The organism is Secundilactobacillus sp. MJ173, assembly GCF_059704265.1.
Map to the genome: position 1 here is coordinate 1 of NZ_BAAKGN010000008.1, position 57,671 is coordinate 57,671.

Annotated in this window: 57 protein-coding genes (1 of these 57 running past the window's edge); 41 read left to right on the plus strand and 16 right to left on the minus strand. The window is 44.9% G+C overall.

Features of this window, described 5'->3' with window-relative positions:
- From AC6H04_RS00615 to dnaA, 10 genes are all read right to left on the minus strand, one after another.
- A partial coding sequence (locus AC6H04_RS00615) for a leucine-rich repeat domain-containing protein (protein ID WP_497569931.1) occupies positions 1 to 2,239 on the minus strand: 2,239 nt, incomplete at its 3' end.
- A 284-nt stretch (positions 2,240 to 2,523) separates the two neighbouring features.
- Positions 2,524 to 2,760 carry a 30S ribosomal protein S18 gene (gene rpsR, locus AC6H04_RS00620; RefSeq protein ID WP_054655617.1) on the minus strand — a complete coding sequence of 79 codons (237 nt, stop codon included), beginning with the start codon at positions 2,758 to 2,760 and terminating at the stop codon, positions 2,524 to 2,526.
- Between the two features lie 24 nt (positions 2,761 to 2,784).
- Complete coding sequence (gene ssb / locus AC6H04_RS00625; RefSeq protein ID WP_497569848.1) at positions 2,785 to 3,309, minus strand: single-stranded DNA-binding protein; 525 nt, start codon at positions 3,307 to 3,309, stop codon at positions 2,785 to 2,787.
- 35 nt (positions 3,310 to 3,344) lie between these two features.
- Positions 3,345 to 3,632 (minus strand): 30S ribosomal protein S6, encoded by a 288-nt coding sequence (rpsF, locus tag AC6H04_RS00630; RefSeq protein ID WP_497569849.1) that lies wholly within the window; start codon positions 3,630 to 3,632, stop codon positions 3,345 to 3,347.
- A gap of 297 nt (positions 3,633 to 3,929) precedes the next feature.
- Positions 3,930 to 6,455 carry a DNA gyrase subunit A gene (gene gyrA, locus AC6H04_RS00635; RefSeq protein WP_497569932.1) on the minus strand — a complete coding sequence of 842 codons (2,526 nt, stop codon included), beginning with the start codon at positions 6,453 to 6,455 and terminating at the stop codon, positions 3,930 to 3,932.
- A 136-nt stretch (positions 6,456 to 6,591) separates the two neighbouring features.
- Positions 6,592 to 8,538 (minus strand): DNA topoisomerase (ATP-hydrolyzing) subunit B, encoded by a 1,947-nt coding sequence (gene gyrB, locus AC6H04_RS00640; protein ID WP_497569850.1) that lies wholly within the window; start codon positions 8,536 to 8,538, stop codon positions 6,592 to 6,594.
- A gap of 34 nt (positions 8,539 to 8,572) precedes the next feature.
- Positions 8,573 to 9,691, minus strand: a complete 1,119-nt coding sequence (recF, locus tag AC6H04_RS00645; protein ID WP_497569851.1) for a DNA replication/repair protein RecF — start codon at positions 9,689 to 9,691, stop codon at positions 8,573 to 8,575.
- A gap of 4 nt (positions 9,692 to 9,695) precedes the next feature.
- Positions 9,696 to 9,941 carry a S4 domain-containing protein YaaA gene (gene yaaA / locus AC6H04_RS00650; protein WP_098823524.1) on the minus strand — a complete coding sequence of 82 codons (246 nt, stop codon included), beginning with the start codon at positions 9,939 to 9,941 and terminating at the stop codon, positions 9,696 to 9,698.
- A gap of 360 nt (positions 9,942 to 10,301) precedes the next feature.
- A complete protein-coding gene (gene dnaN / locus AC6H04_RS00655; RefSeq protein ID WP_098823525.1) occupies positions 10,302 to 11,441 on the minus strand; it encodes a DNA polymerase III subunit beta in 1,140 nt (379 codons plus the stop codon).
- A 248-nt stretch (positions 11,442 to 11,689) separates the two neighbouring features.
- Positions 11,690 to 13,024 (minus strand): chromosomal replication initiator protein DnaA, encoded by a 1,335-nt coding sequence (dnaA, locus tag AC6H04_RS00660; protein ID WP_497569852.1) that lies wholly within the window; start codon positions 13,022 to 13,024, stop codon positions 11,690 to 11,692.
- 482 nt (positions 13,025 to 13,506) lie between these two features.
- Here dnaA and rpmH point away from each other — a divergent pair, with 482 nt between their 5' ends.
- The 6 genes from rpmH to mnmG all read left to right on the plus strand — a co-directional run bounded on the left by rpmH (position 13,507) and on the right by mnmG (position 19,769).
- A complete protein-coding gene (rpmH, locus tag AC6H04_RS00665) occupies positions 13,507 to 13,641 on the plus strand; it encodes a 50S ribosomal protein L34 (protein ID WP_098823527.1) in 135 nt (44 codons plus the stop codon).
- Between the two features lie 76 nt (positions 13,642 to 13,717).
- On the plus strand, positions 13,718 to 14,077 hold the full coding sequence (gene rnpA, locus AC6H04_RS00670; protein ID WP_497569853.1) for a ribonuclease P protein component: 360 nt from the start codon (positions 13,718 to 13,720) through the stop codon (positions 14,075 to 14,077).
- A 26-nt stretch (positions 14,078 to 14,103) separates the two neighbouring features.
- A complete protein-coding gene (yidC, locus tag AC6H04_RS00675) occupies positions 14,104 to 14,907 on the plus strand; it encodes a membrane protein insertase YidC (RefSeq protein ID WP_497569933.1) in 804 nt (267 codons plus the stop codon).
- A 191-nt stretch (positions 14,908 to 15,098) separates the two neighbouring features.
- Positions 15,099 to 15,863 (plus strand): RNA-binding cell elongation regulator Jag/EloR, encoded by a 765-nt coding sequence (jag, locus tag AC6H04_RS00680; protein WP_497569854.1) that lies wholly within the window; start codon positions 15,099 to 15,101, stop codon positions 15,861 to 15,863.
- A 574-nt stretch (positions 15,864 to 16,437) separates the two neighbouring features.
- A complete protein-coding gene (mnmE, locus tag AC6H04_RS00685; protein WP_497569855.1) occupies positions 16,438 to 17,829 on the plus strand; it encodes a tRNA uridine-5-carboxymethylaminomethyl(34) synthesis GTPase MnmE in 1,392 nt (463 codons plus the stop codon).
- Between the two features lie 29 nt (positions 17,830 to 17,858).
- Positions 17,859 to 19,769, plus strand: coding sequence for a tRNA uridine-5-carboxymethylaminomethyl(34) synthesis enzyme MnmG (gene mnmG, locus AC6H04_RS00690; protein WP_497569856.1), 1,911 nt, complete (start codon positions 17,859 to 17,861; stop codon positions 19,767 to 19,769).
- A gap of 59 nt (positions 19,770 to 19,828) precedes the next feature.
- On the opposite strand, the gene AC6H04_RS00695 is transcribed toward mnmG, so the two are convergent.
- Positions 19,829 to 20,332 carry an acyl-CoA thioesterase gene (locus tag AC6H04_RS00695; RefSeq protein WP_497569857.1) on the minus strand — a complete coding sequence of 168 codons (504 nt, stop codon included), beginning with the start codon at positions 20,330 to 20,332 and terminating at the stop codon, positions 19,829 to 19,831.
- A 163-nt stretch (positions 20,333 to 20,495) separates the two neighbouring features.
- Between AC6H04_RS00695 and AC6H04_RS00700 the strand changes: the two genes are divergently transcribed.
- A complete protein-coding gene (locus AC6H04_RS00700; RefSeq protein ID WP_098823533.1) occupies positions 20,496 to 20,852 on the plus strand; it encodes an iron-sulfur cluster biosynthesis family protein in 357 nt (118 codons plus the stop codon).
- 210 nt (positions 20,853 to 21,062) lie between these two features.
- Here the strand turns inward: AC6H04_RS00700 and AC6H04_RS00705 are convergent, their stop codons facing one another.
- Genes AC6H04_RS00705 through AC6H04_RS00715 form a run of 3 tightly spaced genes read right to left on the minus strand, consistent with a single transcriptional unit; the run spans position 21,063 to position 22,627 of the window.
- Positions 21,063 to 21,509: a flavodoxin gene (locus tag AC6H04_RS00705; protein WP_497569858.1), complete on the minus strand. Its 447-nt coding sequence runs from the start codon at positions 21,507 to 21,509 to the stop codon at positions 21,063 to 21,065.
- Positions 21,510 to 21,560: 51 nt separating this feature from the next.
- Positions 21,561 to 21,986: a EutP/PduV family microcompartment system protein gene (locus AC6H04_RS00710; RefSeq protein WP_497569859.1), complete on the minus strand. Its 426-nt coding sequence runs from the start codon at positions 21,984 to 21,986 to the stop codon at positions 21,561 to 21,563.
- A 44-nt stretch (positions 21,987 to 22,030) separates the two neighbouring features.
- A complete protein-coding gene (locus AC6H04_RS00715) occupies positions 22,031 to 22,627 on the minus strand; it encodes a cadmium resistance transporter (protein ID WP_497569860.1) in 597 nt (198 codons plus the stop codon).
- A gap of 279 nt (positions 22,628 to 22,906) precedes the next feature.
- On the opposite strand from AC6H04_RS00715, the gene AC6H04_RS00720 reads away from it, so the two are divergent.
- The 3 genes from AC6H04_RS00720 (at position 22,907) to AC6H04_RS00730 (ending at position 26,360) form a co-directional block, all read left to right on the plus strand.
- Positions 22,907 to 23,521, plus strand: coding sequence for a histidine phosphatase family protein (locus AC6H04_RS00720; protein WP_497569861.1), 615 nt, complete (start codon positions 22,907 to 22,909; stop codon positions 23,519 to 23,521).
- 189 nt (positions 23,522 to 23,710) lie between these two features.
- Entirely contained in the window at positions 23,711 to 24,565 is an 855-nt protein-coding gene (locus tag AC6H04_RS00725) for a GNAT family N-acetyltransferase (protein WP_497569862.1), read from the plus strand.
- Positions 24,566 to 25,226: 661 nt separating this feature from the next.
- Positions 25,227 to 26,360, plus strand: a complete 1,134-nt coding sequence (locus AC6H04_RS00730; RefSeq protein WP_497569863.1) for a HoxN/HupN/NixA family nickel/cobalt transporter — start codon at positions 25,227 to 25,229, stop codon at positions 26,358 to 26,360.
- Between the two features lie 382 nt (positions 26,361 to 26,742).
- Here AC6H04_RS00730 and AC6H04_RS00735 read toward each other — a convergent pair whose 3' ends face one another.
- Positions 26,743 to 27,306, minus strand: a complete 564-nt coding sequence (locus AC6H04_RS00735) for a cob(I)yrinic acid a,c-diamide adenosyltransferase (RefSeq protein WP_497569864.1) — start codon at positions 27,304 to 27,306, stop codon at positions 26,743 to 26,745.
- 510 nt (positions 27,307 to 27,816) lie between these two features.
- Here AC6H04_RS00735 and AC6H04_RS00740 point away from each other — a divergent pair.
- The 29 genes from AC6H04_RS00740 (at position 27,817) to AC6H04_RS00880 (ending at position 54,331) form a co-directional block, all read left to right on the plus strand.
- The gene (locus AC6H04_RS00740) at positions 27,817 to 28,326 is read left to right on the plus strand and encodes an ECF transporter S component (RefSeq protein ID WP_497569865.1); all 510 of its coding nucleotides are present in this window, start codon (positions 27,817 to 27,819) and stop codon (positions 28,324 to 28,326) included.
- A 1-nt stretch (position 28,327) separates the two neighbouring features.
- On the plus strand, positions 28,328 to 29,401 hold the full coding sequence (gene cobD, locus AC6H04_RS00745) for a threonine-phosphate decarboxylase CobD (protein ID WP_497569866.1): 1,074 nt from the start codon (positions 28,328 to 28,330) through the stop codon (positions 29,399 to 29,401).
- A gap of 18 nt (positions 29,402 to 29,419) precedes the next feature.
- Positions 29,420 to 30,799, plus strand: a complete 1,380-nt coding sequence (locus AC6H04_RS00750) for a cobyrinic acid a,c-diamide synthase CobB (RefSeq protein ID WP_497569867.1) — start codon at positions 29,420 to 29,422, stop codon at positions 30,797 to 30,799.
- A complete protein-coding gene (gene cbiB / locus AC6H04_RS00755; RefSeq protein ID WP_497569868.1) occupies positions 30,786 to 31,760 on the plus strand; it encodes an adenosylcobinamide-phosphate synthase CbiB in 975 nt (324 codons plus the stop codon). Before AC6H04_RS00750 ends, cbiB begins: the two co-directional genes overlap by 14 nt.
- Positions 31,757 to 32,404, plus strand: coding sequence for a cobalt-precorrin-8 methylmutase (locus tag AC6H04_RS00760; RefSeq protein WP_497569869.1), 648 nt, complete (start codon positions 31,757 to 31,759; stop codon positions 32,402 to 32,404). The genes cbiB and AC6H04_RS00760 overlap by 4 nt, the downstream gene beginning before the upstream one ends.
- Positions 32,405 to 32,413: 9 nt before the next feature.
- Positions 32,414 to 33,547 (plus strand): cobalt-precorrin-5B (C(1))-methyltransferase CbiD, encoded by a 1,134-nt coding sequence (gene cbiD / locus AC6H04_RS00765; RefSeq protein ID WP_497569870.1) that lies wholly within the window; start codon positions 32,414 to 32,416, stop codon positions 33,545 to 33,547.
- Positions 33,544 to 34,146, plus strand: a complete 603-nt coding sequence (locus tag AC6H04_RS00770; protein WP_497569871.1) for a cobalt-precorrin-7 (C(5))-methyltransferase — start codon at positions 33,544 to 33,546, stop codon at positions 34,144 to 34,146. The genes cbiD and AC6H04_RS00770 overlap by 4 nt, the downstream gene beginning before the upstream one ends.
- Positions 34,136 to 34,699, plus strand: coding sequence for a decarboxylating cobalt-precorrin-6B (C(15))-methyltransferase (locus AC6H04_RS00775; protein WP_497569872.1), 564 nt, complete (start codon positions 34,136 to 34,138; stop codon positions 34,697 to 34,699). Before AC6H04_RS00770 ends, AC6H04_RS00775 begins: the two co-directional genes overlap by 11 nt.
- A 3-nt stretch (positions 34,700 to 34,702) precedes the next feature.
- Entirely contained in the window at positions 34,703 to 35,476 is a 774-nt protein-coding gene (locus AC6H04_RS00780) for a cobalt-precorrin-4 methyltransferase (RefSeq protein WP_497569873.1), read from the plus strand.
- Positions 35,463 to 36,533: a cobalt-precorrin 5A hydrolase gene (locus tag AC6H04_RS00785; protein WP_497569874.1), complete on the plus strand. Its 1,071-nt coding sequence runs from the start codon at positions 35,463 to 35,465 to the stop codon at positions 36,531 to 36,533. Before AC6H04_RS00780 ends, AC6H04_RS00785 begins: the two co-directional genes overlap by 14 nt.
- A gap of 22 nt (positions 36,534 to 36,555) precedes the next feature.
- Positions 36,556 to 37,281, plus strand: a complete 726-nt coding sequence (gene cobJ, locus AC6H04_RS00790; RefSeq protein ID WP_497569875.1) for a precorrin-3B C(17)-methyltransferase — start codon at positions 36,556 to 36,558, stop codon at positions 37,279 to 37,281.
- The gene (gene cobK, locus AC6H04_RS00795) at positions 37,278 to 38,030 is read left to right on the plus strand and encodes a precorrin-6A reductase (RefSeq protein ID WP_497569876.1); all 753 of its coding nucleotides are present in this window, start codon (positions 37,278 to 37,280) and stop codon (positions 38,028 to 38,030) included. The genes cobJ and cobK overlap by 4 nt, the downstream gene beginning before the upstream one ends.
- Positions 38,027 to 39,427, plus strand: coding sequence for a uroporphyrinogen-III C-methyltransferase (gene cobA, locus AC6H04_RS00800; RefSeq protein ID WP_497569877.1), 1,401 nt, complete (start codon positions 38,027 to 38,029; stop codon positions 39,425 to 39,427). The genes cobK and cobA overlap by 4 nt, the downstream gene beginning before the upstream one ends.
- Entirely contained in the window at positions 39,424 to 40,218 is a 795-nt protein-coding gene (locus AC6H04_RS00805; RefSeq protein ID WP_497569878.1) for a sirohydrochlorin cobaltochelatase, read from the plus strand. Before cobA ends, AC6H04_RS00805 begins: the two co-directional genes overlap by 4 nt.
- Before the next feature lie 2 nt (positions 40,219 to 40,220).
- Complete coding sequence (locus tag AC6H04_RS00810) at positions 40,221 to 40,922, plus strand: cobalt-factor II C(20)-methyltransferase (RefSeq protein ID WP_497569879.1); 702 nt, start codon at positions 40,221 to 40,223, stop codon at positions 40,920 to 40,922.
- 180 nt (positions 40,923 to 41,102) lie between these two features.
- Positions 41,103 to 42,617, plus strand: coding sequence for a cobyric acid synthase (locus tag AC6H04_RS00815; RefSeq protein WP_497569880.1), 1,515 nt, complete (start codon positions 41,103 to 41,105; stop codon positions 42,615 to 42,617).
- Positions 42,618 to 42,622: 5 nt separating this feature from the next.
- Positions 42,623 to 43,087, plus strand: a complete 465-nt coding sequence (locus AC6H04_RS00820; RefSeq protein WP_497569881.1) for a precorrin-2 dehydrogenase/sirohydrochlorin ferrochelatase family protein — start codon at positions 42,623 to 42,625, stop codon at positions 43,085 to 43,087.
- Positions 43,088 to 43,090: 3 nt separating this feature from the next.
- Entirely contained in the window at positions 43,091 to 44,380 is a 1,290-nt protein-coding gene (gene hemA / locus AC6H04_RS00825) for a glutamyl-tRNA reductase (protein WP_497569882.1), read from the plus strand.
- Positions 44,370 to 45,293, plus strand: a complete 924-nt coding sequence (hemC, locus tag AC6H04_RS00830) for a hydroxymethylbilane synthase (RefSeq protein ID WP_497569883.1) — start codon at positions 44,370 to 44,372, stop codon at positions 45,291 to 45,293. Before hemA ends, hemC begins: the two co-directional genes overlap by 11 nt.
- Positions 45,294 to 45,361: 68 nt before the next feature.
- Entirely contained in the window at positions 45,362 to 46,342 is a 981-nt protein-coding gene (gene hemB, locus AC6H04_RS00835) for a porphobilinogen synthase (RefSeq protein WP_497569884.1), read from the plus strand.
- Positions 46,343 to 46,369: 27 nt separating this feature from the next.
- On the plus strand, positions 46,370 to 47,662 hold the full coding sequence (hemL, locus tag AC6H04_RS00840; RefSeq protein WP_497569885.1) for a glutamate-1-semialdehyde 2,1-aminomutase: 1,293 nt from the start codon (positions 46,370 to 46,372) through the stop codon (positions 47,660 to 47,662).
- A 5-nt stretch (positions 47,663 to 47,667) separates the two neighbouring features.
- On the plus strand, positions 47,668 to 48,417 hold the full coding sequence (locus tag AC6H04_RS00845; RefSeq protein WP_497569886.1) for a hypothetical protein: 750 nt from the start codon (positions 47,668 to 47,670) through the stop codon (positions 48,415 to 48,417).
- A complete protein-coding gene (locus tag AC6H04_RS00850; RefSeq protein WP_497569887.1) occupies positions 48,414 to 49,010 on the plus strand; it encodes a bifunctional adenosylcobinamide kinase/adenosylcobinamide-phosphate guanylyltransferase in 597 nt (198 codons plus the stop codon). The genes AC6H04_RS00845 and AC6H04_RS00850 overlap by 4 nt, the downstream gene beginning before the upstream one ends.
- Before the next feature lie 12 nt (positions 49,011 to 49,022).
- Positions 49,023 to 49,781 (plus strand): adenosylcobinamide-GDP ribazoletransferase, encoded by a 759-nt coding sequence (locus AC6H04_RS00855; RefSeq protein WP_497569888.1) that lies wholly within the window; start codon positions 49,023 to 49,025, stop codon positions 49,779 to 49,781.
- Positions 49,778 to 50,368, plus strand: a complete 591-nt coding sequence (locus tag AC6H04_RS00860) for a histidine phosphatase family protein (protein ID WP_497569889.1) — start codon at positions 49,778 to 49,780, stop codon at positions 50,366 to 50,368. Before AC6H04_RS00855 ends, AC6H04_RS00860 begins: the two co-directional genes overlap by 4 nt.
- A 17-nt stretch (positions 50,369 to 50,385) precedes the next feature.
- Positions 50,386 to 51,105, plus strand: coding sequence for a uroporphyrinogen-III synthase (locus AC6H04_RS00865; RefSeq protein ID WP_497569890.1), 720 nt, complete (start codon positions 50,386 to 50,388; stop codon positions 51,103 to 51,105).
- A 147-nt stretch (positions 51,106 to 51,252) separates the two neighbouring features.
- Entirely contained in the window at positions 51,253 to 51,960 is a 708-nt protein-coding gene (locus tag AC6H04_RS00870) for an MIP/aquaporin family protein (protein WP_497569891.1), read from the plus strand.
- Between the two features lie 230 nt (positions 51,961 to 52,190).
- Positions 52,191 to 53,951 carry a pyruvate oxidase gene (spxB, locus tag AC6H04_RS00875; RefSeq protein WP_497569892.1) on the plus strand — a complete coding sequence of 587 codons (1,761 nt, stop codon included), beginning with the start codon at positions 52,191 to 52,193 and terminating at the stop codon, positions 53,949 to 53,951.
- A gap of 188 nt (positions 53,952 to 54,139) precedes the next feature.
- Positions 54,140 to 54,331: a hypothetical protein gene (locus AC6H04_RS00880; protein WP_497569893.1), complete on the plus strand. Its 192-nt coding sequence runs from the start codon at positions 54,140 to 54,142 to the stop codon at positions 54,329 to 54,331.
- Positions 54,332 to 54,524: 193 nt separating this feature from the next.
- Here AC6H04_RS00880 and lepB read toward each other — a convergent pair whose 3' ends face one another.
- Entirely contained in the window at positions 54,525 to 55,109 is a 585-nt protein-coding gene (gene lepB, locus AC6H04_RS00885; RefSeq protein WP_497569894.1) for a signal peptidase I, read from the minus strand.
- A 206-nt stretch (positions 55,110 to 55,315) separates the two neighbouring features.
- Here lepB and AC6H04_RS00890 point away from each other — a divergent pair, with 206 nt between their 5' ends.
- Together AC6H04_RS00890 and AC6H04_RS00895 are read left to right on the plus strand one after the other, a co-directional pair.
- The gene (locus tag AC6H04_RS00890) at positions 55,316 to 56,497 is read left to right on the plus strand and encodes a multidrug effflux MFS transporter (RefSeq protein ID WP_497569895.1); all 1,182 of its coding nucleotides are present in this window, start codon (positions 55,316 to 55,318) and stop codon (positions 56,495 to 56,497) included.
- A 43-nt stretch (positions 56,498 to 56,540) separates the two neighbouring features.
- Positions 56,541 to 57,671: the 5' portion of a C1 family peptidase gene (locus tag AC6H04_RS00895; RefSeq protein WP_497569896.1), read on the plus strand. The gene runs 198 nt beyond the window's last position; 1,131 of the gene's 1,329 nt are visible here — the first part of the coding sequence; its start codon is at positions 56,541 to 56,543; its stop codon lies beyond the right edge, outside the window.

Below are 57,671 nucleotides of genomic sequence, written 5' to 3' on the forward strand. Positions count from 1 at the left end.
AATAGCCTGGTTTACCAATTAAGGTAATATAACCTCGGGTCACTCCATCCGGCGTCTCATACTTCATGGTCGTGGTTGTAGCTTCTAATGCTGGACCTGTTGAATTTTGCTGTTGCAGATTGACTACCAAATCATTGGTTCCGTAACTGGCCGAACCAACTGAGCTAAATTTAAAAGTAACTTGATTCGGCATCGTCTCTCCGCTTGGAATAGTGAGTGTATCCGCTACTGAATCATACGACCACTTTTTACCAGTACTATCAGTAAACGTTAAAACTTCAGGTAGTGTAATCCCAATCTGTTTTTCAATTACTGTGCGAATACCTTCAATTTGAGTTGTGGTTGCAGTTGCAGTTACAGTAACCTTAGCTTGCTGATTGCTTAAATAGTCGTAAGAATTATTCTCAGAGTTATTGATAACCTTACTAATTTCATTTTGGGCAAACGCATTAGTAGCTATTGTTTGATCAATACCTGAGTTTGCTTTATCCAGTACTAACTCACTAATTTGATTATTTAAAAAGGCATTTTCACCGATTGCATATACACTACCAGGAATGGTAATTGAACCGCTAATTTGATTATTCGCAAAAGCATTATTATCAATTGTTTGGAGATTATTATCTAGTGTTAGGCCGGTAATCCCATTATTCGCAAAAGCACTTTTACCAATACTAGTGACTGCATCCGGAATGACTAACTGATCTGTAAGTTTGTTATTCGCAAAAGTATAATCATTAATTTTGGTGATCTTGTCACTTAAACTTACTCCAGAAATTTCATTATTCGTAAAAGCATAAGCACCCAGTTCAATTACTGAATCTGGAATTATGATCGAACCACTAATTTTGTTATTAGCAAACGCACTGGTCCCAATCGTTTGTCCATTTTTATAATCTGAACTTAGTGCATGATAACCCAAAGACCACGTTGTTATTTGATTATTAGTAAATGCTCGATCACCAATATTAATCACACTGGATGGTAGCGCCACCGCAGTTAATGCATCAGATTCAAATGCAGATGTCCCAATCTGCGTTAAGTTACCTTTCTGGCTAAAATTAATTGTCGTTAATGATTTGTTATTTTGAAATGCATTATCATTAATTGTGCCCACTTGATCTGGTAATGTCAGTGTCGTTAGTCGATTGTTTTCAAACGCACCTTTACCGATTAATGTCACGCCTGTTCCCAAATCAAGACTAGTAATCAGGTTGTTAGCAAACGTTCCGTTACCTGTGAACCAAGTATTATTACCCATCACAACACCGGTAATTTGATTATTCGCAAATGCATTATCACCAATACTAACTTGAAATGGCATTTTAACGGTACCTGAAATTTGATTATTGGCAAAAGCATTCTCACCAATTGAAGTTACTGTATCAGGAATGACTATTTCGCCTTTAATATCGTTACCAGCAAAAGCATTATCACCAATTGTTGTAATATTTTTACCTAACGTAACTTTTGTTAGTACAGCAATCGGATCATCGCCATCTTCGTTATCAAAAGCGTTATTACCAATTGCTGTAACATTATCACCATTATAAGTATCAGGAATCGTAATCTCAGTTGCATAGCCGTTTTCAGGTGTCGTTCCACCCGCAAGGTATTTTTGTAAATCACCTGTATAACCTGTAACAGTATACGTTGAGCTATCCGCATTTTGGGTGTAAGTATAATCCGTTAATTGGGTATAAGTGTTAATCCCAGTTGTTTCATCAGCTACTGGTAGCCAATAATTACCGTCTGCATCTTTCTTAACATCAGCAGTTTGCGTTGCCGTTTTATCGTTGACTGTTTTAGTTTCAGACGAAGAATCAGCTGTTTTCTGATTGCTCGATGAGTCAAGTTTCAATGAATGCCCATTTACATCAGTAGCTGGCTTGTTTGCACCAGACTGGCTCGACTTGTCTGTACTTGCTGAACTCGAACTGTCCGCACTAGATTGCTCTGACGCTTCCGATGACTGCGTCTCTGAGCTACTCGACGGACTGCTAGAAGTAGCGCTGCTGGCATTTGTTGTTGATGTATCGCTACTACTCGATGCCGATGATTTTTCATCATTTGATTGCCCGTTTTTATCTGTGCTTGAACTAACTATTTTCTCAGAAGATGAGGAAACAGTATTAGCTTTAGTTTCTTGAGTTGCTTGACCCTCAGCCGCTGCCTGGACACCAGTTACCGCCATACTGAAAGTAAATCCCGTTAACAGCGTGACGGTGACAATTCCCATACGCAACCAGCATTTCTCTATATTACACTCAAAATGCTGATCATATGGTTCCTTTTGTTTACTTAATTGGTTACTATTTTTCATTAAATTATACTGCTCCTTGCTGAATTCTTCATATTAACGATCAGCTGTCAGTCCCATTAATCCCATAGTTTACTATAACACGCCTACTTTCACATACCATACCAATTAACCAATTTGTAAAACTTGTTTCACAAGCTTAACAACGCGTACAAAAAAGGCATCAACCAGCTGTACTGGTTGATGCCTTTTCACTCACTATATTAGTCAGCAACAACGAATGGCATTAAGCCCATGATCCGTGCACGCTTGATAGCGATGGTTAACTTACGTTGGTTCTTGGCACTAGTGCCAGTAACCCGACGTGGCAAAATCTTACCGCGTTCTGAAACGAAACGTTCCAATAAGTTAGTATCTTTGTAATCGATGTATTCGATGTGGTTTGCGGCGATGAAGTCGACTTTACGACGACGACGGCCACCTCTTCTTTGTTGAGCCATGATTTTCCCTCCAATTCGATCCGTTTAGAACGGTAAATCATCATCGGAAATATCAATCGAATCACCATTATTTGCAAATGGGTCCGTTTGATTATTACCGTTATTCTGATTATTGTTAGCCGCTCCATTGGTGTTTGGATCACCAAACGGACTAGTGTTCTGAGGAGCATTGCCAGTGGGTGCATTATAGTTACCACCGTTGTTAGCATTCCCTGCATTATTATTCGCTGAACGCGGTTCTAATAAAGCAAAGTTTTCAACAACAACTTCGGTAACGTAGACCCTTTGACCCTGCTGATTTTCGTAGTTTCTGGTTTGAATCCGGCCATCAATCCCTACTAACGCACCCTTATGAGTAAAATTAGCAAAGTTCTCGGCTGATTTCCGCCAAATAACACAGTTGATAAAGTCAGCTTCACGTTCGTTGTTTTGATTGGTAAATTGCCGATCAACAGCTAACGTAAAGTTCCCAACTGCCGCCCCGCTTGGGGTATACCGCAAATCAACATCTCTTGTCAAGCGTCCGGTAAGCACTGCCCGGTTGATCATACGACCCGCTCCTCTCAGTCATTAAATGTCAAAAATTAGTCTTCGCGTTTTACGATCATGTGACGAAGAATATCGTCATTGATCTTTGAAAGACGGTCGAATTCGTTTAAAGCTTTATCGTCGTTAGCGTTTAAGTTAACAATGTGGTATAAACCTTCATTGTAACCGCCAATTTCGTATGCGAAACGAGTCTTCTTCCAGTCTTTTGAATCGATTAAATCTGCACCATTATCAGTCAAAATCTTGTCGAAACGATCAACCAATGCGGTCTTTGCTGCATCGTCAAGGTCTGGACGAATGATGTAGGTAATTTCATACTTCATGAAATTTGCACCTCCTTATGGACTTCAGGCCCTCTTCATTGAGTTTTAAGAGAGCAAGGAGAGTCTTCCGAATGGATTACTCACAGAATGCTATTCTACCAAAGTTCATTCAAATATGCAATGCTATTCTGTAATCCGGTTGCCTGCAGTTAGCTGCTCACCCCCGTAATTTCACTGCTGCAACCCTTAAAACGACAAAATATTTTAAACTAACCTGACAAGAGATGGTGGTTATACTTTCTAACTACGCAAAAAAGAACGGCCTTCAGTGCCGTTCTTTTAAATACTGTATTTTATTTATTCGTTATCGCTATCATCATCGTTATCAGCTGATGAATCAGTATCATCATCCGTCGCCCGATTAACTAATCGGTCTAAAGATGTATCGCCATCATCAGTTGACTCGGCTGAATCTGTTTCATCCGATTCATCTGCAGGCGCTTCTTTTTCAACAACCGCCATGGTAGCAACTTTCGCGTCCTCATCCAAGCGGATTAGGTGAACACCTAAAGTTGCCCGACCAGTCTGCGAAACATTTTCCACACCGAATCGAATCATCACGCCTTTATCGGTAATCAGCATGACATCTTCTTCACCGGTAACAGTCGTTAATCCAGCAAGCGGACCATTCTTTTCGGTAACGTTGATGGTCTTGATACCCTTACCACCACGACCTTTAATGGCATACTCGCTAGCCGGTGTCTGTTTACCGTAGCCTTTTTCGGAAATAACGAAGACGTTGTCATTTGGCTCTAAAATAGCCGAACCAACAACATAATCGTTCTCACGAAGACGAACACCACGCACACCTGTAGCTGACCGGCCCATCGACCGAACATCGCTGGCTTTAAAGCTAACGGCGTAACCAGAATGCGTCCCAATGATCATGCATTGTTCATCATCAACGATGGACACATTGATCAACTCGTCATCATCCTTCAAGCTCAACGCTTTTAGCCCATTGCTGCGAATATTAGAGAATTCGCTAACAGGCGTTCGCTTAACGGTCCCGTGCAACGTTGTGAAGAAGAGGTACTTCTCTTGATCACCCGCCGCATCTGATACGTTGATAACCGCTTGAATCTTCTCGCCAGCTTCAATATTCAGCAAGTTGATTACTGGAATTCCCTTAGCTGAGCGACCGTATTCAGGAATTTCATAGCCCTTCATCCGGTACACTTTACCAGCATTAGTGAAGAATAGCAGCACGTCATGTGTTGAAGTGGAAACCAAGTGTTCGATGAAGTCATCGTCATGAATCCCCATTCCTTGAATCCCACGGCCACCACGGTTTTGCGCCTTAAACTCAGACGTTGGTAACCGTTTGATGTACCCGTTGTGAGTCAGGGAAATCATCACGTTTTCTTCTTCGATCAAATCTTCGTCTTCGAGACTCAAAACTTCACCGACCATTAATTCAGTCCGACGAGGATCCCCAAATTTATTTTGGATCTCCAATAATTCTTCGTAAATAATGTGGTTCTGCTTTTCCTTGCTTGCTAAAATCTCTTGGTATTCCGCAATTGATTTTTGCAGTTCAGAAAATTCTTTTTCAACTTTGTCACGTTCCAGACCCGTCAAACGAACCAGTCGCATGTCCAAAATGGCTTGCGCTTGTTTGTCAGACAGTGGGAAACGACTAATTAACTCGTTTTTAGCAACTTCAGCCGTTTGAGAATTACGGATGATCGAGATAATCTCGTCAATGTGATCAAGGGCAATTTGTAACCCTTCAAGAATGTGAGCACGTGCCTTGGCTTTTTTAAGTTCAAATTCTGTCCGACGACGAATCACTTCAAGTTGATGAGCTAGATAATACTGCAAAATCTCTTTTAAGCTCAGAACTTTAGGTGAACCGTTAACAATCGCCAGCATATTGAACCCAAATGACGTTTGCATCATGGTCATCTTGTAGAGGTTATTCAGGATAACTTCAGCGCTGGCATCACGACGTACATCGACAACGATCCGCATCCCTTCACGGTCAGACTCATCGTTAACATCCGTGATCCCTTCGATTCGTTTATCCCGTGCCAAATCAGCGATCCGTTCAATCAAACGCGCCTTATTGACCATGTACGGAATTTCGGTAGCAACGATTTTTTGCTTACCGCTCTTATCTTCCTCAATCTCAACTTTAGCTCGTAAGGTAATGGTGCCTTTACCAGTTTCGTAAGCTTTACGAATACCGGATTTACCCATAACGACACCACCGGTTGGAAAATCTGGACCTGGTAAAGCTTCCATCAGATCCGCAGTGGTGGCATCTGGATTTTTCATCAGAATATGCAACGCGCTGATGACTTCAGCCAAATTATGCGGCGGAATATTAGTCGCCATCCCAACGGCAATCCCAGAAGCACCGTTAACCAGTAAGTTAGGGAAACGTGCTGGCAGTACCACGGGCTCTTTTTCAGTGCCATCGTAGTTTGGCTGATAATCAATGGTATCTTTGTTGATATCGCGCAGCATTTCCATGGCAACCTTGCTTAATTTAGCTTCGGTATACCGCATAGCGGCTGCGCCATCACCATCGACAGAACCAAAGTTACCATGACCGTCAACTAACATGTAACGGTAACTGAAGTCTTGCGCCATCCGAACCATGGCTTCATAAATCGCGGAATCGCCATGGGGGTGAAACTTACCCATGACATCCCCAACGATTCTGGCAGACTTCTTGTACGGCTTATCAGGTGTCACACCTAACTCACTCATCCCATAAAGGATCCGCCGGTGAACTGGTTTTAGGCCATCACGAACATCTGGTAACGCACGAGCAACAATAACACTCATGGCGTAGTCCAAAAATGAAGTTCGCATGGTTTTCGCTAAATCGACATCAGTGATGCGACTTGGCAGTTCTTCATTCGCCAAATTTAGTACCTCCCATAACGTCTCACGGGCACTCAACTACCCGCCAATCAATGACCCCCAGTGAATTTTCAGTCAATTCAAACTAGACATCCAAGTTTTCAACATACTTCGCATTCGTTTCGATGAAGTCTCGTCGTGGTTCAACTTTGTCCCCCATCAACGTGGTAAAGACTTCGTTAGCCTCAGCGGCGTCACTAGGATCGACTCTCAGTAAACGACGCTTATCTGGATCCATCGTGGTTTCCCACAGTTGGCTGGCATCCATTTCACCAAGTCCCTTATACCGTTGAATAACCGGTTTTGGAGATGGTGGTAATTGACCTAAGATATCATCCAGTTCTTCATCAGAATCAATATAACGTTTCATCTTTCCTTGACGAACTTGATACAGCGGTGGCTGAGCAATATAAACATACCCAGCATCCAGTAATGGCCGCATGTAGCGATAGATCAACGTCAGCAGCAACGTACGAATATGAGCACCATCGACATCGGCATCAGTCATGATGATCAACTTGTGATAATTAACCTTAGCAACATCAAAGTCCTCGCCAAAGCCTGTTCCCATCGCTGTGAACAGTGACCGAATTTCTTCGTTAGCTAAAATCTTATCCATGCTGGCTTTTTCAACGTTCAAGATTTTCCCACGGATAGGCAAAATAGCTTGTGTTAAACGTGAACGTCCCTGTTTAGCAGAACCGCCGGCGGAATCCCCTTCGACAATGAATAATTCAGAAATTGCGGGATCCTTGCTAGTATTATCAGCCAGTTTTCCTGGTAAATTACTGATTTCAAGACCGCTCTTCTTACGGGTAACTTCACGTGCACGCTTAGCAGCAACCCGTGCCTTAGAAGCTAACAGACCCTTGTCAATCACTTTGCGAGCGACTGTCGGGTTCTCCATCATAAACTGCATAAAACGTTCGCTGAAAATATGATCAGTAGCAGTTCTGGCGTCTGAGTTACCCAGTTTTGTCTTGGTTTGCCCTTCAAACTGAGGATCCGGATGTTTGACTGACACAACGGCAGTCATCCCTTCACGGACATCTTCCCCACTAAGATTAGGTTCATTATCTTTCATCAAATTATTCTTACGGGCGTAATCGTTAACGATCCGAGTAAGAGCTCGTTTGAACCCTTCCTCATGGGTACCGCCTTCGTACGTATGAATGTTATTAGTAAACGTCAATAAGTTGGAGTGGTAGCCATCCGTATATTGAAGTGCGACCTCAACCGTAATGCCCTTTTCTTCACCTTCAACGTAAATGGGTTCATCAAATAACACATCCGTATTCTTATCCAAATACTCAACGTAATGCTTGATACCGCCTTCGTACATAAAGGATTCTTCAGTTGGCTTTTCTGGCCGTTCGTCACGGATCGTAATCCGCAGTCCCTTATTCAAGAAAGCCAGTTCACGAATCCGTGTAGTCAGCGTTTTAATGTCAAAAGTAGTGGTTTCACGGAAAATATCTGAATCCGGTAGGAAGTGAACCGTTGTGCCATGAATATTTTCTGGTAAACCAGTATCGATAACCTTCATTGGGGTCGTCACCCGACCATAGGCAAAGTCCATGTAGTAACGTTTACCATCACGGACAACTTTGACATCCAGTTTAGAGGATAACGCATTAACAACTGACGCACCCACACCGTGAAGACCACCGGAAACTTTATAGCCGCCACCGCCGAATTTACCACCGGCATGCAAAATCGTGAAGACCGTTTCAAGTGCTGATTTGCCCGTTTTCTTTTGGGTATCAACGGGAATCCCACGACCATTATCCATCACAGTGACGCTATTATCTTTTTGAACCGTCACGTGAATCGCATCAGCAAACCCAGCTAGGGCTTCATCGATCCCATTATCAATAATTTCCCAAACTAGGTGGTGCAGTCCTTGTGCACTGGTGGAGCCAATGTACATACCAGGTCGTTTTCGAACCGCTTCAAGCCCCTCAAGAACTTGAATCTGACTGGCATCGTACTCGCGAGCACGCTCTTGTTTCGTTTCTTTTTCTTCAGCCAAGTGTGATCCTCCTCACTATAAATCCCTAAAACAACTAATGATCAGCCTGAATTTCGCCATCGCTGATCCTAAATATCTTTGGTTGGTGTATTAATTTTTGTGCCACACCACTTAAGCTAGTAGTGGTTAAAAAGGTTTGAACCTTATCTTGAATGGCAGTCAACAAATGGGTTTGCCGGCTGTCGTCCAACTCTGACAACACATCGTCCAGCAATAAAACCGGATATTCACCTGTTTGTTCACGCATCAAATCGATTTCAGCTAACTTAACGCTAAGTGCCGTTGTCCGCTGCTGGCCTTGAGAGCCAAAACTTGAAACATCCTTATCGTTCACTAAGAACTTTAAGTCATCCCGATGCGGTCCAATCAGCGTTGTGCGCTGAAAAAGCTCTTTATCACGACGCTGTTTATACAGTAATTTGAGCGCATCATAGACGTGCTGGGTATCGAGTAAATCATCATCTTTCACACTGGTTTCATAGTGAAACGACAGTTGTTCCCGCTGCTGCGAGATTTCCTGATGAACCTGAGCTGCCCATACTTCTAAGCGCTTCAATAACGTGACGCGCGCACTAATAATCTCAGAGCCGTAAGCCGCCAACTGATCAGAAAGCACATCTAACAGCACCATATCCGACTGTTTCTTACTGCCTAATTCCTTGAGATAACGGTTACGCTGCCTGAGAATCGTGCGGTATTGAGACGTATTGTATAAATACTTATGACTCATTTGGCCAAATTCCATGTCCATAAAGCGACGCCGAACCTGAGGTGATCCTTTGACTAAATTCAAATCCTCCGGTGCAAATAAAATCACGTTTAATTGGCCGACATAGCCCGATAATTTTGCCTGCTCCAAGTGATTCACTTTAGCCTTCTTACCATGTTTGGAAAGATCAAGCTCCAGCGGTGTTGTCCCGCTATTCTTTTGTACCCGGCCGAACACTTGGGCAGCTTCTGCCTGCCAACCAATCAATTCACGATCATTACTGGTTCGATGACTTCGTGCCAAAGCCAAAAAGTAGATAGCCTCTAGCAGATTCGTCTTCCCCTGTGCGTTTTCGCCAATTAAGACGTTGACACCTGGTCCAAACAAGACGGTTAAATCCTCATAGTTGCGAAAATGACGCAACTTTAATTCTTCTAATCTCATAAGCTTATTCAGCCTGTTTTAAGCGAATAAAAAACAGCCCAACGTCTTTGACATCGACCGTATCTCCTGGATATAGTTTTCGTCCGCGCCGGTTATCCGGCTCATCATTCACATCAACCGCATGTTCCTTCAAATACCACTTCGCTTGACCACCTGAACTAACGATTGCTTCTTCTTTCAGCAACTGGCCCAAGGTGATAAAGGGTGGTTCAATGAAAACTTCCTTTTTCACGGCTTCACCCACCTTCATTTTCTCTTATAATTATACGCTTTTTAGGGGTAAAAGTATAGTTTCAGTTTCATTTACAGCCATTTAAGCGATTTTCGATATTCATAAGGTATTTTGCCATAATTCGGTTAAAAACGCTTAGAGCTTAAAAATAACGTTTTGTAAGGAAATTGGCAAAAATTGGGTTAAAAATGGCTGATTTCTGAAAAAAGGCGAAATTGATCAAATTTCTAGCACCAAAATAGCCTTTATTTTAAAAGCTTCATTCGGTTTCTTAACTGAATAGCAACTAAAAATTTACGCTTAGCTAACAAAACGTTAGCACCAAAAAAACGCCGATTCAGTTTTGAGCTGAATCAGCGTTTTACTTGTTGATTTAATTTAAAAAGTTCTAACAGGTGTAATCAGCTGAATAAAGTTTTCTTTATCTTCAGTTGGTACCAGTGTAAATGGCCGCAACGGTGAAGTGAAGGAAATCGTGATCACTGCAGCGCCAAATGAACGCAAGGCGTCTTTCATGTAGTCAGGATTAAAGGAAATCTCAAGCTCTTCCCCAGTCATTTCACTAGGTGTCAGCGCTTCTTCCACGTTACCAACGTCAGGTGAATTACCAAAAATCTTTGCCTGACTGTTGGCTGGATCAAGGGTTAACTTAACCACGTTATTCCGTGATTCATGTGATAGCAATGACGCACGCTCAATGGCTGAAAGCAGTCCTTTGGCATCAAATTCAGCACTAGTGGTTGATTCGTTAGGAATCAGCCGTGAAGTATCCGGATAATTGCCTTCTAGTAACCGTGAATAAAACATCGTGTCACCAATGGTAAACAGGACTTGGTTTTCAGAAAGCCGCATTTCAACGTCAGGATTATCATCCCCAAGCATTCTGGCAAGTTCCGTTAAACTTTTACCAGGAATGATAACGTCATAGGTCCCTGATGCTGCAGATGGTAACTCGATCTTTCGCTGACTTAACCGATGACTATCAGTAGCAACGGCTAAGAGCTGATTATCAACTAACGTAAAGTGAACCCCGGTTAAAATAGGCCGGCTTTCTTGATTAGAAACGGCAATAACAGTTTGGTTGATCAATTCCCGGAAAACATCGCCCGTTAACGTAATGGCATCACTGGCATCGATTTCTGGTAAATGAGGATAGTTATTAGCATCCAAACCGTTAATGGTAAATGATGCAGATCCTGAAGTAATCTCTGTTTGGAAGCCTTCGGTAACGTCTAACGTTAAGTTGTCTTCTGGTAATCGTTTAACAATATCGCTAAAGAAACGTGCAGGTAACACAATGGCACCTGGACTTTGAATGGCCAGCTGATTATCAGGATTATCTGAATGAATCAGTGTTTCGATGGAAATATCAGCATCTGAACCAGTCAGCGTTAAGCCAGAATCGTCGGCCACTAATTTTAAGCCTGTCAGAATTGGAATCGTGGTTTTTGACGAAATGGCACGTTGCACATTATTGAGTTCTTTGATGAACGCTGCACGGTTAATTGTAAATTTCATATTGGGGACTCCTTATAATCCATAATATAAATAAAAGAACAGTAATAGTAGGGCAGTGGATACTGTGGATAAGTTTAAGAAACACTCATAAACCGTAAGTTATGCACATGTGGATAACTTGTGCATAACTTTTTGAGTTTTCCACATCTTTCTCTTTGAAGTCTTGTCTATCATAGCCTATTCGAATGAGTAAAAAAAGTAGCCGACTTGAACTTTAGATCAAATCGATTACTTTTTGCTAACTAGGACTACCTTTCGATTTCGGTTTTGAGATTTGTAATTTCTGCTTGTAAATCACTATCAGTTTTCAAAGCATCAGCAATTTTATCATAAGCGTGAATAACAGTCGTGTGATCTTTACCACCAAATTCGTTGCCAATTTTTGGTAGCGAACTGTCAGTGAGTTCCCGTGACAGGTACATGGCGATTTGACGCGGCATCACGATGGTCTTCATCCGTTTTTTACCCTTTAAGTCTGCCAGTGACACGTGATAATACTTGGCGACCTTTTCTTGAATCAACGGAATCGTGAGTTCACTGGAACGCCGATCAAGCTTCAAGCTCTTGAGCGAACTGGCAACGAGTTCAGTCGTGATCGGCTGATGGACCATCTTGGAATAGGCGTGAACGCGAGCTAAAGCACCTTCAAGCTCACGAACGTTGGAATCAATTCGACTAGCGATATAGCTTAGGGTTTCATCAGGAATCGCAATGTTATCGGCTTCAGCCTTATTCCGTAAAATGGCAATTCGGGTTTCCAGATCAGGTGGCGTAATATCCACTGATAAACCCCAGGCAAACCGTGAAACGAGTCGGTCTTGCAGCTTCGGGATTTCGTTTGGTAACCGATCTGAAGTTAAAACGATTTGCTTACCATCGTCGTGTAGATCGTTGAAAGTATGGAAGAATTCTTCTTGTGTTCCTTCTTTATCAGCAAAGAATTGAATATCATCAACTAATAGTAAGTCAACACTTCGGTACTCTTCGCGGAATTGATCCTGAGTCTTCGATTGAATAGCGGTAATGAAGTCGTTCGTAAACGCCTCACTCGTCACATACTTCACCTTTGTATTCGGATCATCGGCTAACATCTTGTTACCAATGGCGTGCATGAGGTGGGTTTTACCTAAGCCCACACCACCATAGAAGAATAGTGGATTATACATCACGCCTGGTTCCTCGGAGACAACCAGCGCAGCAGCATGCGCCATTTGATTTCCCTTACCAATGACAAAGGTATCAAAGGTGTATTTGGGATTCAGTTTAGCGCTTTGACTAAACGGAGCGGATGCTGTTGCCGGGTGTGCAAGTGTGGATACCTGAGAGCTGTCGTTATCATCAGCCACAATAAAAACTGGCTGAATATCCTCTTGGGCATATTCATAGGCCAGTTCAACTAACGGTTGGGTTAAGTTGCGTTGCCAATAATCACGATGTAGCTCAGATGGTAGCTTGATTGTTAGACGGTTGTTTGTTAATTTAACGGGTTCTGCAGATGAGATCCACGTTTTAAATGCAGTAGGGGCGATCTTTTGTTGGAAACCATCTTTGATTTCACCCCAAAGTGTGTCTAAATCAAGCACTTTTCTTCCTCCCCGTATTAAATTGATAAATTTAGTTTAGCATGCCATAAAAAAGTTTTCCACAGCCTTTTGAACTTGTGGATAATTGTTTCACAGGCAGGAATAAAGTTTTCCACAAGGCTGTGTATAACTCATTCAAAAGTGTTGTGAAACATTTTTATCCACAGGCACCTGTGCAAAACAAATGCTGATATACCAGGTGTTTCACAAGTTCGTCCCCAGAATCAACAAAGGAAAATAGCTGAGAAACCACAGCCTGTGGACTAGTGGATAACTCTGTTAAAAACGGCTAAAAATAAATCTAAAATTAACAGGTTATCCACAGCCCTAAACCATGAAACAAATTTTTTAATTCATTAAAAAGCGCAGTTTTTTTCAATTTAGTCTTTGATGTTGGCGCTAGATATGCTATTATATTTTAGAAATGCATTTAGAGATGTAAATAATGGCTTCATGCCTGAGGATCAGGAGGTGTAAGTTTTATGAAGCGCACATATCAACCTAAGAAACGTCATCGCTCACGCGTGCACGGTTTCCGTAAGCGGATGAGTACGAGCAACGGCCGTAAGGTTTTAGCACGTCGTCGTCAAAGAGGTAGAAAAGTATTGTCTGCATAGACCACTGACCAATCAGTGGTCTTTTATTTTTATATTGCGTAAAAATAATGTAGAGCGGACGTTTTGGAGATGCAATATGCGAAAATCTTACCGTGTAAAAAAAGAAGCCGAGTTTCAAGAGGTTTTTGAAGCACGGCAGTCGGTAGCTAATCGTCAATTTGTAGTTTACCGAATGGATCGAAAAGATCAGCCCCATTTCCGGGTTGGTATTTCAGTAGGTAAAAAAATTGGTAATGCGGTTCATCGAAATTGGGTCAAACGGCGCATTCGGCAATCGCTCACTGAGCTGAAACCCTATTTGAAACAGGATGTTGATTTTCTAGTCATTGCCAGACCATCAACTTCAGAGATGCCAATGCCAGAAATCAAGGCGCATTTGATTCACGCTTTGAAACTTGCAAAATTGCTTGATAACGATTATAGCGAGGAAGACTAGTGAAAAAATTAAAGCGATTTATCACTATGTTTGGTATTGTTGGGCTATCCGTTTTCCTAACAGCTTGCGGTAACCAACCGATTACTGAACATAGCACAGGGTTTTGGGATGGTGTTATCCTATTAAACTTCTCCCGAGCCATTATTTGGTTAGCCCACGTCTTTGGTGGGTATGGTATGGGGATTATCGTCTTTACTATTATTGTGCGGATCGTCATCTTACCATTGATGATTTTCCAAACGCGAAGCATGAAAAAGACCCAAGAAATCCAGCCACAGTTAAAGGCATTGCAGAAAAAGTATTCCTCTCGTGACCAGGAAACCATGGCTAAGCTACGTGAAGAGCAGCAAAAGCTCTATAGTGAAGCTGGCGTTAATCCGGTTGCTGGGTGTTTACCAATGGTTGTGCAATTGCCAATTATCTGGGCACTGTACCAAGCTATTTTTCGGACCGACGTCTTACGGTCTGGACACTTCTTATGGTTGCAACTCGGGTCAAGAGATCCGTACTTGATTTTGCCGATTCTAGCTGCAATCTTCACCTTTTTAAGTTCATGGCTCATGATGAAAGGACAACCAGAGTCTAATACCATGACAACTATGATGACGGTAACCACACCAGTGATTATCTTCATCACCGCGTTAAGCTTGCCAAGTGCACTTTCGCTTTACTGGGTGATTACCAACGCGTTCCAAGTGGGTCAAACCTTGGTGATTCAAAATCCTTGGAAGATCCGTCGTGAACGTGAGGAAAAGAACCGGGAAAAACGTGAACACGAACGGCAAGTCAAGAAGGCTATGCGACGTGCTAAACAAAGCCGTCGTAAGTAGTTAATCGGCCTCATTTTAAAGACTAATAACGATCTCAGAGTGGTGATTCACTGCTCTGAGATTTTTTTGTTTGAAAAATGAAAAGCAAGCGCTTGCGAAATTGTAATATTACCATTTGCAAAACCCGCTAAATGCATACCACTCGCATGCTATACTATAAGTTAAGAAGTTCATTGAAGGGAGAGGCAGTCATGACTGTATATACAAGCGAGACCGTTGATGGTGCAATCCAAAACGCACTTCAACAACTTCAGCTCGATAAATCTCAAGTGGAGGTGACCGTATTAACCCAACCACGAAAAGGCTTTTTTGGTATTGGTGCCCGAAAAGCAAAAGTTGAGGTTAAACCGGCTGTTAAAGATCAACCAGAAGTGGCTGATTATCAGACGGATGAGACACCAACGGCTACGGATGTGACCACTACCGAACCAGAAATAGCCACCGAGAGTGAATCAAAGCCAGTTACTGAGACTACTGAGGGACCAACCGTTGACCGACAGGCTGAATATCAGCAGGTTGCGACTGAACTCAATCAATATTTAAGTGAAATTGTCAGTCAGCTGGGTATTGAAGCAACGAGTCAAGTTGAGGTTAAGCATCGGCACCTGACGATCAATTTTGAAACGGAACAAGAGGGTTTATTGATCGGGAAGCACGGTCGAACGATCAATGCATTACAGAGTTTGGCGCAGGTCTATTTAAACCACAAGCGTTTTTCGAAGCTGGAAGTGACGCTGGATGTGGCCAGTTATCGTGAACGGCGCGAAGAAACTTTGACCCGCTTAGCTGAAAATATGGCTCGGGAAGTAGTTGCAACGGGTAAGCCGGTTTATCTGGATCCGATGCCTTCTTTCGAGCGCAAACAAATTCACAGTGTCTTGGCGGATAATGAGCACATCATGACCTATTCGGCGGGAACCGAACCGAAGAGGGCGGTAGTGATTACGTTGAGATAGGTGCGTAGAAAAGCGTTTAGGGAGTGGAGCGTAAGGGACTAGTAGTGTAAGCCATGGGCTTGGGCTTAGACTACTAGTCCCTTACGTGCAACTCCCTGCTTTTTGGAGCCAGTTTGGGCTAGAGAAAAGGGGAGCGCAGTAAGCCACGGGCTTGGGCTTAGACTACTAGTCCCTTACGAGCAACTCCCTGCTTTTTGAAGCCAGTTTGGGATAGAGGAAAGGGAAGCTGGATGACTGGAAATTAAACCGTTAGTGCTTTCCATTTCTCTAGCCTAATCAGGCTCCAACGAGCAGACAGCTGCATGCAAGGCACTGCTGGCACAGCTACGCCAAAGACCGGCGCACCTATGCCAGCAGTACCTTACACGCCGCTATCTAAGCGCTCGTTTCCGCACCTTGTTTTCACACCTTTTTTCCTTGACACTCCCCGCATTCCAGTCTATTATGATACTTAATCATTCTTATCTTAAATAGATAAAGTAGTCAAAGTGCTTTATCCATGCTGTTAGGGGCATGGAGTGGGCACTTTTTTTGTGCGTGAAAATATGAGCAACTAATTAACGGAGGGATAAACATGACGACGACAAGTGAATTTGACACCATTGCGGCCGTTGCAACGCCGCCTGGTGAGGGCGGTATCTCAATTATTCGAGTGAGCGGTGATCATGCTTTTGAAGCGGTGATGCCGTTATTTAAAGGTAAGGCGCTGGATCAGGTGAAAAGTCACACAATCAATTACGGTCACATTATTGATCCTGAGACGCAGTCGGAAGTGGACGAAGTGATGGTTTCCGTGATGCGGGCACCAAAGACTTATACACGTGAAGATGTGCTTGAGATCAACTGTCATGGTGGGTTAGTTGCTACCAATGAAATTTTGCAGCTCGTGATTAGTCAGGGTGCTCGGCTAGCCGAACCTGGTGAGTTTACCAAGCGCGCCTTCCTTAACGGTCGAATCGACTTGAGTCAAGCTGAAGCGGTCATGGATCTGATTCGTGCCAAAACGGACCGTTCCATGAAAGTGGCTTTGAATCAACTGGATGGTAATCTATCTCGGCTGATCAAAAATCTGCGTCAGGATATTTTGGAAGTCTTGGCCCAAGTCGAGGTCAATATTGACTATCCAGAATACGATGATGTGGAAACCATGACGACCAAATTACTGCTGGAAAAAGCTAAAGAAGTTAAAGCATCGATTCAGCAGTTACTCAAAACAGCCAAACAGGGTAAAGTTTTGCGTGATGGTTTAGCAACTGCCATCGTTGGCCGGCCTAACGTTGGCAAATCAAGTTTACTGAATGAACTGCTTCATGAAGATAAAGCCATTGTGACGGATGTTGCCGGGACCACTCGTGATGTGATTGAAGAATACGTTAACGTCGGTGGTGTGCCTTTAAAGCTGGTTGATACAGCCGGTATTCATCATACGGATGATAAGGTTGAAAAGATTGGTGTGGAACGTTCTAAAAAGGCCATTGCGGCCGCAGATTTAGTTGTCTTAGTATTGAATGCTAGTGAGCCGCTCACCACTGAGGACCGCCAGTTATTGGCCGACACAGCCGATGAAAAGCGGATCATCATTTTAAATAAAACTGATTTACCCGTTAAGTTAGACTTGTCTGAACTACAGCAGTTAGCGAATGGTACTAAGATCATCCAAGCATCCATGACTAAGAATCAGGGGATCGACCAGCTGGAAGGCGAGATCAGTCACTTGTTCTTCGATGAAGGGATTGAAACGGGCCGCGGTAACGTCATGGTCACTAATGCCCGTCATATTGGTCTACTGAACCAAGCTAGTTCTGCGCTAGACGATGTAATGAATGGGATTGCGGCTGGAATGCCAGTGGATCTGGTTCAAATCGATATGACGCGGTGCTGGAATAAACTGGGTGAAATTACCGGTGATAGTTACCAGGATGAATTACTGGATCAGCTCTTCAGTCAGTTTTGTGTTGGTAAGTAAAAGAGAGAACTTATTTAGGAGGAAACAACATGCCTGAGATTCAAGCCTATCAAGGCAAAGACTTTGACGTCATTGTCGTTGGTGCCGGCCATGCCGGAGTAGAAGCAGCACTGGCAGCTGCACGGATGGGAAATAAGACCTTATTGATGACGATCAACTTGGATATGGTGGCCTTTATGCCATGTAATCCATCAGTTGGTGGTCCGGCTAAGGGAATCGTTGTGCGTGAAATTGACGCACTTGGCGGTGAAATGGCCAAGAACATTGATAAAACTTACGTTCAGATGCGGATGCTCAACACGGGTAAGGGGCCAGCTGTGCGGGCTTTACGTGCCCAAGCAGATAAGCACGCTTACCACGCTGAGATGAAGCATACCTTGGAAAAAGAACCTAACTTAACCTTACGACAAGGGATCGTCGATGATTTGATCGTTGAAGATGGTGTTTGCAAGGGTGTCATCACGAATACGGGTGCGCATTACAGTTCTAAGACGGTGGTGATTGCTGCCGGAACAGCCGCACGGGGCAAAATTATCATCGGTGAGCTCATGTACTCGTCTGGCCCTAACAACTCTCAACCAGCGATGAAACTCACTAAGAACCTTGAAAAATACGGTTTAGAGCTGAAGCGGTTTAAGACGGGGACACCGCCACGAGTTGATGGCAATACGATCAACTATGACGAAACGCTAGAACAGCCAGGGGATAAAGAACCTAACCACTTCAGTTACGAAACTCCTGACGAAAACTACCTGGAACTTAAAAACCAATTGTCTTGCTGGTTAACTTATACCAACGAAACCACCCATAAGATTATTCGGGCCAACCTTGATCGTGCGCCAATGTTTACGGGTGTTATTGAAGGTGTGGGTCCACGTTATTGTCCTTCAATTGAAGACAAGATCGTGCGTTTTGCGGACAAGAGTCGTCACCAGCTGTTCTTGGAACCAGAGGGCCGCAATACGGATGAGTGGTACGTTCAAGGACTGTCCACTTCAATGCCGGAAGAGGTTCAGCAAAAGATTCTCCATTCCATTAAAGGTTTGGAAAACGCTGAGTTAATGCGTCCAGGTTACGCCATTGAATATGACGTTGTTTCGCCATATCAATTGCGGCCAACACTAGAGACCAAAATCGTTAAAAACTTGTACACCGCTGGTCAAACCAACGGCACTTCTGGTTACGAAGAAGCTGCTGGACAAGGTATCATGGCTGGTATTAACGCTGGATTGCGTGCGCTGGGTAAGGAACCTTACGTCATGAAGCGTTCAGAAGGTTATATTGGCGTTATGATCGATGATTTGGTCACTAAGGGTACCAACGAACCTTATCGTCTGTTGACGAGTCGTGCTGAATACCGGTTGATTTTGCGTCACGATAATGCTGACCTGCGTCTTACACCTAAAGGCCATGAACTGGGACTCATTTCTGATGACCGGTACAATAACTTTTTAGCTAAGCGTAAAGCCGTTGAAGATGAAATTGAACGGTTGAACACTGTTCGGGTCAAGCCGTCTGCAGAAGTGAACGCCTACGTTGAATCACATAACGAAAAGCCACTGAAAGATGGTGTTTTGGCTGCTGAGTTCTTACGCCGGCCACGGGTCACTTATAAAGACCTGCTGCGGTTTATTCCAGCATCTGAACAGCCGTTAGATCGCCGAGTTATCGAGGAAATCGAGATTCGGATCAAGTACGCTGGTTACATCAAGAAAGCCGAAGAAAATGTGGCTAAGATGAAGAAGATGGAAGCCAAAAAGATTCCGGATGACATCGACTTTGATGCTATCGATGGTTTAGCGACAGAGGCTCACCAGAAATTGGATAAAATTCGCCCAGAAACCATTGCTCAAGCAACGCGGATCAGTGGGGTCAACCCAGCTGATATTGCGATTCTGAGTGTGTATATTGAACGGGGCAGAATTGCTAAAATTCATTAATAGTTAGCCCATAAAAAAAGGCTGAACCTTCGCTAGTCTGCGAGGATTCAGTCTTTTTGCTACTCTAAATTCAGATGTTTAAATAACGCTTTTTGGTACTCCCGGTCACGTTTACGTTCTGCCAAACGATCAGCATACCCGCTGCAAATAAACTTTTCTTCATCCGTTTCTGGAACGATTTGAGGTAACGGTGGATTAGCCGGATTAGCTACCGTGACGAAGGTGACAAAACAGGTGAAGCCCACGAAGCGCTCACCGGTCAGCAAGTGTTCACCGAGACCCTTAACGAAGACTTCCAATGAGCGGTGACTGGTACCAGTGACGTAGGATTCAATCAGCATGGCATCCTGCATGATAAAGGGCGCAATAAAGTTCATGTGATCCATGGTAGCAGTGACTTGGACCTGGCGGACAGCCTTGGAAGCTGCAATTGAGCTGGTATCATCCACGAGGGATAAAATGCGACCGCCAAACACGGTGTTGTGTTCGTTTAAATCGGAACTAAATACGCGGTGACTTGTAGTGGTTAATGTTTCGTGACAGGTTAACTGATTTTTGCTCATATTGTGACCTCCAACAATCGGTAATTAAAGCAATTCTACCACAAATTCACAAGGGAAATAAAACGGTTACATTTAACGTGATGCGAATCTGAAACAGATTAATTGTAATTTGTGATGACAACTTTCATAATAAAGCCAAAATTAACCGAAAGAAGCGATGAAAATGACACGTCATTTAACCCTGTCACCAGAAGCAATTGAGAAGATCAAACCCTATTTGAAAGATGATACCCGACTCTTGTTGAGTTATGACGATGGTGTTGGTCCCTATTCTCACCATGGTTTGGTGGCCCTGCAAGTTTCCTTTCAGCTGGTACTGATCAATGACAGTCAGCCGTTTAAAGATTATGATGAGGAGATTGAAACCAATCTGCAGCCGATGTACATCAAAAGTTATTCCGGTCGTTTTTTGAGTGATCAAATGACTTTGAAACTGCAACCGAAATATCAGACTTTGATTTTAGCGGATGATAGTGAAGAAATCGATCAAAACGTGGAAATTGTGGATGAACGGCAATAAGCGTGTGATACAACTCGGTAGATTCCAGAATTTAACACAAATAAGGCGTGTTCCGAACTTTGTCGGAATACGCCTTATTTGTGTAAATGGCCGAAATCTGAGTTGTAGAACAGGTTTAGGCTAGATAGAAGTATTGAACAAAAACAAATATCAGTGGTATTTCAGTTAAGAAACGAGATAAAATTTTTACCAATACCTAGAAGGTAACGCTTATTTCCCAGCAGCATTAACCAACGCATCCGTAAATTTCGCTAATGTCTCCATGTCTTCTTCAACCGGTTCCAGGTCGATCTTGACGTTTTCGGCACCCTGGGTAGCGTGAGCAGTCTTAAATGCTTCACCGTAGGCATCAACTGCCTTGTTAAAGTCATCACCGTAAAATACATCACCAGAGCCGGCAACCCCGTAAATTTTACCTGTAAGGTCCAGCTCCTTTAGATCGTCATAGAAGTCCATGCCTTCTTCAGGGAGGGCGCCTTCATCGTAGGTATAAGGACAAACGACACAAATGTCTGCGTCCAGGAGTTCGTCGGCGTCCGTTTGAGAAATTTCGGTCTCATCGACTTCAACCCCGTGTTTTTTGAGTTGGTCTGAAATGATGTCGGCAATGTCTTCGTTATTGCCAGTAATGCTTGCGTATACAACGTGTGCGTTCATAAATAGGTTACCTCTTATTATCAGTATAGTGATTTTAGTGATCTGCTTGTGCTATTTGAGTAACGCAGATACCTTATCGATGTTGGTATCCGTGTAAGACGATATGGAGATGATCGGGTCAGCACCGGCATCGTTTAAACGGTCCTTAACGATGGCCACGTCTTTATCGGTTGCCACATCAGTCTTAGTGACGATGCCGATGGTTGGGCTGCTGAACATGGAACTAAAGCCAGTGGGCAGGATCACCCGAGGATCAGTGGCACTCTGCATTAAGACAATAATATCAGCTCCGATGGCTGAAGTCATCAAGTTTGAGTACATGAAACGGTGCTCCACGTACTCCCCAGGGGTATCAATGATATCGTTGTAGTACTCGATAGTCTGCGTTTTGTTGTACTTGATTTCCATTTCGTTTAGCCGCTGAATCAGTGTGGTCTTGCCACAGCCGATTGGGCCAATGAACATTGCCCTTTTCATATAAAAGGCCTCCATAATTAATGAGTTATTTGAGAGATAGGCGTTTAAAACGCGTTATTTTTAATGAGGATGTAGATTCCTAGCGCAATGAAAATGAGTGGAATGACCCATTTCCGGTATTCCTCGATTTTTTCCTTTAACACGGGTAAATTAGCCAGTTTATAGCCGATAAAACACCAAACTAGCGTCATAATAGCATAAACAACGATAATTAGAATCGTTTCAGTTTGGTTATACTGAGAAAATAACGGGACGTAGATGCCAATATTATCAGCCCCGTTTGAAATCGTCAGCAGGCAGATACTCAGAATCTTAATGATAGCTGATTGGTTATATTTGATTGATCGAGGTAAGCTGCTATTATCGGTTTTACTACGAAAATAGTAGTCAAACCAGTACTTAATCCCCAAGAAAATCGGTAAGAAGCCCATCCATTTCAGCAACCCACTGATTAAGAAACTGAGGCCATAATCAATTAGCAGACTGAAAACGACCAGACCGCCAATACCCAATAATTGCCCCAAAACAATTTGATATTTTTGATACTTTTCTGCTTGAGTAAAGAGGAGTGTTAGAACCACAATGTCGTCCAAGTCTGAGCTTATAAATGACACTATCCCCGTAATAATCAGTGCTAACATTCTAGGACCTCTGTATCCGCTTTCATTAATTGTTTATCCTTTCATTCTAAGTGATGTAATGCACATATTCAAGCGCTTATCTTGTTTAGTTAGCAGTCGACAAAATTTGAAAGATTGTGGTGTAGCGCGGATGGTAATAGTAAACAAGGTGTGTCAGCAGACACATGATCGCATACGGTCCTTATGATCATTTTGTCGCTTTCTTTAATTAATATTTTGCAGACGTGTTTGAAATAATATGTCATAATAATGGCAGAATAAGAAGAACGGAGGCGCACTATGACAGACTTTTATTTCATTCGTCACGGCCAAACGTCGGCGAATGTGCAAGGGTTAAAACAGGGGACGATGGATACGGAAATGACTCACTTAAACGAAGTGGGTTTGGGTCAGGCAGCAAATTTACGTGATCAGTTTGATATTAGTTTTGCCGACCAGTTGGTAGTCAGCCCGCTGAACCGGACCAGACAGACGGCTGCTATTTTGAATGAAAACGCGCAATTACCAATCAGTTATGATGATCGCTTGTTGGAAATTTCCTACGGTGACTGGGATGGTCAAAAAAACCGCGACTTGGAGGAACAATATCCTGATGTGTTCGATCACAGTCTTCATGATGTGTTGCCAACGTACGCGAGTCTTGCGCATGGTGAATCCTTTGAAACGATAACTGATCGTGCCAAGTCATTTATGACGGAATTTGCAGGCAAGTATCCTGACCAAGCCATTATCGTGGTTACCCATGGCTTTACGATCAAGGCGGCTGCCATGGCGATTTTACAGCCAGCTAATCTAATGGCCTTACCAGAGCCTGGTAATACCAGCGTGACCAAGATAAGCGTTGATGCTGCTAATGGCCAGTCCTATGTATGGTCCTATAATCAACAATATTAAGTGGTTGTACCATAATGCGCTGTCTGATAGGCGTAATGATGAATAAGACTATTTTGAAAAAATAATCTTATTATATCCAACTTGCTCATATACGAGCTTTTTGGCGCATCACGTCATATAATGTAAGTGCTTACAATTAATGTGTTAGACGCAGATTGTCAATCTATAGATATTTTTGAGGTGGTTTTCTTGAAAAAAATAGGGGTATTTGTTGGTAGTTTACGTAAGGGGTCATATTCAAAAAAGATTGCTAAAGTCTTAGTATCACTACTACCGAGTAACATTGAAGCAGAGTTTTTAGACATAGGTGTACTGCCATTATTTAACGATGATCTTGATCCAAATGGTGTGCCGGAGTGGAATCGTTTCAGAAATCAGTTAGATACGCTAGATGGATTACTGATCGTTACGCCGGAGTATAATCGTTCGATTCCAGGCGCCTTAAAAAATGCCATGGATATTGGTTCACGGCCGACGAACCACTTTGGCGGTCGAGTTGCTTTGGTCGTTTCGGATTCTATTGGCAACGCGGGTGGATATGGTGCGAACCATCATCTGCGGCAAACCTTTACCACACTGAACATTATTCCAGTCCAGCGACCAGAGGTGTACCTTGCACACACTGATACCATGTTTGATGAGCATGACATGATAAAAAATGAAGGAACGATTGGGTTTTTGCAGTCCGCCATCGATGCATTTGTTAAGTTGCTTTACGTCACGTCACTGTCATCGAGCGTTGGCGAATTTTTAGACGATAGCACCGATCCACTGTCGCTAACACTTGGTAATGGGCATTACTACCATAAAAATGATGCTGGTGAGGTGGTAGCTGAGATTAAGTTTACCTTTGATACACCGGGCGCGTTGACCATCACGAGTACCACTGTTCAGCCTGAATTACGGGGAAAGGGTATCGCAAAGCAACTGGTTCTCAAAGTCATCGCCATGGCGAAAGCTTACCAGCTTAAGATCATTCCTAAATGTAGTTACGCAGAATCGTTTTTTAAGACGTATAAGAATTATGCGGACATGGTTCAGTAATTAAATAAACGCTAGAATGATAGTATCAATATAAGAAGCTGTCATAACGATGATTCGATTCAGCGTTGTGGTGGCTTTTTTAGTGCAAAATAAAACAGAATTTTCTCTAAAAACGGTAATCGTGAAATTATTATCGTGTTGATTGGCGATGAAACTTTAGCGGAACGGGACTTAAAACGTTTGCTAAAAACGGTGTAATTGTTGTTAAAATGGCATTTGGCAGCCTTTTGTACGCCATCTTATAAAGGGAAACAAGGGGTACGGAAAACTGAGTAATGTTGTTTTATTTTATGCTTTAACAAATAATTACCCTGAAATAATGATAATTTTGTCGATAAAAACGCAATATAATCATATTACTTGTAACTAATCATGGGTATTGATTGATTTGACGGTTGAAAGCGCTTTATCGAATGACGCTAAAAATGTCACACATTGCCGGTATGACTGGGAAAGTCAAACGGTACAAAATAATTGGGATTGCCGATGGTATATTGAGTGTGTTCGAAAGGCTCGTGTTAATAATGACTTTTTTATTGGTTTGTGAATTACTAAACAGCATTTCAAAATGAGCCAAACTACTGGCAACGACATTGTTAGTCACAGAATCAAGGTACCCTGTTACCACCTAACGTTGTCGGCCACCACGGAGGTTTTACAATTGGAATCAAAAAGGACTCATTACCCATTAAAGCCAGATTTATTGAAGTTCGGCGGTTACGTTATTGTTCTATTTGTGGTCGGGTGGGGACTCGTCTTCATGTATCTGAGCCGCTATCCATCCTTATTAGCCATGGCGTTTCTATCGTTTACTTTTGGTCTGCAGCATGCCTTTGATGTGGATCACATTACCGCCATTGATAACATGACGCGTAAACTTATTAACGATGGTAAAAACACCCACGGCGTCGGCTTCTATTTTTCACTGGGACATTCATTAGTGGTCGTGATTATGGCCTTGCTGACGATCTTTTTCGTTGAATGGTCTAAGAAACAACTACCGACGTTTCAGAATATCGGTGGGGTATTAGGAACACTTTTTGCTGGTTTTATGCTGTTACTACTTGGAACGATTAATTTAATTATCTTGGTTGGCATCTGGAAATCATTTAAAGCAATCAGCAACGGCGATTTCTCCACTGCACATGCGTCCACTGATACGCGGATCTTCAGGACTTTTAAGAAGATGCTCAACATCATTAAGCATAACTGGCAAGTGGTTTGCGTTGGCTTTTTGTTTGGGCTTGGCTTTGATACCGCCACCCAAATTGCCGTGCTTGCTACATCGGCTGTTGCAACTAGTAAAGGGATTCCGTGGTTCGCGGTATTCTCATTCCCAATCCTATTTACTTCGGGCATGTGCCTGATGGATACGTGCGATGGCCTGTTTATGAGCACCGCGTACAGCTGGGTATTCTCCTCACCATTCCGTAAAGTCTATTACAATCTTGCACTGACGGGATTATCGGTCACCGCAGCGTTCTTCGTTGGTATTGTGGACGTGCTGCAGGCAATTGGTGGGTACTTAAATTGGCATAATCCGGTGATTAAATTTGCTCAGTCACTGAATTTTAATATTCTCGGAATTCTCCTGGTGATTTTATTTGTAATTACTTGGTCAGCTGCCTTGATTATCTGGAAAGTGTTTAACTTGAAAGCAAAGGATGACGCAGTCGTAAAGGCTGAGCAACATCAGGAAGCGGTGTTTGAACGGATGAACGAGGCCAATACTGAAAGTACGGTGCACGTGAACCAGTCCGTTGTGCAATCTGGAAATGAACACAGTTTAGGTTAATCCTTTCAGTTTGATTAGTAGTGTTTATGCGGCTTTACTGCGAAATTCAATCGTGGTAAGGCCGTTTTTTATATCCACAGGTTGCAACAAACCTGGGACACGGGCAACATCAACCTTACTAGAATGGTCACTGTAATCGCGATTACAGCATCACAATAAAAATATGCCTATTGATGTTTCAAATACACCTGATATGTACGAAATTGATGCTAATGGCGCATTTACTTTCAACACTAAGGTCAGGATACGCAATGATCCCAACATGGATTCCACTCCGATTATCTGTTATGAGTTTGGTGAGCATTAATTATTCACAGAAAAAAGCGACTTATCGAGAAATCTAATTAGATTTCGTGATAAGTCGCTTTTTAACAGACATGGTTTACCGAAAGACGGGTTTGCTATTCCGGTATAAAATATCCTCGTTCTTGCCAAGCATGTTTGCGTAGCGGGCAGCAGCGAAGAAGTAATCAGATAGTCGGTTAATGAAGACCAGCACGTCCTTATTAATGTCGTCTTCACCTTGGAGCGTCACGATGTTGCGTTCAGCGCGACGTGTGATGGTTCGGGCGACGTGCAATGCTGAAGCTGGCTGGTTGCCTCCTGGCAGAATGAATTTCTGAACAGGTGGTACGGCTTCGGTATAAGTGTCGATTTTACCTTCAAGCCATTTTACGGCGTCTGCGTTAAAGATGAAGTCTCGTTTAGGGTCGTCGTTTAGAGTGGCCAAATCAGTGCCAGCATCAAACAGCAACTGTTGAATTTCTTCCAACTCGGCTTTTAAAACGGCTGTTTCTGGCGTAAGCACTGAGATCGTGTAACCAACCCATGAATTGAGCTCATCGACGGTGCCATAGGATTCAACCCGCGCATCGTCTTTATCGACGATCTTTTTGCCAATGATCCGGGTCTGTCCCTTGTCGCCTTTTTTCGTGTAAATTTTCATAACCAACCTCCTGAAATATTAGGATGAATTTACGTTCCTCCATCATTATACATAATAAAGCTTAAAAGAGTTGCGTGACCGTTAATCTTAATAAAGGCTGATATCACGGTGTTTAAAGGATAAAAAGCTGAAAAATAAAGGCTTATAGCAAAATAGTGGCAGTCAATTCAAGATGACGCCAAAATAATATTATTCTGACGAGAATTTGTTATGAAATCATATTCAAGAAACGACCACTAAAAATGGATGATAGCTAATAACCCAATGATATCAGCGATTTAATTATTGTAATGTGCAAAAATATCATGCGATATTTTGCTATTAACAAATAAATTAGTACTATTTTGAAGAGATAGTCAAATCACCGCAAATAAATTGTTAGTTGAATCACAAGCCGTTGAAATGGGGGAGGTAAGCTTTTATATTTTTAATGAGAACCGAATATCAGATTATGTAAGCGCCAACATTGCTATCATTCCGATATATACGAAAGAGAGGTTATATAGTCATATGGGTGATTCAGCCAGATTAAAAAGAATTGTTTTAGCAGCCATGTTACTGGCCCTTTGTGTCGTTGGGGCAAATATTAAGATTATGGGATCGATTGCGTTTGATTCTATGCCAGCATTTCTCGGTGCTATTTTGCTAGGGCCTTGGTTTGGTGCGTTTTTAGGCGTCTTTGGTCACTTGACCTCAGCTGCCATGGCTGGTTTTCCGTTAACCTTACCCATTCATCTCATCATTGGACTCATGATGGGGGTCTGCATGTTTGTTTTCGGCTGGATTCGCCAACGATTCGGTAAAGATAAGTTTGGTATCATTTTGATTTCCGATATTGTAGGGTACATCATTAACACCCCACTGGAAGTCCCGTTGCTATATCCGTTATTAAAGGGTGCCATCTTCGCACTGTTTGTTCCATTAACGATGGCAACTATCGTCAATATTGTTATTGGAGAGATTATCTATGCCTTTTTGCCAAAGAATATGAAGCATGCCAGCTTCTTAAGGAGTAATTAGCATGAAAGTGACACACGGTGGTAATCGCGAATTAATTGCACAACAGATTGGAATTTCAGAAGACCAGCTAGTGGACTTTAGCGCCAACATTAATCCACTAGGGTTGTCACCACGACTGAAACAGGTGATTACGGATGCGGTGGACGAAGTGATCTACTATCCCAATCCGCAGTATCCAGAATTGCGTCAGGCGATTGGCAGCCACTTCAATTTATCGGCTGAGGATGTTTTCGTCGGAAACGGTGCGGTTCAAATGATTTTTGATACCGCCACTGCCTTGCACTCGAAACACGCCTTGGTGCTGGCACCGACGTTTGGCGAGTATGAACGTTCACTGACGCGGGCAGGAACCACGGTTTCACATTTTGAACTGACACCGGCAAATGATTTCCAGGTACCGGTTCATCAGCTGCTGACCCATCTGGAGACGCACCCGGACATTGATCTAATTTGTTTGTGTAATCCCAATAATCCTAGTGGTCAAGTTGTTAAGCCAGCTGATGTTCAGCAGTTAGCAGATTATTGTATGGCACACAACGTTTGGCTGATTCTCGATGAGGCCTTTATGGACCTGATCGACCATGATGCGCTGAGTTATGTTTCGTTGATGAAACCAACGGATCCCGTGATTATTCTGCGGTCAGCAACCAAGTTTTTTGCGATTCCGGGTCTACGGCTTGGGTTTGCATTGACGCGAAATGAACAGCTAAAAGAACAATTGACTGCGACGCAAGAACCATGGTCGGTGAACACCATGGCTGCCCGGTTCGGTGAACATATGTATGAAGACACGGACTATATCAAACGTACCTACGATTGGTTAAGAGCTGAAAAACCATATCTGTATCAGGCGCTGCAGACGGTGAGTTACCTGACCGTTTTTCCGTCAGTTACGAACTATTACTTATTAAAGAGTGACATTCCTAAATTACGTGAGCGACTGTGGGAACGAGGTATCATGATTCGCGATTGTTCTGATTACGTGGCCTTAAGTCCGGATTATTACCGGGTAGCGGTACGCGGGCACGCTGAAAACAAACAGTTGATCGCCGCTTTACAAGCGTTGTCACAGTAAATATCAAGGGGTGGTTAGATGAAGAAGTTAATGATTGCCGGGGCAACGAGTGGCTCAGGTAAAACCAGTGTAACGCTGGGTATTTTATCAGCCTTGAGCGACACGTTGCGGATCCAGCCTTATAAGATTGGTCCCGATTACGTTGACACTAAATTTCACTCGCGGATCACGGGCCGACAATCACGTAACATTGACAGTTTTTTAGTACCAGATGTGCATTCGCTGACATACCTCTTTGAACGTGATACCAGCGACGTTGATCTGGGACTCGTCGAAGGGGTGATGGGACTCTACGATGGGCTGGGTACGGATAAGGATGCTCATTCTTCGGCTAGTATTGCAAAAATGCTCAACATTCCTGTTGTGCTGGTGGTTAATGGCCGTTCAGCGTCAACGTCCATTGCAGCTATCGTAAAGGGTTTTGTCGAATTTGATCCGGCTGTTTCAATCGTTGGTATCGTGGTCAATAACGTCATGAGTCAAAATCACTTTGAACTTATCAAGGGTGCTATTACGCGTTACGTGAAGAACGTTCCGGTGCTAGGCTACCTTCCGTTTAAAAAAGAATTATCGTTGCCATCGCGGCAGCTAGGGCTGGTACCTGATAACGAGTTGCCAGCGGTTGATGCCAAAATCGCTGAGTTAGGGAAACTGACGAAAGCTCACATTGATTTGAATCGGCTGCTAGCGTTAGCCGGAACTAGCGTGGACGTGCATCTGCCATCCCCAATCGTGACTCAGCAAGTTGACTTAACACTGGGTATTGCCCAAGACGACGCGTTTAATTTTTACTATCAAGATAATTTGGAAGCGCTTAGAGAAGCGGGTGTGACGCTTAAACCGTTTAGCCCGATTGCGGATAAAGCGTTACCAGACGGCATCGATGCGTTGTATCTGGGTGGCGGTTATCCGGAAGAATTCGCGGCAGAATTAGCAGCAAACACCACAATGAAGCAGGCCATCCGCGCCTTTTCACACGCGAACCGCCCAATCTATGCCGAATGTGGTGGTTTGATGTATTTGGGTAACCGGTTGACCACCGACAGCGGGACGTTTGACATGCTGGGATTGCTGGATGGTGAGAGTGAAATGACACCACGGCTGAAACGGTTTGGTTACTGCGAGGCGTCACCAGTAGTTGATACGATCATTGGAACGGCTGGAACTAAGCTTGTCGGTCACGAATTTCACCATTCAGTATTTACGGCGAATGCCGGGCTTGACCCAGTGCTTCGTATGAGAAAGGTCCGAGACGGTGTTGTTGCGGATGAATGGACGGGCGGTTATCAGGTTCAGCGAACATTTGCCAGTTACTTGCACGTTCATTTCTACCAAAGCAAGGCCGTTTTCAACGGATTACTGGACCGGTTAGGAGCGCGTGTCCATGCGAGTCATTAGTATGATTGCCATTGGCTTTATTCTCGATCTGATTTTAGGTGATCCGCCGACTTGGCCGCACCCGGTAAAGCTGATTGGCCACGCGATTGCGGGCTTGACCAAGTGGTGGAACAAGCCAACGTTTTCGCCGATGACGAGAAGGTTGCTTGGCGGCTTGATGTGGCTGATCATCGTTGGCGGTACCTGGAGCATCACCTTTGGGCTGATGTGGCTAACAAGGACGGTGCCCTGGTTGCAGTTTATCCTTGGGACTTACCTGTGTTACACGTGTCTTTCCATCAAAGGGTTATCGATTGAGAGCCGCAAAATTATGCGTAGTCTCAAGCAGGGCGATTTGAAAAAGGCCCGCTATCAGGTGGGTATGATCGTTGGTCGAGATACGGACCAGCTTTCTGCTGAAGACGTTTGTAAAGCGACCATCGAAACGGATGCTGAAAATACCAGTGACGGCGTAATTGCCCCATTGATCTACCTGGCGATTGGTGGTCCGGCGTTAGGGTTGGCCTACAAGGCAGTCAACACACTTGATTCGATGGTGGGTTATAAGAATGAACAATATGGCGACATTGGATTTGTTTCTGCCAAGTTAGACGATGTGTTTAATTACCTGCCTGCTCGGATCACATGGTGTCTGCTGATGCTTGCTACGGCGCTGCTGCGGTTTGATGTGCATAATGCGTTTATCGTCGGCCGGCGTGACCGAGAACATCACCGCAGCCCGAACAGCGGTTTTTCCGAGTCCGTGGTGGCCGGTGCGTTGAACCTACGTTTAGGCGGACCACACTACTACTTCGGCGAAATCGTGGACAAACCGTTTATTGGAAATCAGGATGCTGTAGCAGCCGATTTTAGCGCCATTAAAAACACACTTAAACTTGTTTATCTGGTGGCGGTCATCGGTCTGATCCTGGTCTGTGCCTGTCGCTTCGCATTTCTAATCATTGGAGGATTTATTGCATGAGTGATTACATTACGATTCCAAATCAAATTACGGATAAAAGTTTTGAAATGATTCAAGACGAAATTGATCAAATTGATCCCAATTACACGTTTAATTCAGCGATTGAGGAAGCCACGATCAAACGGGCGATCCATACCACCGCGGATTTTGACTACCTCAAGAACTTGAAATTTACTCACGATGCCATCGCCAAAATAGCGCACGTCATGCAAAATGGCGGGACAATCTTTACTGACACGACCATGGCGCTTGCTGGGATGAATAAACGTAAGCTGGATGCCATTGGCTGTCACTATCACTGTTACATCAGTGAACCAGAGGTGTTTGCTCGGGCAAAGGAACGCGGTATTACCCGCTCCATGGCGGCCATAGAAGTGGCAGCCGAAGTCCCGACGGAGAAGGTTTTCGTCGTCGGTAACGCACCAACTGCGCTGTACAAGATCTTAGAGATGACTAAGGCTGGAAAATTAAAACCAGATGCTGTTATCGGTGTGCCGGTTGGGTTCGTAGAAGCTGCAGAAAGTAAACAGGCGCTTTACGAAAGCGATATTCCAGCCATCGTCGCTCTTGGTAGAAAAGGCGGTAGTAATTTAGCCGCTGCCATGGTCAACGCGGTGTTGTACAACCTAGAACTCGTGAAGTAGGTGACGTCAATGTCAGAACCAGAAGATAACTATGTTTACTATAATGGCCGTAAGCTACGGAAAGGCTACACCACGGGAACCACGGCAACTGCAGCGTCAGTAGCCGCTGCAAAGGCGATCCTTGACCAGAAGGCGCCGGCCGTTGTAAAAGTCAACGCTGCTAACGGGACGCCGGTTCAATTTGACGTTCAAGATTGTACGTTTGACCACCAAAAAGCCAGTGTTGCAATTCAAAAAGATGGTGGTGATGACCAGGACGCAACCGATGGTATGTTGATCTATTCAACGGTCACGTTACGACCCGATCACACCATCACCCTTGATGGTGGTGAAGGCATCGGCCGCGTGACGCAGGACGGACTTGCCAACAAGCCAGGAATGCCAGCCATTAACCCGACCCCTTACAAATTGATTCAAGAAGGGGTCCGGGATGTGATTGGTCCTGACCGGGGTGCTGACATTATCATCTCAGCACCGGAGGGTGAAAGGGTCGCTAAATTGACCTATAACCCTAAATTAGGCATCGTCGGCGGCATTTCCATTCTTGGTACCAGCGGCATTGTGACACCGATGTCTGAAGAATCCTGGAAGCACTCCATTTCCATTGAAATGAACATTCATCGCAAGCGGGGAGATACGGCTATCATCCTAACCCCTGGAAATTACGGTGAGGATTTCTTAAAGGACGACATGCATATTCCGGTCATTAAACAAGTCCAGATGAGCAATTTTGTTGGCTATGTCCTCAAAGAAGTACAGCGATTAGGCTTTACCAAGGTACTCATAGTGGGGGACCTCGGTAAGATGATCAAGGTCGCTGGGGGAATCTTTTCCACCCACAGTAAGGATGCTGATGCCAGGGCAGAAATCATGGTCGCCAACCTTGCTTTAATGGGAGCACCGCTGGACCTAATGAAAAACGTCTACGGCTGCTTAACCACGATTTCAATGATTAAATTGATCAACGAAGCTGGTTATCAGGATGTGTACCAGACGATTGTTGATAAGATCAAGGGGCGTGCGGAAAAGTTGCTGGCACATAAAAAGCCCCAAGTCGAAGTTGATGCGGTGATCTTTTCACGAGATACCGGTTTTCTAGCAGCGACTAAGCCACTGAAAGAAATTGAGGCGGATTGGCAATGATTACTGTGTTAGGTATTGGTCCAGGTAGCCCAGATTTAATGCTGCGTGGAACCGAGAAGCTGTTAACTCAGGCAGACTTAGTGATTGGGTCGAAACGCCAACTGGCAGGTTTTGATTTACCAAGTGAGAAACAACTGGTACTGCCTAAGCTAGCAATCCTCAAAAAATTGCTGGTTGAACAATACGACCAAAATGTGGTGCTGTTAGCGTCAGGCGATCCGTTGTTATACGGCATCGGTAGCTGGACACTACGAGAATTTGGCAGTGACCACGTAACGATTATTCCAGGTATCAGTTCTATTCAGTACATGTTCAACCAGGTGGGACTGCCGATGAACGACGCGTACTTTACTAGCAGTCACGGTCGGATTCCCGACTTTGACTTTTTGCTGGCACACCAAACAGTTGGGATGGTTACTGATGAAAAGATCGGTCCCTATCAGATCGCACAAGAGGTGTTAAGTCGGCACCAGCACCGCACTCTCTATATTGGTGAACAGTTGAGTTATCCGGAAGAGCGAATCAGCCAGTTGCAACCCGAACAGGTTGAAGATAAAAAATACAACATGAACGTGGTGATTATAACAAATGCGCGATGAAGACTTTTTACGGACAAAGGTTCCGATGACCAAATCAGAAGTACGAAGTATCAGTTTGGATAAGCTTCAGTTGCAGGGCAAAACCAGTTTCTTAGACATTGGATCGGGTACCGGCAGCGTCAGTTTACAAGCAGCGTTGGAATTTCCAGAACTGCAGGTAACCGCCATTGAGAAGAATGACGATGCCATTGCGATTATGCATGATAATATGGTGCATTTTAAGACCCAAAATATTCAGCTGCTTCAAGGAGAAGCGCCAGCCGATATTCCAGATCAGCCATACGATGCGATTTTTGTTGGTGGCAGCGGCTCTAACTTGACCGCTATTATCGACTTTGCAGTGGCCCATTTGGCAGATGGCGGTGCGTTAGTGCTGAACTTCATTTTGCAAGAAAATGCGTTGGCAGCATTTGAGCACCTTCAGGCAGTCGACGTAACTGAACTGGAAATGGTTGAAACACGAATTGCGAAATGGTACGCCCTCGGCCAAGGCCATTTCTTTAAACCCCAAAATCCGACACTCATCGTGAGTGCCATCAGAAAGGTAAGATAAATTATGACAATTGTAAGTTTTGTAGGTGCAGGCCCTGGTGACAAGGATTTAATTACATTAAAAGGCTATCGACGTTTAGCAGAAGCTGACGTGGTGATCTATGCTGGTTCCTTGGTTAATCCTGAATTACTCGATTACTGCAAGGATGGTGCTGAAAAAGATGATAGCGCTAGCATGACACTTGAAGACATCATCTCTAAGATGCAAGAAGCCGTGGCTGCTGATAAAACGGTGGTACGCCTGCAGACGGGTGACTTCTCAATCTATGGTTCAATTCGCGAACAGATCGAAGAGTTGAAGAAGTTAGATATTGGTTACGAATGTATTCCAGGTGTCAGCTCCTTCCTTGGTGCCGCATCATCCATGGGTGTAGAATACACGGTTCCGGAAGTGTCACAGAGTGTCATCATTACTCGAATGGCAGGTCGGACACCCGTCCCAGACAGCGAATCATTGCAAAAACTTGCCAGCCATCATACCTCAATGGTGATCTTCTTATCTGTTCAAAGCGTTAACAAGGTTGTCCGTGAATTGTTGGCAGGCGGTTACAAGGAAACCACACCAGCTGCCGTGATTTACAAAGCCACTTGGCCGGATGAAAAGATGGTGAAGGGAACTTTGGCCGACATTGCCAAGAAAGTTAAAGAAGCGGGTATTCGTCGGACAGCCCTGATCATGGTTGGTGATTTCTTAGGCGATGAATACAGTTACTCCAAGCTCTACGATGCCACGTTCACCCACACTTATCGTAAGGGCGTCAAAAATGACAAAGAATGAGCACCCGCAACTTGGCGTGATTGCGCTGACGAAACAGGGGAGCCGATTAGCACGCCGCATCGCCGACCTCATGCAAGGCACGGTGTATCTGCCCGAACGGTTCGCTGTGGCGAATGAGCAGACGTTTGGCAAGGGTCAATTTACCAAGACCTGTCAGCGGTTATTTCACGAAATGGATGGTGTGATCTGCGTTATGGCCACCGGCATCGTGGTCCGTACGATTGCGCCGCTAGTTGAAGACAAAACGGTGGATCCCGCGGTGCTCGTCGTTGACGAACGTGCTAACCACGTGATCAGCCTATTATCCGGTCACGTTGGCGGTGCCAATGCGTGGGCGACGCAGTTAGCTGAGTTGCTGGAATCAGATCCGGTGATCACTACTGCGACAGATACGGAACATGTCCAAGCATTGGACACATTAGCGCAACGTGTCGATGGCTGGTACCCGGATTTCAAAATGAATACTAAGAAGTACAACAGCCTATTAGCGGCTGGTGAGCCAGTTGAGATTTGGATCGATCCGGACTTTATATCAGCTTTTCCAGATTTAAGCGGTTTTCATCAATTGGAAGCGCTGACGGATGCGACGGCCGGTGTTCCGCTGGTTATCGTTTCCGATAAAGTTAATTTTGATAAGTATGCCAACAGCGTTCAGGTGGTACCGAGGGTCAACGCTCTAGGTATCGGCTGTCGCAAGGACGTGACCTACGCCATGATGCAAACTGTATTTACCCAGTTTTGTGTTGAACATCAACTGGCTTGGCAATCAATTTGTGCACTGGGATCCATCGATAAAAAGCAGCATGAAGGTGCCATTCATTACCTCGCCGATACGCTTAACGTGCCAGTGACGTTTTATACGGTCGAAGCGTTGCAACCAGCGAGCCAGCATTACCCGCAATCGGCGTTTGTTGAAAAGACGGTGGGTGTTGGCAACGTCGCTAGTGCTTCCGCGGAAACGCTGACTGGCCAGCCCACCGTGACTGATCGTTTTGCGCTTGATGAGATCACCATGGCGATGAGTCGAAAATTGCTGAATCGTTATCAGACTAGATAAAAACTCAAAAGGAGTAAACCATATGTTATACATCGTAGGGCTTGGCCCCGGTTCAAAAGAATTGATGACACAAGAAGCATTAGACGTTATTGAAAAAACGGATACCATCGTCGGATACGTGACCTACGTCCGTTTGGTACAAGATATGTTGGCAGGTAAGGAACTGGTCGTTACTGGGATGCGCGGTGAAATTGAGCGTTGTAAAAAGGCCATTGAGATTGCCCAAACGGGTAAGGATGTTGCCATTATCTCCAGCGGGGATGCTGGCATTTACGGTATGGCCGGACTAGTGCTGGAACTGGCATCTAAGGCCGAACAACACATTGATGTGAAAGTGGTACCAGGTGTGACGGCAAGTATCGGTGCTGCTGCGGCATTAGGCGCACCGTTAATGAACGACTTTTGCCACATTAGTTTAAGCGACTTGATGACGCCTTGGGACGTGATTAAAGAACGGGTAGACGCTGCTGCCAAAGCAGATTTTGTGATTTGCCTGTACAACCCACGTAGTAAGGGCCGTCCAAACAATTTGCGTGAAGCCTTAGATATTATTTTGAAATACAAGTCAGAAGACACCGTTGTGGGTATTGGCAAGGACGTTGCCCGCAAGAAGGAAATCGAAAAAGTGACCACCATTAAAGACTTGGACGTTGAGGAGATCAACATGACGACCATCGTTATCGTGGGTAACAAGAATACCTACGTGGCAGATGGTCGCATGGTGACACCACGAGGGTATACGCTGTGATTTTGTTATTAGGCGGTACTAGTGAAAGCTTGGATGTCGCTGATTATCTGACGAAGCTCAATGCACCGTTTATTTTGTCGGTCACTACGGATTACGGTGCAGAGCTTGCGCGGCCACATGCCACGCAAGTGAGTCAGCAGATATTGACGCCGGAAACTTTTCACGCGTTCTTTTCTGACCATGACATTACGTTGATCATCGACGCCACCCACCCCTTTGCGAAGGTGATCTCAGGCACTGTAATGGTGGCAGCAAAAACGGATCAGATTAGATACATTCGCTTGGAACGAGCAAACGGTTTAGAAGAAGGACCAAACTTGAAGTTGTTTGATGATCTGGATGGCGTAGTCGCTTATCTAAAACCAACTAATGGCACGGTTTACCTCTCTACGGGTAGTAAAACCGCTGGTGAATATGCTCAAAAACTTGGTGTTAATCGTCTGCACGTCCGCGTTTTACCAACCGTTAAAGCAATTGGTTTGCTGGATGATGCTGGGTTTGAAGCCGACCAGATCGATGCTGTGCGCGGACCATTTAGTGAACAACTCAATATTGAGTTGTTTCAGCGCTGTCATGCGATTGCTGTGGTGACAAAAGAATCTGGGCGTCGTGGCGGCGTTCAGGAAAAAATAACGGCCTGTGAAAAATTGGGCATTCCGTGTTTGGTCATTAAACGCCCAACGCTGAATTATCCAGAGAGAGCCACAAGTTTAGCTGAATTAAGTGCACTATTGGAGGGAACGCAATGAACGGTTTAGTCTCACTTATTGGCGCCGGACCAGGTAACCCGGAGCTGCTCACACTGTTGGGTAAACGCCGCCTTGAAGAAGCCGACGTCATCGTGTATGACCGGTTGGTGAACCCTGCGTTGCTGTCACCGTTTGTGGCAGAGAAAATTGATGTGGGTAAAATGCCGCTTCACCATAAAATTAGCCAGTATCAGATCAACGACATGCTAGTAGATTTGTCCAAACAAGGAAAGCGGGTTGTCCGCTTAAAGGCGGGTGACCCATACGTGTTTGGCCGTGGCGGTGAAGAGGGGCAGTATCTGAGTAAACATCAGATCCCCTTCGAAGTTGTGCCTGGATTGACCAGTGCCATTGCAGGACTAGCGGCTGCAGGAATTCCCATCACCCACCGCGATTTTGCTTCTAGTTTCCACGTGATTACAGGGCACCGCAAGGCCAATGGAGAAGAGTTGGATTGGGAAAACATTGCGCATCAAGAAGGCACCATTGTTTTTCTAATGGGCATGGCGCAGCTGCCTAACATTGCCAAACAGTTAGTGGCACACGGAATGGCCAGCGATACGCCGGTTGCTGTGGTTCAGTGGGCAACCCATTGGAAGCAACGCTCAATCTCGTCTGACTTGGCCAACGTTGTTCAAATGGTTGAGAAGATGCACATCTCATCACCGGCTTTGATCGTGGTTGGTGGCGTCGTTAAGTTGATGGGTGATTTGCAGCCGCATCGGCCGTTGCAGGGATTGCACTTCTTGATTCCGTTTAAACAGGATTCAAAATTATTTAACGTCCTCCAAGATGAAGGGGCAGCTGTAAACTTCTTTGATCGACGGGTCAAGAAACCATTGGCGTTTGAGTTGCCAGACTTTGACACTGGTGGCACGCTGATCGTCACTGATTTTGCGGCCTTTCACTACTTTCAGGAACACTTGTTGACGCTGGGTGTCGACAATCGTGCACTGGCTAACTGGAAATTGGTGGCCAGCAACCACATCGTGAAGTATCGGCTGCAACAAGATGGCCTTCTGGCGGATGGGTTGTATGACCCTAAAAAAATAGATCAAAAACGGCCAGTTGTTTTCATTGGCGAACGGCTGGCGTTATCAAACTACCATGCAGTTGCTGAGGCTGACTACCTGGCGACATACCAAAGTGAAACCATCAATCAAAATATTGACTTGAACGACTTTCACGGCATTGTTTTTCCAAGTTCAGCATCGGTCACTGATCTCTATACTGGTTGTACCAGCGATGAGCGTGAGTTACTGAGCCAAATGTATTGCTTCGCTATGGGGCAGACGGTGGCAGACGAGTGTCATAAGTTAGGTTTAGAGAACGTTGTCGAAGTAAAACCAAGCTATGATAACGTGATTCAAATGGTAAAGAAGGTCTTTGCGCGATGAGTAAAACAGCACTGTTAATTGTGAGTTTTGGTACCACCTATCCCGAGACGCGGCATAAGACGATTGAAGCTACGGAAAACGCCTTTCGAGCAGCATTTCCTGATGCCGAAGTATTCCGAGCGTTCACGTCGAAAATCGTTGTCTCGCGAATCAAGCAAAACGAGGGTCTTAGCATTGATTCACCACGAGAAGCGCTTGCCAAGATTATTGCTGGCGGATATGACACCCTTTACGTGCAATCACTGCATTTGATTCCCGGTATCGAATACCACCAAGTTGAAACGGCCGTAGCAAAGGAAGCGGGTCATTTTAAACGGGTCGTGATTGGTCGGCCATTATTAAACGACTTTGCGGATTATCAAGCGACGATTAGCTTTTTAAAACAGATCGGCAGCCCGCTGGCAGCTGATGAAGCCGTCCTCTTTATGGGACATGGGACTGCAAATAGCGCCTTTACAGCGTACGCTTGCCTGGATCACATGCTAATGGGCAGTCAGCACTACATGGGAGCAGTTGAAAGTTACCCTGACATTCAGTTTGAAATTAGCCGGCTTCAAGCTGACGGCATTAAACGGGTAAGGTTACAGCCATTCATGCTGGTAGCTGGTAATCACGCCCATAATGACATGGCTTCCGATACGCCTGATTCTTGGCAGAGTCAGTTGCAGCGTGCAGGAATTCAGGTGACGTCACAATTAAAGGGTTTAGGCGAATATCCTGAGATTCAGCAACAGTTTATTACCCATTTGAAACGACAATTAACGGCAACTGAGACGAAAGGCGGTATGTAACGATGGCAACATTTTATGGCATCGGGGTTGGTCCTGGTGACAGTGAATTAATGACGATGAAGGCGATCAATACCCTTAAACAGATCGACATCCTATACACTCCTAAGGCCCATAATGATCAGCCGAGCGTCGCGGAAAAAATCGCAGCACCGTATTTTTCAGAAGAGCTAACGGTCAAACGGCGGCGTTTCCCAATGGTTAAAGATCTCAGTGAAAAACAAGCCAGTTGGCGTGCAATCGCTGAAGAGATCGTGGCGGACGTAAAATCGGGTCACGATGTGGGGTTCATCACACTGGGTGATGCTTCTGTGTACAGTACTTATAGTTATCTGCTGGACATTATTGGCAATCAGATTGCGGTGGCGACCGTTGCCGGTATTTCCGCTTATTCGCAGATTGCGGCAACCATTTCGACACCCTTGATGCTTGATGATGAACTACTGGAAATCATTCCAGCCACGGCCGACGAACAGAAGATCGCCACTGCGATTGATGATAACGACAACGTGGTCATGATGAAAATTTCAGCCAATTTACCTCTGGTTTATCAGCTCTTAGCGCAACGCAATCTCTTAGACCAAGCCATCATCATTAGTAATGCGTCAATGACGGCTCAACGTACGGTTAAACTATCGGCGCTTGATCCAGACGATAAACTGCCCTACTTTTCAACGCTGCTGTTGAAAAAAACATATTCTTTTTGATTGATCTCAGTTCTTCTAAGGATTGCGAAATGCCCTGAACGGGTGCAATCACCAATGGAAGAACGCATACATACATGGTATGACAAAAGTTAAGGCCATGAGTAGTGACGCGTGATGACGAGCCACTTGTTTCAGAAATGACGACTAGATGAGTATTGATTAACTTCAGGAGGGTTGATTATGGGAACGCAATCAATCATGTTTCAGGGAACGGCTTCGGATTCAGGTAAGAGCTGGGTTGCGGCTGGTCTTTGCCGAATATTAAAAAATCGGGGTCTTAAAGTTGCCCCGTTTAAATCACAGAATATGGCGTTAAATTCCTACATTACCGCTGATGGTAAGGAAATGGGTCGGGCCCAGGTGTTTCAGGCGGAAGCAGCTGGCGTTGCCCCAGACGTACGGATGAATCCTTTATTATTGAAACCATCGACGGACAAGGAATCACAGGTGGTATTTATGGGCAAGGTGCTCACAGATATGACTGCGGTTGAGTATCAAGACCATAAAATGGCGCTGAAGGATCGGGTGCTAGAAACGTACAAATCATTGGCTGCCGAAAACGACGTCATGGTCCTAGAAGGTGCCGGAAGTCCAGCAGAAATCAACCTGGATACCAAAGGATTGGTTAACATGGGCATGGCTGAAATGGCTCACGCGCCCGTTATTCTGGTCGCTGATATTGATAAGGGTGGGATGTACGCGTCGATTTACGGCACGATTAAGTTGCTGCCTGAAGAAGACCAGAAGCGGTTTAAGGGTATTATCATCAATAAATTTCGTGGCGATGCCAGTCTGCTGAAGTCCGGAAATGATATGATTGAAGAATTGACCGGTGTGCCAGTCATCGGAGTGATTCCCATGACCGATGTTGACCTGGATGAGGAAGACAGTGTCGCGCTTGAGCGGAAATCACGGGTCAAGGATGCAACGAAGGATCTTGATGTAGCGGTAATGGCCTTGCAGAAGATGTCCAACTTTACTGATTTTCACAGTTTGGAAATCCAGCCAGATGTCTCAGTCCGCTACGTGGTTAAGCCAGAAGATCTTGGGAATCCAGACCTGCTGATTCTGCCTGGTAGTAAGAACACTAACGAAGATATGGCTTATCTGCGAACGCATGGATTTGTTTCTGAGATTCAGGCGTTACACGCACATAAGACGCAGATCGTCGGTATTTGCGGCGGGTACCAAATTCTTGGTAACCGCCTGCATGATCCCAACCATGTGGAATCGGATATTGCCGACCAAGATGGTTTGCAGCTGCTCGATATTCAAACCACTTTTACCGGAGAAAAGACCACCACGCAGGCTATCGCGAAACATCAGGATACCACCTTGCACGGTTATGAGATTCATATGGGAGAGACCACGCTGGGAAAGAATGCCCGCCCATTTTCAACCATTATTGAAAACAACGGCAAACCTGAAGACCGCTTAGATGGTGCTGTGAACGCGGATGGCAGTGTTTGGGGAACTTATCTCCACGGTATTTTTGACAACACTGCCTGGACGCGACAGCTGCTGGATCGGTTACGGGTCGCTAAGGGTCTGCAGCCGTTACACGCCAAGAATGAGTCCATGGCGGAATATAAGGAAGCGCAATACGAAAAGTTAGCTAAAATTGTTGAAGAAAACGTGGATATGGCTAAGATTGATCAAATTTTGGCTGAATCTGACGTGGATTACGGGAAGTGAATCTAGTGAACTATCCATATCCAATTAACATTGACCTAGGGCGCAAGCGCGTTGCCGTGATTGGTGGGGGTAAGGTGGCCGCACGTAAAGTGGCTGGCTTACTGGATGCCAGGGCGAACGTTTTTGTCATCAGTCCCACACTGTGTGACGCGATTGACCCTGCTAAGATTACGTGGATCAAAAAGGAGTATGAGACCGGTGATATCTCCGAGATGGATATCATCATCGCCTGTACGAATAATCGTCGCGTTAATCGGCAAGTCACAAAAGACGCCACCCATTTTCAGTTAGTCAACGACGCCAGTGACAAAAAACAGTCTGACTTTTTCAACGTCGCACGTGTGGAATCAAAGAATCTGCTGGTGACTGTTTCGACTAAGGGCAAGTCACCAACTAAGGCTAAACAGATCAAGCAAGAAATTCGCCAGTGGCTTGAAAGTAAGCACTGGTTTAACCAAGAGGAGGATTAGTACATGTTTGTCATTTACGTCAGTCTGAACTACCAACATCTGCCAATTACCACGCGCGAACAGCTAGTTTTCAGCAAGGAAGAACTGACCCAGGCGAACCAACTGTTAAGTGATGAAAAATCGATCCTTGAAAATATGATTTTATCAACGTGTAACCGGACCGAAGTTTACGCCGTGGTTGACCAGATCCATACTGGCCGTTATTACATCAAACGCTTTTTAGCCAACTGGTTCCACGTCTCCATCGACCAAATTAGTAAATGGGCGGAAATTGGGTTTAAACAAGACGCCGTGGCGCACCTGCTACGGGTAACGACCGGGTTGGAGTCCTTGATTGTTGGTGAACCGCAGATTTTGGGTCAGGTGAAGGATGCTTTCTTCACTTCACGTGACCTTGGCACCACTGGGGTAATTCTCAATCACCTAGCAAAGGACGCCATTACTTTTGCTAAAAAACAGCATACGACCTATCGCGTGAGTGAATTGTCCAAAACATCGGGGCAGACCGGGTTACACCAAATTAAGACGGTTCTGCAGGATCTTTCGGATAAGCACTTAGTGATTGCCGGGCTTGGCGAGGTTGGTAGTCACGTGTTGAAGAATGCTAGTACCATGGGCTTTAGCGAAATCACCATTTTGAATCGAACCAATGCCAAAGCGACGCAGATGGCTGATCACTATGGTGCAACGGTGCAGGCAGCGGACTGGGATAAATTAGCGGTGGCAGCGAACGCGGCGGATGCTGTTATTCTCGCAACGTCAGCTAAAAAACCAGTGCTGAACGGCCACATTTTTGCTAGCGGCACCACCAATTTGAAAATTATCGTGGACTTAGGTGTTCCACGTAACGTGCATCGAGAGGATCTGCCTACTGAGATCACCTATTTTGATATTGATCACTTAACGGCTATCATCTCAGAAAATCAAAAAACTAAGGCTGATATGATCGACCAGATGGCTGCTCAAGTACCGGCTGCCGTAGATGAGTTTTACGTGTGGGAGCAACAGCTTCACGTGGTACCCGTCATTAAAGAGATTCGGGAGTCTGCGATGGCTATTGAAAAGACCGCTTACGACAGTTTACTGCGTAAGTTGCCAGAACTTGATACTCACCAACGTAAGGTCATCAGTAAGCATATGAAGAGCATCATCAATCAGATGATCCTAGGTCCCATCAAAGGGGTCAAGGAGTTGGCGCTTCAGGATGACGTGGATGTGGACCTGGCATTTATTTGTCAGATTTTTGGCCTACCAACAGACTTAGCGAAACAGGAGCATACTTATGAAAAATGAATTTGTAGTGGGATCACGTAAGAGCCTGTTGGCCATGTGTCAGTCAAAATTGGTCATTGCGGCTCTGCAGAAACGATTCCCCAATATCACCTTTCGTATTAAAGAAATTGTGACGCAAGGTGACCGAAACCTGAAGGATAGCCTTCAAAAAATTGGCGGTAAAGGGGTCTTCGTTAAGGAAATTGAAGCGGAACTGCAAAGTGGCGATATTGACTTTGCGGTTCACAGCCTAAAAGATGTGATGCCGGTATTACCTGATGATTTAATTATCGGGGCAATTCCTAAGCGGCAATCTCCCTATGATTGTTTGATCACACCCAAAAAGGTGACACAGTTAGCTGATTTGCCACAAGGTGCGCGAATCGGCACTAACAGTCTCCGGCGTCAGGGGCAACTGCTGCATTTACGGCCAGACATTCAGGTGATCCCGATTCGTGGAAATGTTGATACACGGATCAAGAAAATTGAAACGGAACATTTAGATGGTGTGATTTTGGCGGAATCCGGGTTAGACCGGCTGCAAGTCTCGCTGGATGGTTTGTATCGGCTGAGTTTGAAAGATGATATTTTACCGGCTACAGGCCAAGGCGCGTTGGCCATTGAATGTCGCAAGCTGGACGCTGATACGCTGGCATTGTTAAGCGCCATTGACGATGCAACTACCAAGCAAAACGTACAAGTCGAACGTGACTTTTTGCGCGCTTTGGGTGGCAGCTGCAATTACCCAATTGGGGCGTTTGCAGAATCGAGCGAAGATCAGATTACCTTTAAGGGTTTAGTCGCGTCACCCGATGGCGTCCACCTGTTTCACAAGACAGTGCAGGGAACGATTAATGACAAAATTGGTAGCCAAGCTGCTGATACATTAATTGCTGAAGGCGCTTTGAAATTGATTGAATCAACGTTAAAATAAGTATATTTAGTGAATGATTACGCTTACTTATTATTAAAAAATATATAGCGGAAAGAAGATTATACATTATGGTTACATTTGATCGTCATCGTCGTTTAAGAAGCAGTGCAGCAATGCGTGATCTCGTGCGCGAGAATCACTTAGAAAAATCGGATTTGATCATGCCAGTATTCGTGGATGCCACGATTCAGGACAAGGAAGAAATTGCCTCTATGCCCGGTATTTACCGGTATAGTCTCAATACCATTTTGGATGAAGTGAAAGAAATCGTTGATTTAGGAATTCAGTCGATCCTGGTTTTTGGGATTCCGGATCACAAGGATGACGTGGGTACCAGTGCTTGGGAAGAGCACGGTATCGTGCAGGAAGCGATTCGTAAGATTAAGGCGGCTTATCCAGAATTGATCGTCATCGCTGATACTTGCATGTGTGAGTACACATCCACTGGTCACTGCGGTATCGTGAAGGACCACAAAGTATTAAACGATGAATCGCTCGAATACAACACCAAGGTTGCGGTCAGTCAAGTTAAAGCTGGCGCTGACATGGTTGCTCCTTCAAACGCCATGGACGGTTTTGTGGCCGCCATTCGTGAAGGTTTGGATAAAGCAGGGTTTAAAGAAACCCCAATCATGGCCTACTCGGTTAAGTTTGCTTCTAGCTTCTACGGTCCATTCCGTGACGCCGCTGATGGCGCACCGCAGTTTGGTGATCGGAAGGGATATCAGATGGATCCAGCGAACCGACTTGAAGCTATTCGTGAAATGAAGAGTGACGAAGAAGAAGGTGCCGATTTCACCATGGTCAAACCAGCAATGGCATTTGCTGATATCATCCGTGATGTTCGTAACAACACCAACTTACCATTAGTCGCTTACAATGTTTCTGGTGAATATGCCATGGTTAAAGCCGCTGCAGCAAACGGTTGGATCGATGAAGAACAGATCGTCAACGAGGTGCTGGTGGGCTTGAAACGTGCCGGTGCTGATCTGATCATCACCTACTTCGCGAAGGAAGTTGCTGCACGGATGGACGCGCAAAAGAAATAAAAACCATAAGAGAAGGGAACACACACATTGAAAAATTTTGATAACTCAAAAAGAGCGTTCAAAGAAGCGCAAGACTACATGCCCGGTGGTGTAAATAGTCCAGTACGGGCGTTTAAGAACGTTGGTGGTGACCCACTGTTTATTAAGCAGGGGAAGGGTGCACACATTGAAGATATTGATGGGAACACGTTTATCGACTACGTGCTGTCATGGGGGCCGTTGATCCTAGGTCACGCTGATGACAAAGTTGTTAGCGATTTGCAGGCAGCCACTGAAAAAGGGACTAGTTATGGTGCACCAACAGAATTAGAAACGGAGCTGGCTAAGAAAATCCATGAAATCGTACCGTCTGTTGAGATGATGCGGATGGTTTCATCTGGGACTGAAGCCACAATGAGTGCCATTCGTTTAGCTCGTGGGTTTACGAAGCGCGATAAAATCGTGAAATTTGTCGGTAACTATCACGGCCACAGTGACTCTTTGCTGGTAGATGCTGGCTCTGGTCTAGCCACGTTTAATATCAACACTTCACCAGGTGTACCAAAGGATTTGGCCTACGATACGTTGACGGTGCCATATAACGATGTGGCGGGTATCAAAGCCGTTTTTGAAAAGCACGGACCTGAAATTGCGGCCGTTATCGTTGAACCCATCGCTGGGAACATGGGCGTTATTCCAGGAACGCAAGAATTCTTGGATACCTTGAGACAGTTAACAACGGATGCTGGTTCACTGCTGATCTTTGATGAAGTGATGTCTGGGTTCCGAGCTGCCTACCATGGCGCACAAAGCCTTTATCACATCAAGCCAGATCTTACCACCCTTGGAAAAGTCGTTGGTGGCGGGCTACCCGTTGGTGTGTTTGGTGGTCGTCGGGACATTATGGAACACATTACACCAGTTGGCAGTATCTATCACGCGGGGACCTTATCGGGGAACCCATTGGCCATGACCGGTGGTTTAAGCACACTTAACCAGTTGAACGATAAGCTGTACCAGGAGATGACAGCTAAAACCACCCGTCTGGTAGAAGGAATCAAGGCTGCTGGCGATGCTCACAACGTGCCGATTACGGTGCACCATGTTGGGACCATGTGGAGTTACTTCTTCAACGCTGGTCCAGTGAACAACTTCGATGACGTCCAAGCCAGCGATGTGGCCTACTTTGCAAAATTCTTCAAACAGTTACTGCAACAGGGAATTTACACCGCGCCATCGCAGTTTGAAACTAACTTTATGTCCAGCAAGCACACAGATCAGGACATTGACGATACGATCCAAGCATTCAACAACGCCTTTGATGCAGTAAATAACGGGTAACGCATATGATAAATACACAGTTTCGAGACTTAACGTTAACGCCGATAACAGCAGAGGAAACATTGGTGATCGCGTGTGACAGCAGTGCCGGAATTGGGGAGAAAAAAGCAGACGTTGTAGCCGTTGATCCAGCTATTACGGCTGCTTATTCTTTAAGGGTGCCACTTTTAGAGTTGATGTGTTTTGGGGCCCACCCCATTACGGTTGTTGATACGATCGGTAATGAAATGGTGCCAACCGGTGAGCGAATCATCAGTGGTGTCAAAGCAGAGCTTGCGCGGGCGCAATTATCCGATATACCGTTAAACGGCAGTACAGAAGATAACATGGCCACCCTCACAACGTCGATTGGTATCACGGTGATTGGCCGAATTCAAACGGCCAACATCCCCAAACCAGCGACTACGGACCTGACCGTTTTTAAATTGGGTACGCCTTACGTGGGTAACGAAGTCGTTGCACATTTAGATTCTATTTTTAGTTACGATAAAGTTCGTCAAATCCGTGCGAACACTGACGTTGTGGATATGTTGCCGGTGGGGTCAAAGGGTGTGACGTATGAACTTGACCAAATGGCGCAGACGAATCAGTTGGAGACGCATTACTTGGTTGACCGGACGTTGCCAGAATTAAATACTTCTGCTGGTCCGGCAACCGTCGTATTGGTCGGGGTAAAAAAGACCAAGGCAAAAGCAGTGAGTCAGGCGTTTCCAGAATTGGTTGCGGTGGCAGAACTCAGGAGGTATGAAGCATGAAGAGCCAGTTAGTGTTAGTGACCGGTGGGGCCAAGAGCGGTAAATCGGTGTTCGCCGAACAATCGCTGTCGGACGAATCTTGTGTGTGCTATATCGCTACGGGTGTAATGACTCAGCCAGACCCGGAAATGCAGTTGCGGATTAAAACGCATCAGAAACGACGAGCCGAAAAAAACTGGGCCACTGAAGAACGGTACCAAAACGTTGGTGCGTTCATTATGGCCAATCATTACGATAGTTATTTGCTGGATGATGCCACTATGCTCATTACCAATTTGTTTTACGAGCGTGCAACTCAACTGGCAGCGGACCGGCACCTTGATGTGGATGAGACCATTGAGCAGATGACCAGCGAAGATATTGATGGATTGAGTCAGCAAATTTTTGATGCTTGGGATCAAATTGTCGAGGCGCTGCATGCCACTAACCAATCAATGGTTGTGGTGACTAACGAAACGGGCCTAGGCATTGTGCCAGCGACAAAACAGACGAGAATTTTGCGGGATATTTACGGCCAGGTGAACCAGCGCTTGGCACAGGCGGCTGACCACGTATACTTTGTAATCAGCGGTCTGTCACAACAGTTGAAATAATTGGGGGTTGCCATGGGAAAGGCATTAATTTTATACACACAATTTTTTACGCGGATTTCCATTCCAATCGAGATTAAGGATGTCACGAACAAGTTTAAAAATAATATTCAGTACTTCAGTCTCTTCGGGTTGTTGCTGGGCTGTCTTGAGGCGCTGATCTTCTGGGGCTTTGCCAGTATTTTTCCACTTTGGTTTGCCTGGATCATTTACTGGGTCACGGATGGGCTGCTGACCGGTGGTTTCCACCTAGACGCTTTAGCGGATACTGCCGATGGGCTATTTTCGTCACGGAAGCCCGAAAAAATGAAGGATATCATGCACGATAGTCGGCTTGGAACCATGGGTGCATTGGGCTTGATCTACTTTTACTTGATCGTTATCGGTGGTGGCATTGCCATTTGCAATCTGCTGCCATTGTGGCAACTGATTGGGTTAACAGCAGTCATGACCATGATTGCCAAAACGGGAATCGGACTGCTGTTTTACAAGATGGTCTATAACGGTGATAACGGACTGGCCAGCATTTGGATCGGCGTTAAGACCTGGCGAATCGTGGCGTCCCAGTTAGTGGCTATCGTGGTCATTGGTGCAGTGTTGCAGTGGCCGGGTCTGGTTGGCTATTTAGCCATCGTTGTGTTTGGGTATTTTTACCGGCGTTTTAACATTCGGTTGCTGAAGGGCTTTAGCGGTGACACCATTGGCGCTTTTGGTGAGTTATCGCAGGTAATTTTCCTGCTGGTATACAGTGGCATTATTGAGGTGATCAAATGACTTTATTCGTAACGCGACATGGCGAAACGACGTTAAATCAGCACCGAAAATTCTATGGCACCTTGGATGTGGCCCTTGATGAAAACGGCCGTCGGCAAGCTACTGAACTTGCCGAGAAGCTGCAGCATCAACCACTTGATATTATTATTCGCAGTGCAACAACGCGAACAAAGCAAACCGCCCAACCCATTATTGATGAACATCCAAACGCGACCGTTTACGTGAATGCTGATTTGAATGAGAAGGGGTTTGGTGACTGGGAAGGACTGGATGCGGATGAGATTGAGGCACAAGACCCAATCACCTGGGCGCACTGGATCAAGCAGCCCTTTGATGTGACGCCAAAGGGTGCTGAGAGCTATACAGTCTTTTCGAAGCGTGTGCTGCATGCAATTGCAGGCTATCAGGATTTGCTGGCTTCGGCGGCTAACGTGTTAATTGTTGCGCACCTTGGCACGTTACGCGTAATGCATCAATCGTGGGTACCAGACACGGTATTTTGGGACCTTGATTTCAAAGCGGGCCACTATTCAACGTACCAGCCTGATGGGCAAGGTAAAATGAGGGTCTTAGCGTTAAATCAATGAGTGAGAAGGTGTTCTCGGTGGCATTTTTAATTACGTATCCAAAAGAGAAGGTCGAACCGGAACTGCGGGCACAATTGGCAAAGGTTACGGTGCCGTTATATTTGCCATTACGTGAACTGGTAGCAACTCAGCTAACAACGGCTGAGGTTACACGGATTCGTATGGCAACAGGTATTGTGATCACGAGTCAATTCGCACTTCAGGTCTATTTGAGTCATGACTGGCACCAGGTGACTCAGCCAAAATTCTTTGTTCTAAGTCAAAAAATGGCAGCGCAATTACAAGCTGAAGGGCTTACCGAGGTAACGTACCCAGTGGCAGAAAATCAGGCCAGTTTGGCGCAATTATTAGCCTCATCTCAGGCTCGACCATTGCTTTGGCTGACAGGTAATCGGCACGTCAAACACAATCGGCTGTCAGTTATGCCGTACCTGACTCAATTAACGTGTTACAAAAATAGTTGGTCTCAGAAGCAAGAAGAACAGGTGATTTCCCAACTGAAGGGGCATCAAATCACTAGAATCCTTGTGACGAGCCCTTCAAGCTATATGCGATTACAGTCGATTGAAGCACGACTTGCACCCCAATTTTCATCAGTGACCTACTATACACTTGGTCACAGCACGTTTACATTAATCAACCAAATTGGAAAAAACGTCATCCAGCCTGTAAACAAGCAACATGTGCTTCGGCAAATGCTACAAAAAATGTGTCATGATGAGGTTACTAATCAGTAAAATTTTGAACATTATCATACTTTTTTGCTGAAATTAAGCACATTTATGTTGTAAAGAAGTGAAAATAATGTAAATAAAGCGCTTACAAATATGCTAATATTAGTGTGTTAATTGTTTAACAAACTTATATAAAGGTGGGTGTCACTAATGGATGGTTTTATTGGTGAGTTTTTCGGCACTGCGATCCTGATTTTGTTAGGAGCCGGTACTGGTGCCGGGATCAACTTAAATAAGACGTACGCCAAGGGATCTAGTTGGTTGTTCGTCTGCCTGTCGTGGGGTATGGCTGTTACCATGGGGGTATATGTTGCGGGACTTTTAGGCTCAGATGGTCATTTAAACCCTGCAGTTACGATTCCGTTCGCAATCTTTGGATTGTTCCCATGGAATGAAGTATTGCCATATTTAGCAGGCCAATTCTTAGGTGCGTTTGTCGGGGCAGCATTAGTAATGGTTGCATTTGGTGCACACTTTAAGGAAACAAAAGGGGAAGAAAATGGGAACACGGTTGGTATTTTTGCTACTATGCCAGCAATTAAGTCACCTCTTTTCAACTTCTTGTCAGAAGTTATTGCCACATTCGGTTTTGTCTTTATTCTTCTTAATTTAGGTAACTTCACGACTGGTTTGAAACCACTTGTTGTTGGGTTCTTGATCTTCGTTATTGGTACTGGTTTAGGGACGACCACCGGGTTCGCCATTAACCCAGCCCGTGACTGGGGTCCACGTTTTGCCTACACGATTTTGCCAGTTCCTAACAAGGGTTCAGCTCACTGGGATTACTCATGGGTACCAATGTGCGGCCCACTGGTTGGTGGTTTCATCGCAGCTGCGTTGGAAACAGCAATTCACTAGCATTTAGCAATCATATTCAATCAAAGTGCAATCATCTAAGATCTGTTCTGGTATTAACCGATGAAAGTCGGTTGATACCAGAATTTTTTTACGTTCAAATTGTGAATAATTAACTTACAAAAAGTAAGCTAATCTCGTGACTTTTAAATTTGTTCGTCCTATACTCTTCCATGTTAAACAATTTAAGAATTAAAAGTTCTCATAGAAACTGATGGAGGAGTGCGATTCAGATGACAAAGATGATGGCAGGACAAGCATTAGTTAAGGTATTGGAAGACTGGGATGTTGATCATATTTACGGGATTCCTGGGGGATCGATTAACCACACCGTTGAAGGGTTATACCTAGAACAAGATAAAATTAAATATATTCAGGTACGCCACGAAGAGGTGGGGGCTATTGCAGCGTCTGCTGATGCTAAATTTACCGGTAAAATTGGGGTTGCTTTTGGTTCTGCAGGTCCTGGTGCAACTCACCTGTTCAACGGCCTGTACGACGCCAAAATGGACCACGTCCCCGTGTTGGCCATCGTTGGTCAAGTTGCTCAGCCAGTGATGAACACGAATTTCTTCCAGGAAATGGATGAAACACCAATGTTTGAAGATGTTTCGGTCTACAACCGGACAGTAACCACGGCTGAACAGATTCCCTACGTAATTAACGAAGCGATTCGTGAAGCTTACCGACAAAGCGGGGTTGCTGTGGTCATCTTGCCGGAAGATTTAACGACCAAGGAAATCGATTATGAACCAGCAAAGACGCCAAAAGTGGTGGCGAATAACTACAGCCAAACTGTAGATCCCAAGGCGATTGCTGACAGTCTGAAGATGATCAAAGAAGCTAAGCACCCGTTGATTTATGCAGGCCGTGGGTTATTAGGCGCCCGCGATGAGCTGACTAAGTTCTCAGAACAGTTCAACATCCCCGTCATGAATACGGTACCCGCAACTGGGGTGATTTCAACAGACCATCCTAACTTTATTGGGACCTTTGGCCGATTGGGTGCTAAATCAGGGTTTGAAGCTTTGCAACATGCAGACCTGATCCTCTTCCTAGCTTCCGAATTTCCATTCGCTAACTTCTGGCCAAAGGACGTTAAAATTATTCAAGTGAATACCAACGCCTTTGATATCGGCAAGACCGTTGATGTGGACTACGCGATTATTGCGGATGCTAAAGCTTATTTGAATGATATGATTGCTACTGGCGAAAGCCGTCCAGCTGATACTTGGCTGAAAGCAAACCAAGAAAACAAGGCGAACTGGGATAAGTGGTTAGATGAACAGGCTGAAGATGACAGCAAGGGCTTGAATCCTGAAGCAGTGACAAAGAAGATTGCTGAATTAGCCGGTCCTAACGATACCTACGCAGTTGATACTGGGAACGTTTCTGAATGGGGCGTTCGTGGCTTACCAATGAACAAGAATCAGCGATTTGCTATTTCTGGTTTATTTGCAACCATGGGCTTTGGCTTACCAGGCGGCATGGCTGGTGCGCTCAGTGTTCCGGACGCTCAGGCATGGTCGTTGTCAGGTGATGGCGGTTTTGCCATGGTAGCACCCGACATTATCACTGAAGCCCGTTACGAATTACCAGTGATCAACGTTGTCTTCTCCAACAGCCGCTTCGGTTTCATTTATTATGAACAGGCTGAATCCAAGCAGCACTTTTACGGCGTTGATTTGACTGATGCTGATTGGGCCAAGGTTGCTGAAGGACTTGGCGGTATTGGTTTCACGGTGAAGAATAAGGCTGATCTGGACGAGGTTTTTGCTAAGGTTAAGGACCTACAGGCTAATGGTAACAAGAAGCCAATCGTCATTAATGCTTACATCAAACCGGATGACCCAATTGCTACGGCCTTTATGCCATTAGATGAAAAGCTCTACGGTGCGGACACTGTTAAGGCGTACTCAGAGAAGTACCACATTGATCCAAAGACGCAGCCTTCATTGGGCGAATTACTGCGGGCCCAGGGCGACGAAAGATAGTTTTTAAAGTACTATAAATAGCGTATTGCACTGAAATAGTTGCAATGCGCTATTTTTGTATTATGGATGCCAACCCGCTATGGGGAAGATTATTTTAAGTTCTGTTGTTACAAATTTGCTGTAATGCACGCAAGATTAATGAAATCTGGTATGATACGAGTATACCTATCATGCAGGAGGAAAAAGCGATGGCGAACTGGTTGAGTGGGAAACGTCCAAAACGTCGGGTACTTGGGGGAACTAACAGTGATCACGAATTTGATTACGGGGAATTTTACACAAATTACGTTAAAACAAAGCAAAGGGATATGTCCCGCCAGCGGCAGCAAGCGCAACGGGTATCCAGCCAAATAAAAAAAGAACAGCAACGTCATTCGTAGTTGATGAGGGTGTGACACAACTCAGTAGCTTCCAGAATGTAACGTAAAAGAGCCACTCCGGTTTGCCGGGGTGGCTCTTTTACGTTACATGGCCGAATCTGAGTTGTAGAACGGGTTTTGGACTATATTGAAGCAATGCACAAATATTTAAGTATGTTTCAATACAGACTTATGGCACAGATTGCATAATAATCTATTCGTATCCCAAACCATTGACATTGGCACGTTGTGTTTTAGTTCCGGCCCAAAATGGGACTTTGACGACGCCCGCCACTTTACTCTTTTTCACGAAGCCCCAGTAACGCCCATCATTTGAGACACTTCGGTGGTCACCTAAAACGAAGTACTCACCCTTTGGAACAACCGTCACGTGTTTGCCCCAGCCGTACTGCTTTGCTAAGGTTTGTAATGTCCAGTTATGGTTGCTAGTGCCAGTAGTTGCTTCACTATTACTGATAAAGCTTTGATCAACAACTTTATCATTTACGTAAAGTTTGTTATTAATGAAAGAAACGGTATCACCAGGTAAGCCAATCACACGCTTCACATAGTCTGTGCCAGCAGTTGCTTCTGGATCAGCGCCATGGGCATCAAATACGATGACACTGAGATGCTTGATTTTTGCTTGTTTAAACATCCAGACCCGTTCGTTGTTGGTCAAGTTAGGTTCCATCGAAGGTCCATCGACACGGACGGGTGATAAAACAAAGGTTTTTAAGCCGAATGCCAGTAAGAGACCGATGACTACTGGTATGACGATTTCTTTGATGAATTTCATTGAGTGGTTATATCCCTTCCAGAGCCTGCCATTCAGGTCCTGTTATCTTAATTCACTCTATATTACTCTTTTTCCCCTAAAAGTCGCAATATGTCATGGTGATTTATCAAAATGTTAACGCGCCTGTAAATGATTTCACTAGTATTTTCCACATAATTCCGTATCATTGTATGTAGGATGTCATTTAGAAGGGATGAACTAACAACATGTCTGAAAACCGTCACCGGCTTCGCTTTATTTTAATTTTGGGTACTTTAAGTGCTACGGGGCCATTGTCCATTGATTTATATTTACCTGCCTTACCGCAGATGATGCGACAGTTCCAGACGTCGGCATCGTTGATTCAATTAAGCTTAACGGCCTGTTTATTAGGCTTGGCGTTTGGTCAGCTGATTGCTGGACCGTTAAGTGATCATTATGGCCGCAAGAAGCCACTGTTGGCTGGCTTTTTAATTTTTGCCCTAGCGTCATTTCTGATTGCACTGACCCATTCCATCACCATGCTGATCGTGATGCGGTTTATTCAGGGATTAGCCGGTGCTAGTGGTCAAGTGCTCTCTAGGGCAGTGGCACGGGATCTATTTAGTGGTCATGCGCTAACTAATTTTTACGCCGTCTTGAATGCTGTTAACGGTGTCTTCCCAATCATTGCACCCATTATCGGTGGCTACATGATTCAATTTGTACCGTGGCAAGCGATTTTCGTTCTCCTTGGTGCCATTGGGTTGGCGCTTTCTGGACTCATCGTGGTTGGCATTCCTGAAACGTTAACACCAGACAAGCGTTTAACGGGACCAATCTTTGCGACTTTTAAATCCTTTGGGAATTTAGTTAAGCTGCCAGGATTTATGCGAAATATTATGATTACCGGATTAATTTACGGCTGTTTATTTAGTTATATTTCAGCCTCAACCTTTATTTACCAGCAGCTCTTCCATCTGTCTGCCCAAACTTTCAGTCTGATTTATGCCATGAACGGTCTGGGAATCGTCATCGGCAGTGGTTTGCCAAGTCGCATTAATCACGTGTCTGAAGTACGGCAAATGAAAATTGGCATGGTGATCGTACTGGTGGACAGTTTAGCATTGCTAGCTGGGTCATGGTTACGATTCCCGCTGATTGCGGTTGCGGTATTGCTGTGGTGCTTAGTGCTATTTATCGGGATGTTGCTCACCTTGACCACGTCCATTATTATGAATCAAACACCGCAAAATGCCGGGAGTGCCTCAGCATTGGTGGGATTGTCACAAAATGCATTTGGTGGTATCTCATCGCCCTTAGTTGGGTTATTCGGTACAGCCAGTTACGCGCCCATGGCCGGGTTAGTGTTGATCTACAGTTTAGGAGCGTTAGGCCTTTCTTACCATCGCCGAATGCATGCTCGTTAAAAAAGCAGTAGAATAAATCTATTTATTAGAGGGGTTGAATTGAATGACCAAATCGAAGCCATCAGAATTAACAACAGATGATTTTAAACAGTATCATGAAGAATTAATGCAGCGACCAGATGCAGCCGTCATCAGTCGTGCTGTGATGACTAACGGCATCAACGCTGCGGCCACTGATCCGCAAGCTAAGGTGCGACTTCACCGGGAATTTTCCGTTGAACTTGAAACGGGCACCGTGACTAATCAAAAACAAAGCGGCCGTTGCTGGGAGTTTTCATTACTGAATACGTTACGACACAAGTTTGAACAGACTCACCACGTGAAAAACTTTGAACTATCGCAAAACTACCTGTTCTTCTGGGATAAAGTTGAGCGGGCAAATATGTTTTACCAGCAGATGATCGCCACTGCTGATAAGGGTCCTAACGATCGCGAAGTCGCCTTTTACCTGAAGATGGCGGGTGGCGATGGGGGTCAATGGCCAATGGCAGCAGCCTTAGTGGAAAAATATGGGGTGATGCCTGCCTATGCCATGCCAGAAACCTACAATACCGACCACACCAATGCTTTTGCGTCGACTTTAGCACTTAAAATGAAGCGGGATGCGGTGATTTTACGTAACCTCGTTCGTGATGGCGCCAGCGCGGATCAGTTAGATGAAAAACGACGTCAAATGGTGGGTGAAGTTTACCGAATGGCGGCTTATTCCTTCGGTGAACCACCAGCAACTTTCAATCTCGAATACCGTGACAACGATAAAAAGTGGCACCGCCAAGCTGATTTAACGCCAACAGCCTTTTTTCAGCAAGAATTTGACGTTGATTTGGAAGATTATGTCGTCGTCACTAATTCACCTGATAAGCCGTTAAACGAACTTTATCGTTTAGCCAGCCAGGAAAACGTGGCTGGTGGCAAGCAGATTCAGTTCTTGAACGTGGATATGGCGGTTTTGAAGAAGACCGCCATTGCGCAACTACAGGATGGCGAAACGGTTTGGTTTGGCAACGACGTACTGCAGCAGATGAGTCGTGAACAAGGTTTCTTAGACGCTAAACTCTACCGGCGTGCGGAACTATTTGGCATCGATTTATCCATGAGCAAAGCACAGCGGTTTGCCTACCATGAAGCTGAGGTGACCCATGCCATGACCTTGACGGGTGTTAATCTGGTAGAT

What these genes read in the sequence shown, in the direction of transcription:
- rpsR (WP_054655617.1), bottom strand. Translation starts at nt 2,760, where the DNA reads ATGGCTCAACAAAGAAGAGGTGGCCGTCGTCGTCGTAAAGTCGACTTC.
- ssb (WP_497569848.1), bottom strand. Translation starts at nt 3,309, where the DNA reads ATGATCAACCGGGCAGTGCTTACCGGACGCTTGACAAGAGATGTTGAT.
- rpsF (WP_497569849.1), bottom strand. Translation starts at nt 3,632, where the DNA reads ATGAAGTATGAAATTACCTACATCATTCGTCCAGACCTTGACGATGCA.
- gyrA (WP_497569932.1), bottom strand. Translation starts at nt 6,455, where the DNA reads ATGCGAACTTCATTTTTGGACTACGCCATGAGTGTTATTGTTGCTCGT.
- recF (WP_497569851.1), bottom strand. Translation starts at nt 9,691, where the DNA reads ATGAGATTAGAAGAATTAAAGTTGCGTCATTTTCGCAACTATGAGGAT.
- yaaA (WP_098823524.1), bottom strand. Translation starts at nt 9,941, where the DNA reads ATGAAGGTGGGTGAAGCCGTGAAAAAGGAAGTTTTCATTGAACCACCC.
- dnaN (WP_098823525.1), bottom strand. Translation starts at nt 11,441, where the DNA reads ATGAAATTTACAATTAACCGTGCAGCGTTCATCAAAGAACTCAATAAT.
- rpmH (WP_098823527.1), top strand. Translation starts at nt 13,507, where the DNA reads ATGAAGCGCACATATCAACCTAAGAAACGTCATCGCTCACGCGTGCAC.
- rnpA (WP_497569853.1), top strand. Translation starts at nt 13,718, where the DNA reads ATGCGAAAATCTTACCGTGTAAAAAAAGAAGCCGAGTTTCAAGAGGTT.
- yidC (WP_497569933.1), top strand. Translation starts at nt 14,104, where the DNA reads ATGTTTGGTATTGTTGGGCTATCCGTTTTCCTAACAGCTTGCGGTAAC.
- jag (WP_497569854.1), top strand. Translation starts at nt 15,099, where the DNA reads ATGACTGTATATACAAGCGAGACCGTTGATGGTGCAATCCAAAACGCA.
- mnmE (WP_497569855.1), top strand. Translation starts at nt 16,438, where the DNA reads ATGACGACGACAAGTGAATTTGACACCATTGCGGCCGTTGCAACGCCG.
- mnmG (WP_497569856.1), top strand. Translation starts at nt 17,859, where the DNA reads ATGCCTGAGATTCAAGCCTATCAAGGCAAAGACTTTGACGTCATTGTC.
- AC6H04_RS00695 (WP_497569857.1), bottom strand. Translation starts at nt 20,332, where the DNA reads ATGAGCAAAAATCAGTTAACCTGTCACGAAACATTAACCACTACAAGT.
- AC6H04_RS00700 (WP_098823533.1), top strand. Translation starts at nt 20,496, where the DNA reads ATGACACGTCATTTAACCCTGTCACCAGAAGCAATTGAGAAGATCAAA.
- AC6H04_RS00705 (WP_497569858.1), bottom strand. Translation starts at nt 21,509, where the DNA reads ATGAACGCACACGTTGTATACGCAAGCATTACTGGCAATAACGAAGAC.
- AC6H04_RS00710 (WP_497569859.1), bottom strand. Translation starts at nt 21,986, where the DNA reads ATGAAAAGGGCAATGTTCATTGGCCCAATCGGCTGTGGCAAGACCACA.
- AC6H04_RS00715 (WP_497569860.1), bottom strand. Translation starts at nt 22,627, where the DNA reads ATGTTAGCACTGATTATTACGGGGATAGTGTCATTTATAAGCTCAGAC.
- AC6H04_RS00720 (WP_497569861.1), top strand. Translation starts at nt 22,907, where the DNA reads ATGACAGACTTTTATTTCATTCGTCACGGCCAAACGTCGGCGAATGTG.
- AC6H04_RS00735 (WP_497569864.1), bottom strand. Translation starts at nt 27,306, where the DNA reads ATGAAAATTTACACGAAAAAAGGCGACAAGGGACAGACCCGGATCATT.
- AC6H04_RS00740 (WP_497569865.1), top strand. Translation starts at nt 27,817, where the DNA reads ATGGGTGATTCAGCCAGATTAAAAAGAATTGTTTTAGCAGCCATGTTA.
- cobD (WP_497569866.1), top strand. Translation starts at nt 28,328, where the DNA reads ATGAAAGTGACACACGGTGGTAATCGCGAATTAATTGCACAACAGATT.
- AC6H04_RS00750 (WP_497569867.1), top strand. Translation starts at nt 29,420, where the DNA reads ATGAAGAAGTTAATGATTGCCGGGGCAACGAGTGGCTCAGGTAAAACC.
- cbiB (WP_497569868.1), top strand. Translation starts at nt 30,786, where the DNA reads ATGCGAGTCATTAGTATGATTGCCATTGGCTTTATTCTCGATCTGATT.
- AC6H04_RS00760 (WP_497569869.1), top strand. Translation starts at nt 31,757, where the DNA reads ATGAGTGATTACATTACGATTCCAAATCAAATTACGGATAAAAGTTTT.
- cbiD (WP_497569870.1), top strand. Translation starts at nt 32,414, where the DNA reads ATGTCAGAACCAGAAGATAACTATGTTTACTATAATGGCCGTAAGCTA.
- AC6H04_RS00770 (WP_497569871.1), top strand. Translation starts at nt 33,544, where the DNA reads ATGATTACTGTGTTAGGTATTGGTCCAGGTAGCCCAGATTTAATGCTG.
- AC6H04_RS00775 (WP_497569872.1), top strand. Translation starts at nt 34,136, where the DNA reads ATGCGCGATGAAGACTTTTTACGGACAAAGGTTCCGATGACCAAATCA.
- AC6H04_RS00780 (WP_497569873.1), top strand. Translation starts at nt 34,703, where the DNA reads ATGACAATTGTAAGTTTTGTAGGTGCAGGCCCTGGTGACAAGGATTTA.
- AC6H04_RS00785 (WP_497569874.1), top strand. Translation starts at nt 35,463, where the DNA reads ATGACAAAGAATGAGCACCCGCAACTTGGCGTGATTGCGCTGACGAAA.
- cobJ (WP_497569875.1), top strand. Translation starts at nt 36,556, where the DNA reads ATGTTATACATCGTAGGGCTTGGCCCCGGTTCAAAAGAATTGATGACA.
- cobA (WP_497569877.1), top strand. Translation starts at nt 38,027, where the DNA reads ATGAACGGTTTAGTCTCACTTATTGGCGCCGGACCAGGTAACCCGGAG.
- AC6H04_RS00805 (WP_497569878.1), top strand. Translation starts at nt 39,424, where the DNA reads ATGAGTAAAACAGCACTGTTAATTGTGAGTTTTGGTACCACCTATCCC.
- AC6H04_RS00810 (WP_497569879.1), top strand. Translation starts at nt 40,221, where the DNA reads ATGGCAACATTTTATGGCATCGGGGTTGGTCCTGGTGACAGTGAATTA.
- AC6H04_RS00815 (WP_497569880.1), top strand. Translation starts at nt 41,103, where the DNA reads ATGGGAACGCAATCAATCATGTTTCAGGGAACGGCTTCGGATTCAGGT.
- hemA (WP_497569882.1), top strand. Translation starts at nt 43,091, where the DNA reads ATGTTTGTCATTTACGTCAGTCTGAACTACCAACATCTGCCAATTACC.
- hemC (WP_497569883.1), top strand. Translation starts at nt 44,370, where the DNA reads ATGAAAAATGAATTTGTAGTGGGATCACGTAAGAGCCTGTTGGCCATG.
- hemB (WP_497569884.1), top strand. Translation starts at nt 45,362, where the DNA reads ATGGTTACATTTGATCGTCATCGTCGTTTAAGAAGCAGTGCAGCAATG.
- AC6H04_RS00845 (WP_497569886.1), top strand. Translation starts at nt 47,668, where the DNA reads ATGATAAATACACAGTTTCGAGACTTAACGTTAACGCCGATAACAGCA.
- AC6H04_RS00850 (WP_497569887.1), top strand. Translation starts at nt 48,414, where the DNA reads ATGAAGAGCCAGTTAGTGTTAGTGACCGGTGGGGCCAAGAGCGGTAAA.
- AC6H04_RS00855 (WP_497569888.1), top strand. Translation starts at nt 49,023, where the DNA reads ATGGGAAAGGCATTAATTTTATACACACAATTTTTTACGCGGATTTCC.
- AC6H04_RS00860 (WP_497569889.1), top strand. Translation starts at nt 49,778, where the DNA reads ATGACTTTATTCGTAACGCGACATGGCGAAACGACGTTAAATCAGCAC.
- AC6H04_RS00870 (WP_497569891.1), top strand. Translation starts at nt 51,253, where the DNA reads ATGGATGGTTTTATTGGTGAGTTTTTCGGCACTGCGATCCTGATTTTG.
- spxB (WP_497569892.1), top strand. Translation starts at nt 52,191, where the DNA reads ATGACAAAGATGATGGCAGGACAAGCATTAGTTAAGGTATTGGAAGAC.
- AC6H04_RS00880 (WP_497569893.1), top strand. Translation starts at nt 54,140, where the DNA reads ATGGCGAACTGGTTGAGTGGGAAACGTCCAAAACGTCGGGTACTTGGG.
- lepB (WP_497569894.1), bottom strand. Translation starts at nt 55,109, where the DNA reads ATGAAATTCATCAAAGAAATCGTCATACCAGTAGTCATCGGTCTCTTA.
- AC6H04_RS00890 (WP_497569895.1), top strand. Translation starts at nt 55,316, where the DNA reads ATGTCTGAAAACCGTCACCGGCTTCGCTTTATTTTAATTTTGGGTACT.